Source organism: Kocuria subflava, from assembly GCF_012163155.1.
GTDB lineage: Bacteria > Actinomycetota > Actinomycetes > Actinomycetales > Micrococcaceae > Kocuria > Kocuria subflava.
Window position 1 is genome coordinate 1 of sequence record NZ_JAAVUN010000008.1, and the last position, 57,671, is coordinate 57,671.

The following is a 57,671-nucleotide window of genomic DNA, read 5'->3' on the forward strand; positions in this document are numbered from 1 at the left end:
CTCCTCCCCCCCCCTCCCCCCCCTCCCTTCCCCTCCCCCCCCGCCCCACCCCCCGCGGGCGGCGGCCCGCTCGCCCCCCCCCCCCCCCCCCCCCGTCGTCGTGCGTGACGTTCCTGCGCCGAGTAGGCCGTTTGATCGCCGCTGACGCGGTCAGGGGCGATCAAACGGCCTACTCGGCGGGGGAAGGTAGGGCGAGGCGTCCACATAGTGACCACATCCTGAGATGAGTGTTCCGGAATGTGACACCGGGTGTAATCTCCCCGTGACATCGAGCGGGGCTCTGACCACGGCCCAGCTTTCACGCCAGAACGTCCCTCACGTTCCCTCCAACCGAAGGAAGCCATGTCAACCTCCGTTGACCGGTCCGATTCCCCGGACCCGGTGACCACTGACCCCATCGGAACCGCCAAGACGCTGCGCAACCGTGTCCGCGCGGCCTCCCTGGTGGGCACCACCATCGAGTTCTACGACTTCTACGTCTACGCCACCGCGGCCGTGGCTGTTTTCCCGGCGCTGTTCTTCACCGGTGAGGACGAGACCGCCAAGCTGCTGGCCTCCATGGCCACCTTCGGCGCGGCCTTCATTGCCCGGCCCATCGGTTCCGTGCTGTTCGGCCACTTCGGTGACCGGGTGGGGCGCAAAGTGACCCTGATCGGCGCGTTGCTGACCATGGGTATTGCCACCATCCTGATCGGTCTGCTGCCCACCTATTACTCGATCGGCCTGTGGGCCCCGATCATGCTGACAATCCTGCGCTTCTGCCAGGGCCTGGGTCTGGGTGGCGAATGGTCAGGTGCCGCGCTGCTGGCCACCGAATACGCCGAGCAAGGCAAGCGTGCCCGCGCCGCCATGTGGCCGCAGCTGGGTGCGCCGTTCGGCTTCATCCTGGCCAACGGTTTCTTCCTGATCCTGACCGTGATCATGGGCTTCACCACTCTGGCGGACAGCGGCGACGGCCATGCCTTCCTGGTGTGGGGCTGGCGCATCCCGTTCATCGCCTCCATCATCATGGTGGGCGTGGGCCTCTACGTGCGGTTCTCCCTGGAAGAGACCCCGGTGTTCAAGAAGGCCGTGGAACGCTCCGAGCCGGTGAAGTCCCCGGTCACCGAGGTGTTCAAGACGTCCTGGCTGCAGATCATCCAGGGAACGTTCATCATGCTGGCCACGTACGTGTTGTTCTACCTGATGACCGCCTGGATCCTGTCCTACGGCATCGGTTCTTCCGCCGTCGGTGGTCTGGGCATCCCCTACCGCAACTTCCTGGTCATCCAGCTGGTTGCAGTGGTGCTGTTCGCCCTGACCATCCCGGTCTCTGGCTGGCTGGCTGACAAGTACGGACGCCGTTCTTCCCTGTTGGTGGTCACCGCCGGCATCGTGGTGTTCGGCCTGATGTTCGGTTGGTTCATTGCCCCGGAGAACCTGGGGACCGGTGAGGACCTGAGCATGCTGCGTCTGGTGGTCTTCCTGGGTGTGGGCATGGCTCTGATGGGTCTGACCTTCGGTTCAATGTCCGCGGTGCTGCCCGAGCTGTTCCCCACCAACGTGCGCTACACCGGCTCCGGCATCGCATACAACGTGGCCTCCATCCTGGGTGCGGCCCTGACGCCGTACGCCGCCGTGTGGCTCAACGCCTCCTTCGGTGTGCCCGCGGTGGGCCTGTACCTCTCCGGTGCGGCCGTGATCACCTTTGTGGCTCTGTGGCTCTCCCCGGAGACCCGCCACGTGGACATGGTGGAAGTGGGCAACAAGTAAGCCCCCCCGCCGAGTAGGCCGTTTGATCGCCGCTGAGCCCATCAGCAGCGATCAAACGGCCTACTCGGCGTATGGGGTGGGGGATGAATGTCAGGCTGCCGCACGCCGGGCGATGGCCTGACGGATCAGTTCGACGACGCGCGGCGGGGTACCCGGTGCAGAACCGATCGGCGGATACAGATCTGAGATCAACACCCGGATCTCGATCCATCCGGCGGCTTCCGTGGCGCGTTGGCGTTCGATGTCACGGACGCGTTGGGCATCGGCGTCGTGATGTGGTCCCTCGATCTGGAGGGAGAGCTTCAAGTCCGGGTTGGCAAGATCAGGCCACACGGCTCGGTGCCCGGGGACATGGAGTTCGACGTCGGTCAGCCACTCCCCCAGTCCGAACTCCATCAGCACCAGTCGAGCCCGAGTTTCCGCAGCAGAATCCACCCCGGGCCGAGCGAACTCAAGTGCCGAGCGAACACGGGCCACGCCACGCCTGCCGGCCAAGCGCTTGAGATCGAACTCGACGTCATCGGGCGATCTCAGTGCCGGCATCAGACTCAGCGGGCCAACTCGGTGCTGGTTGATCACCCCGTCCAACATGGCCACAATGTCTTCCGCAGCCATGAACCACGGCCCCTGGGGTCCCGATAGACCTGCCAGGTCCACCACTGTTCTGACAGGTCCGGTCACCCGGATGCCGTTGTGAAGCCAGCAGTCCTCCTCATGGAGGTTCTCCCGGTGACCGTGCCAACCCTTGAGCCGGGTGGCACGATGTCCCGCAAAGTGCGTTACGTGGCCCGGCAACGGAGTCCGTAACCGACCCGGCAGTCTGAGACCCAACAGCAGCGCTGCCGAGGTGTGACTGGCAGCAGCCTTGGGGTTGACCAGTTGGAATGCAGGCAGCACATCCATCAGACAGGCAACAGGGTCCGTGGGAACCACATGCTGGACCGTGGCCCAGACGTTGCGGCACACGGAGACATAGCCTGGGCCCAACAGTTGGCTGCGAGTGACCCCGCAGGCAGCGGCCTCCGCCGTCGTGAAGCAGCGGTCTGGTAGTTCGGCTGGTGGGATGTGCGCGGGAGTGACCATGAGCCGAGTACATCCTGGTCAACCAGCCCACGGGCCCCGAACCGCCATCTGGGGACAACCACCCCAGCCTCGCAGGCCCCGAGCGGATCTTGTGGAGTCACCACCACTGGGCTGGGCCCAAGGCGCAGTTCCTCCCCCAGACAGCCGAGTAGGCCTTTTGATCGCCCCTGAGTGCATCAGCAGCGATCAAAAGGCCTACTCGGCGGGGAAGAGGGGAGGGTCAGCTCTGGAGGTGGTGCAGGCGTCGCGCGGCCTCGGAGATCGAGCCGGACAGAGACGGGTAGACCGTGAAGGTCTCAGAGAAGTCGTCCACCGTGAGCCCCTTGGACACGGCCACGGAAATGGCAAAGATCAGCTCGGAGGCACGCGGACCCACCACCACCCCACCCACGATGGTGCCCGGGCCCTTGCGGGCAAACAGCTTCACAAAGCCGTCCTCCACCTTCATCATCTTGGCCCGGGCGTTGGTGGCCAGATCCAGTTTGATCACGTCCGCGGAGAAGGAACCGTCCTTGATGGCCTGCTCCGAGATGCCCACGGAGGCGATCTCCGGTGAGGTGAAGATGTTGGAGGCCACCACCGCGGTGCGCAGCGGCTTGACGGCATCGCCCAGCACGTGGGCCATGGCGATCCGTCCCTGCATGGCGGCCACGGAGGCCAGCGGCAGCACACCGGTGCAGTCACCGGCTGCGTAGATGCTGGGCACGGACGTCCGGGAGACCCGGTCCACGGCGATGTGCCCGGAGTCCTCAAGCTTGACGCCCACTTCCTCCAGCCCCAGACCTTCCGTGTTGGGGATCGAGCCAACGGCCAAAAGACCGTGCGACGCCGCGATCTTGCGTCCGCCGGACAAGGTCACCACCACGCCGTCGTCGGTGCGCTCCACGGCTTCAGCACGGGAGCGGGAGACCACGGTGAGGCCGCGGCGTTCGAAAACGTTCTCCAGGACATCGGCCGCATCTGAGTCCTCACCGGGCAGCACCTGGTCCCGGGAAGAGACCAGGGTGACCTTGGCACCCAGGCCGTTGTAGGCGGAGGCGAATTCAGCGCCGGTCACACCGGATCCCACCACCACCAGGTGTTCGGGAATCTCCTCCATGTTGTAGACCTGGGTCCACGTCAGGATGCGTTCCCCATCCGGCTGTGCGCTGGGCAGGGTGCGCGGGTGGGCGCCAACGGCCACCAGGATGGCATCTGCGGTGAGGTCGTACTCCATGCCGTCCTCAGCCTTGACGTGTACGGTGTTGGGATCCGCGATCGAGCCGGTGCCGTCCACCACCTGCACACCTTCTTTTTCCAGACCCCGGCGGATGTCCCGGGACTGAGTGGCGGCCAGCCGCAACAGCCGGGCGTTGATGGTCTGCAGATTTGCGGCCAGACCCTCGATTTCCGTGCCGTCCTGCGGCCCGCCCACCAGATGCACGCCAAGGTCCTGGACCTCATGGAAGCGGTGGATGGTGTCTGCAGAGGCAATCAGGGTTTTGGAGGGCACCACATCTGTCAGGACGGCCGCGCCGCCGGTGCCTTGCCGCTCCACCAGGGTGACCTCTGCCCCCAGGCCCCGGGCATGCAAGGCGGCCTCGTACCCGCCAGGGCCGGCGCCGATGATCACGATTTTCTTCTTGAGACTTTCGGTGATTGAACTCACCACTGCATTGTGTCAAAAAAATCGGACCCCGGGCTTGGGCAGTCACGGCGCGGGTTTCTACACCCCCAAGCCCCTCAGAAACCTGGGAATCCGCCCCGAACACTTGACGAGTCAATTTGAATCTAGGGTGGGTCTTGACCATGGTGGTGGGGTCCACTTGTACTTCAGATGGGATTTTCATGTCTTCCTCCGATGCATCACCGCCCTCCGCGGAGGGCTCGGCAAAGAACGACGCCGTACACGCCGGTGAACCTTCAGCGGCAAGCAACAACTCAACGGTGACTACAGCCGATTCGCCTGAGACCACCACCGAATATCCAGGTGAGGCCAACGGCTCCCCCCTCAGCAGCGCAATCGCGTTGCATGAAGAATTGACCGTCCCTGAGTCCGAGCAGATCCAGGCCCAGGACAGTGACGACGAAATCACCGCCAAACTGCGCCAACAAGGCGTGAAGATCGGCAAGTTCGGGGTGGCGCCGCGGGTGTTCTGGCCTGCGATGATCGTCATCCTGGCGGTCGGTGTGATCGGCATCCTGGCCCCGGATTTCACCGGCGACATTTTTGAGACCACCCAGAGCTGGATCGTGTCCAACTTGGGTTGGTACTACATGCTCATCATCGGTGGTTTTGTGGCCTTCACCGTGGTCCTGGGCTTCTCCCGCATGGGCAACATCCGCCTGGGCAGAGATGACGAGGAACCCGAATTCGGGGTTCTGTCCTGGTTCTCCATGCTTTTTGCCGCCGGCATGGGCATTGGCCTGGTCTTCTACGGCGTGGGTGAGCCTCTGACCTATTCCACCGTCAACCCCAAGCCGGGTTGGGACGGCGGCGAGGCCCAGTTGCAGGGCCTGGCCATGGCCCAGACCTTTGTGCACTGGGGCTTGCACCCGTGGTCCATCTACGCCGTGATCGGTCTGGCCCTGGCTTATGCCATCCACCGCCGCGGCCGCCCGGTGTCCATCCGCTGGGCCTTGGAGCCGCTGTTCGGCGACCGGGTCAAGGGCTGGCTGGGCGATGCCATTGACGTTCTGGCGATCTTTGGCACGGTGTTCGGCGTGGCCACCTCCCTGGGCCTGGGCGTGCAGCAGATTTCTGCAGGCATGGTGGCCATGGGCGTGGTGAACACCGCGGACAACACCCTGTTGGTGATCCTGATTGTGATCATCACCTTCCTGGCCATTCTCTCCGTGGCCAGTGGCTTGGGTGCAGGCATCAAGTGGCTGTCCAACATCAACTTGTCCATGGCGGGGCTGCTGCTGATCAGCGTCCTGCTGCTGGGCCCCACGGTGTTCCTGCTGCAGAACTTTGTGGAATCGCTGGGCATGTACCTGGCCAACCTGATGCAGATGACCTTTGACGTGGGCGCCCACCAGCAGACGGAGGAGGCCCAAGGCTGGTTCACCGGTTGGACCATCTTCTACTGGGGCTGGTGGATCGCCTGGTCCCCGTTCGTGGGTGTGTTCATTGCCCGCATCTCCAAGGGCCGCACCATCCGCCAGTTCGTGGCCGGTGTGCTGTTGGTGCCCACCATCGTGGGCTTCTTCTGGTTCTCCGTGATGGGTGGCATGGGCTTGTACCGCCAGTTCTACGGCCAGGGAGACCTGGTGGTGGACGGGGAGGTCTCCGTGGAGTCCGCGCTGTTCCAGGTCCTGGACGGACTGCCCCTGGGCTCCATCCTGTCCGTGATCGCCATCATCCTGGTGGCCGTCTTCTTCATCACCTCCTCCGATTCCGGATCCCTGGTGGTGGACATGCTGGCCTCCGGCGGTCATCCGAACCCGCCCGTGTGGTCCCGTGTGCTGTGGGCCCTGCTGGAAGGTTTCCTGGCCGTGGGTCTGCTGTTGGCCGGTGGTCTGGGTGCCTTGCAGGCAGGTTCGTTGATCACAGCGCTGCCCTTCAGCGTGGTGCTGCTGCTGATGTGCGTGGCCACCGTCCGCGCCCTGATTGCTGAGACCCGGGTGCGTGACCGTGCCTTGCGCCGTGAGGAAATCAACCGCATGCGTGCTCTGGTCACGGAGGAGATCACGGAGAACCTCTCCGAGTTCCCCGAGTTCGAGTCCTACGTGGACCGCCGGATCGACTACCGCATCGACCGGACCCGCCCCGCCTTCCCGCGCCCCAACCTGGGCCGCCCCCGCGGCCGTGGGTCGCAGAAGCCGGAGTAGTCCCCCGCATCACGACGACGGCCCCCGCCACCGTGCTCATCCCCCACCCGGGAAGGGCGCGATGTGGTGGGGGTCGTCGTCGTTGTGAGCACGCCCAAACCCGTGGAGTGTGCAATTCTTTGTCACGGCCATGCGATTGCAAACGCAGTAGGGCATGATCGATGCGTCATCACGCGCCACGTCCCGAAGGAGTTTCATGCACCCCCTGATTATTGAGGTGGGCAGCACCATCCGCGAGCTGGACCCGTGGCGCCCCTGGACCGTGGGTTCCTCGCAGTACGCGGACATCCAGTTGCAGTCGCCGGCCATCCAGGACATCCACGTGATTCTGCGCTGGAGTGGGGATTGCTGGACGGTGGAGGACCGCGGCACCCGCACGGGTACTGCCATGAATGGGTACATGCTCATGGCCAACATGGCGGCCATCATCACGGGCCCCACTCGGTTGAGCCTGGCCCCCGGTACGGGTGCAGGGGCTGAGTTCAAGGTCATGGACCCGCCCGCACCGGACCCGCAGACTTCCGCGGATCCCGCCGCCGGTTACGGTTTTGTGCCGGATCCTGCTGCGGCACCCGCCGCCGACACCGCTCAGCCGCAGCCAGACCAGACCTACGGGATCGTGGCCCCCACGCACCACGACGACAACAACACCAACGACGACGCATCCTCCCGCATCCATTCGGCCGACATCCCTGTGGCCTCCGCAGAGCCCACCGTGGCCGCCATCAGCATCAACCGGGCCACTGCAGGTCTGGACGGCACACCATCCGGCCCAGGGCAGATCCGGCGGGAGGCCGGATCGGAGGGCAGCCCCTCTGCCTCTGGCGTTGATCCGTCCGCACCGGTGGTGGAGGCCCAGCAGCGCTCCTGGGTCAACCGCATGGACAACACGGAAATCATGCCTGCCTCCCCCAGCCCGGAGGACGAGCGTTCAGGCATGCGCCTGTCCCCGGCCTTCCGCCCGGCTGTTCCTGGCGAGTCCATCATCGTGGGCCGGGATGCCTCCGCTGATGTGCTGATCGACGGTCTGTTGGTCTCCCGCCAGCATGCCCGCCTGACCCGCACCGGTGACGGTGCCACCATCACGGACCTGGGTTCCACCAACGGCACCTGGGTGGATGGTCAACGCATCACCAGCACCGTCCCCCTGCACGTGGGGTCCCAGGTGGTGATCGGCGGCGTGCCCTTCCGCCAGACTTCGGTGGGTCTGTGTGAGCTGATCCGCGCCGAAGGCAACATGTCCATCGTGGTGCGGGATCTGACCTTCTCCGTGCTTGATCGGATCAACCCCAAAATGAAGCGCACCCTGGTGGATGACGTCTCCTTGGAGATCCCGGACCGGTCCCTGATTGCGGTGATCGGCCCATCCGGTGCCGGCAAGTCCACCTTCCTGAACTGTTTGCTGGGTGAGATCAACCCGGACCGCGGACGGATCGAGTACCACGGACTGGACATGTCCCAGTTCGGCCCGGTGCTCTCATCCCAGATCGGCATGGTGCCCCAGGAGGACGTGCTGCACCGGGATCTGACCGCCGAACAGGTCCTGGAAGCCACGGCCGCCCTGCGCCTGCCCGAAGACGTGGACAAGCAACAACGTCAGAGCCGCATCTCTGCGGTCATCGAGTCATTGGGACTCACCGAACACGCCCGCACCCCGGTCAGACAACTCTCCGGTGGCCAGCGCAAACGCGTGTCCACGGCCATGGAACTGCTGACCGGGCCCCGCTATCTGTTCCTGGACGAGCCCACCTCCGGTCTGGATCCGGACATGGACTTTGAGGTCATGGACCTCTTGCGCCGGATGGCCCACGGTGAGGTCGGCGGCCGGGAGGGCTCCACCGTCGTCGTGATTACCCACTCCACCGCCAATCTGGACCTGGCGGACAAGGTGCTGGTGCTGGCCCCCGGTGGTTCGGTGGCCTACTTTGGCGATCCGGACGGGATGATGCCGTACTTTGAGCGCTCCCAGAACCTGGGCCCGCAGGTGCGTGAGGTCTACAAGGGGCTCAAGGAGGATCCGGCATCCGCAGCGGCTGCCTTCCGGACCGAGGTCTTCCACGTGACCCACGAACGCCTGGCGGCCCAGACACCGGCCGGCCCGCAGAAGCAGGTGACCCGCCGCGGCATGTTCCAGCTGGGGGTGCTGCTGCGCCGTCAGATCCAGCTGATGCGCACCGATCTGCCGTCCGTGATGGTGACCACCTTTGTGGCACCGGCCCTCTTGGCGCTGTTGGTGCTGGTGGTCCCGGGTGATCACGGGCTGACCTACCCGCAGTCCTCGGAATCGGAGATCAACCAGCCGCAGATCGTGCTGATCGTGATTCTGCTGGCGGCCGTGGCCATTGGTCTATTCCCCGCCTGTCGGACATTCCTGGACGAGAAACAGATCTTCCTGCGGGAAGCCCGAACCGGGTTGGGGGTGTGGCCCTATGTGGGGGCCAAGACCCTGGTGACCATCGTGACCTCACTGATTCAGTCGGCCATCCTGGTGTTCACAGTCCTGTTGCTGATCCCGCATGACTCGATGGCTTCCTGGGGGCCGATGTGGCTGGAACTGTGGCTGGTCACGTTCTTGCTGATCATGACCTCCTGGCTGCTGGGCTTCCTGGTTTCCGCTCTGGTGGGCCGCTCTGACGTTGCCATGAACACCGCCTCCTTGCTGGTGGTGGTGCAGCTGATCTTCTGCGGCGGCCTGTTCGCCATGGAGGGAGTCTCCGACACCGCGTCCAAGGTGGTTCCCACGCGCTGGGCCTACGCCGCGATGGCCCAGTCTGCGGACATCAACCAGATCGTACGCACCGCAGCAGTCGCACTACCCCAGGAGGAGGCCAATGCCGAGGCCCAGGAGGCTCACGACGAAGCCGTGACGGCCGCACAGGACGCGGGCCTGCCCGCACCGGAGGCACCCGAGATCCCCGAGGTGGACACTTCCAGTGCCGTTCTGGATTCGATGTGGGAGCAAGGCACCCTGCAGTGGTGGGGTTCAACGGGCATCACCGCGGGCTTTGGTGTGGCATTCCTGTTGCTCTCGGTACTTTCGATCCGCCGGGTCAAGAAGCGCAAGCACTGACACTTGAGCCCCGGCTCCGATCCACCGCGGTCAGTGGCCCGCTGTGATCCAGATGGCAGGATGGATCCCGACTGCGCCAACCCGCCGCAGTGACAAGAGCCGCACGCTCAAGGAGGCCCTGACCGTGGTGAACCCCACCGACTCCCATGACCCATTCGATCTGGCCCAGCAGGCAGCTGATGCCCTCCGGCAACGCACCGGAGTGGACACCCACCACGTGGCGTTGACCCTGGGTTCGGGGTGGGGCGGGGCAGCTGAGCTGCTGGGTGAGACCGTGGCGGAGATCCCCGCCACGGAGATTCCCGGGTTCTCCAAGCCTGCCCTGGAGGGGCACGTGGGAACCCTGCGGTCGATTCGACTGGCCGCCCCGGACTCCGACGGCCGGCAGCGTCACGCACTGGTGATCGGGGCCCGCACGCACTTCTACGAAGGACGCGGTGTCCGTGCGGTCGTCCACGGTGTGCGCACGGCAGCGGCTGCCGGGGCCACCACCATGGTCCTGACCAACGGATGTGGTGGGCTCAATCCCAGCTGGTCGCCAGGGACGCCGGTGTTGATCTCCGATCACGTCAACCTCACGGCCACCTCACCCTTGGAAGGGGCCACGTTCGTGGATCTCACGGACCTGTACTCCCAGCGTCTGCGGGAGATCGCCCGGTCCGTGGACCCGTCCCTGGATGAGGGGGTCTACGCCCAGTTCCCCGGTCCGCATTACGAAACCCCTGCAGAGGTCCACATGGCAGGTGTTCTGGGGGCAGATCTGGTGGGCATGTCCACGGCGCTGGAAGCCATTGCCGCGCGCCACGCCGGTCTGGAGGTCCTGGGGATCTCGCTGGTCACCAATTTGGCGGCAGGAATCCAGCAGACCCCGCTGTCCCACCAGGAAGTGGTGGAGGCCGGGCAGGCCGCCGCCCCACGGATTGCCCGACTGTTGGCAGAAATCGTAGGAGCCATCCGATGAACACGGCACCCTCCCCCGCCTCCCCCCTCTGGCCCGGTTCCGGAGCGCACCTGTTGGAGGCGGTTCGCTCATGGATCGCGCAGGACCCGGATGCTGAAACCCGGCAGGAGCTGGAAAAACTGGTGGCCACCGCCACGGATCCATCTGCCGGTGAAAAGGCTGCTCAGACGGCGGTGGCCGATCTGGCGCAGCGGTTCTCCGGCACCCTGCAGTTCGGCACGGCAGGGCTACGAGCCGAACTCGGCGCGGGTCCGATGCGCATGAACCGCGTGGTGGTCCAACGTGCGGCAGCCGGTGTTGCCGCCCACGTGCTGGAGGTGGCCGGAGGAGATGCCGAACGCGCACCCCGGGCCGTGATCGGTTTCGATTCCCGGAAGAACTCTCAGGTTTTTGCCCAGGACACCGCTGCGGTCTTCACCGCTGCTGGACTGGAAACCCTGATCATGCCGCGTCCGCTGCCCACCCCTGTGCTGGCCTGGGCCGTCAGGGAGTACGACGCCGAAGTGGGTGTGATGGTCACCGCCTCCCACAACCCTGCAGCGGACAACGGGTACAAGATCTATCTGGGTGGGCGTGCCGTTGAGGACAACGGTCGCGGATGCCAGATCGTGCCGCCGCATGACAGCCAGATCGCCGCGCACATTGATGCTGTGGGTGATCTGCGTCAACTCCCCGTGGCCCAGGACGGGTGGACCGTGCTGCCCTACCTGGTGGAATCACACTATTTGGACGCGATCGTGCCCGGTGGCACCGGCGGGACCCGGGAGTCAGCGGCCAACCCAGGTCTACCTGGTGCCGCAACAGCTCCGGCGGGTGCTGGAGCGTCGTCGTCGCCCAAGATTGTGCTGACCGCCATGCACGGCGTGGGTGGACCCACCACTGTGGAGGCACTGGCCCGCGCGGGGTTCGCGGACGTGCACCCCGTGCGCGCGCAACACACCCCGGATCCGACCTTCCCCACGGTGGCCTTCCCCAACCCGGAGGAACCGGGTGCCCTTGACCTGGCCTTCGAGTTGGCCCGGGAGGTGGGGGCTGATCTGATCATCGCCAATGACCCCGACGCCGACCGCTGCGCCGTTGCCGTTCCCGACGCCCACCACCCCGCCTTCGTGGACGGGTGGCGGATGCTGCGCGGGGATGAAGTGGGTGTGCTGCTGGGTCTGGCGGCCCTGCGTTATCACGCCGGGGAGGCCGGGGCTGTGGTGGCCAACTCGATTGTGTCCTCCCGTTGGCTGGGACGGATGGCTGCGGCAGCCGGTGTGGAACACCGGGAGACCCTCACCGGCTTCAAGTGGATTACCCGGCAGCCGGGGATCATCTACGGCTACGAGGAAGCCCTGGGTTACTGCATCCAGCCGCAGACCGTGAGGGACAAGGACGGCATCTCCGCCGCCGTCGCCGTGGCACAACTGGCGCAGCAGGCAGCCACGCTGGGCCGGTCCCTGGCCGATGAGTTAGCATCCCTGGCGGTGGAACACGGGTTGTTCACCACGGATCAGCTTTCCATCAGGGTTTCTGACCTTTCCCTGATTCCGCAGATGATGACCACGCTGCGGGAGCACACCCCCACGGAGCTGGCCGGCTCCCCCGTGGTGGAGGTCCGTGACCTTGCCAATCCGCCTGCGGACTCACCGCTGCCGCCCACGGACGGTTTGCTGTTGCTCACGGCAGATGACACTCGCGTGATCGTGCGTCCTTCCGGCACGGAACCCAAGCTCAAGTGCTACCTGGAGGCGGTCACGGAGGTGGGCGACGTCGTCGACCTCCCGGCGGCCCGAACGGAGAGCACCAAGCGCCTGTCCGCAGTGGCGACCCAGCTACAGGCACTCCTGAGCGCCTGAGACCCCTCCCCCCCCTCCAGCCGAGACCGAGGTTTAGGCCCGAAACTGCATACTAGATCGGGCCTAAACCTCGGTCTCGGCGGGAGGGGGCAGGCGCCCAGGAGCGTATCCATCGGGCTCCGTGTTCATCCGGAGATCAACCTCATGCATTGCTGCTCGGCGCAAGCGTCAACGGCTGGGCCCAGCTACTCCTGTGGAATCGCGGCCATGATCCGGATGAGTGCTTCGTGAAGAACGCGAAACCAGTTCGGTCACGGTGGAGAACATCAGCACGGCCAGGATCGCGATTCCCCACCGGAACGCCACGGGCAGATCAGTGGTGACATCCAGGACGATGTTGACCACGAGTGCCAGTAAAACGCTACAAACCACGGTGAGCGTCGGCTTGTGCTTTGCCATCATGATTTCAGTCAAACACTCGGTTCAAAGCAAGATCAAGTGCCTTGTCAACGGTGGTCGGCCCCGTGGCCGCGAGAGGGGTGCCGCGGTCGCTTCACCAACGCCCGTGGCCGGCGCAGGTTCCAGGACCGGAGCAGGCACCTCACTGGTGAGCACGGGACACCACCCGCCGATACCGAGGTTAAGGCCCGAAACCGCGTACTAGATCGGGCCTTAACCTCGGTCTCGGCGGTGTTTGGGGAGGGTCAGGCGCCCAGGAGCGCGCGGCCTTGTTCCCAGCGCTTGACGACGACGTCCACCACCTCGGCGGGCACCTCCGCACCGTCGATCAACAGTGGCTCGGTGACGCGCCCACCTGTTGCCGCATGCTCCGACGGCGCCCCGGGGGCAGGGGTTTGAGCAGCTGCAGCGGCATCGCGGTGGAACACCCCAGGTGCCACGTGGAAGGAGACTGTGGTCACGTGATGTGCCCCGTTGTGCCAGGCCTCGGCCACGGCTTGGTGGGCCTTGGGGTGGGCAGCGGAGACGAATCCCGTGGTCACGGGGCGCCCGGTGAGTTCTTCAAGGTCAGCGGCCTGTTGGCGTACAGCTCGAACGGCCCTGGCATCGGAGGATCCGGCGGCCACCATGACCAGATGCGGATCGGGGTCGGTTTCAGCCACACCGGTCTCCCCGAGTTCAGTCTCCATGATCCGGCGCGCCATCAGCTCGGACAGCAACCTGTCCGGGCCAAGAGCATCCGTGACCACGTGATGCGGCCGATCAGCCACGGTCTCCGCCAAGTCCTTGTAGACGTGGAACCCGGCCGCCAACAGCAGTGGCACTATCACCACCGGGCGATCCGCGAACTCCTCACACCGTGCTTCAACATTGGGTTCCTGAACGTCAACCCAGGTCAAAACAACCTCAGCGGACGGAAGTGCTTGGGATACGGCTTGCGCGATCTCCTGGGTGGCAACTTGGGCGCTGCGTGCCCGGGATCCGTGGGCACACAGCAGCAGGACGGGGTCAGCAGAAGGTCTCACGCGCCCAATTCAACCAGCACGCGGCCGTCCTCCACACTGACCTTGTGAACAGGCAGGGTGAAGTCGGCACCGGTCCGGCAGGAGCCGTCACGGAGGTCATAAACCTCCTTGTAGAGCGGCGATGCCAGGGTGGGAACACCGTCCACGGTCTCCCCAACAATGCCGCGTGCCATCACCAGGGCGCCCGAATTGGGGTCGGCGTGATCGCAGGCATAGACGGTGTCATCCTGCATACGAAACACCGCGATCTGACGCTGCCCGACCAAGGCCACCTCACCCCAGTCACGTTCCAAGTCATCCAAGGTGCAGATCTCAACTGGTCCTTGGACAGCGGTCTGCGTTGCCTCTGCGCTCACTGTGTCACCTTCCGTAACGGCTCTGCCACGATCAGCACTCCCAAGCATCCGGCGGCAACCGCATGACCCTGGAGCACCAAGAGTGATTCCATGTCATCAGAGGGCCGCGCGAGCACCCAAGCCGTTGCCGCAGATTCCATGTGCAGCGCAGATCGCAGCCGCCCAGGTGACCGATCAGGAACCAGCCGTAGGAGGCCATTCCATGCCCAACACGCCAGCTCCCGGGACCGGACGCAAGATCTTGGTGATCGGCGGTGGACCTGCTGCCCAGCGTTTTGTGCAGAAGATGGTGCAGAAGGGTCTGGGGCAGAACACCATCACGGTGCTGGCCGAGGAACCCTGGGCCCCCTATGACCGTGTGGCGCTGGAGACCCTCTTCACGGACCCTGAGCGTGATCTGACATTGGGGGATGCGGATTTCTGGGACCACCCCCAGCTGGATCTGCGCACTAACACCCGGGCCTCCGACCTGGACGTCAAGAACCAGGTGGTGCACACCCGTCAGGGTGAGGACTTCCCCTATGACGAACTCGTGCTTGCCACCGGCTCCAATGCCGCCACCTTGAACATTCCCGGTGCCCACCGGGTGCACGTGTTCCGCACCATCAAGGACGTCCGCGGCATCGTGGATGAGGTGGCTGAGCTGAAGGAAAAGCTGGGGCGCACCCCGCGCGGTGTCGTCGTGGGCGGTGGCCTGCTGGGGCTGGAGGCCGCAGCAGGTCTGAAGGACCTGGGCGCTGAGGCCACCATCCTGGACGTCGCCGAATTCCTGCTGTGCACCCAGATGGACCGCGACGGCGGCCTGGCGGTGAACTCTCTGATGCGCGAGCAGGGCCTGGACGTGCGCTGCCAACGGTTCATTGCCGGCGTGGAGCTGGACGAGGAAGAAAACGTCACAGGCGTGCTGGTCAAGGACGGTCCCGGGCCGGATGCCACCGTGGAACACATCGAGGCGGACATGGTGGTGTTGGGCATCGGCATCAAGGCCCGCTCCGGTCTGGCCCGCCGGGCCGGTTTCCACCTGGGCGCCCGTGACGGTGTGGTGGTGGATGAGACCTGCAAGACCTCCGTGGCGCATGTGTGGGCCATCGGTGAGGTGGCAGACATTCTGGGTCAGACCTGGGGCCTGGTGGGACCTGCCAACATCATGGCCGAGGTGGTGGCGGACCGTTTGTTCGGTGGCGATTCCAAGGTCACGGCCTTTGACACCTCCACCCGGTTGAAGTTCTCCGGCGTGGATGTGGCCTCCTTCGGTGACGTCTACGCCAGGACCCCTGGCTGCATTGAGGTCAACTACACGGACCCGGTGGCCGGTATCTACCAGAAAATCGTGGTGGACAAGGACCAGGAGACGCTGCTGGGTGGTGTGTTCGTGGGCAACGCGGAGCCCTACGACGCACTGCGTCCGCTCCAAGGCCGGCCGCTTCCTGCCGAACCGGCCCGCTACCTCTCTGCTGCAGGTGGCGATGCCCCGGAGACCGAGCTGCCGGATGACGCCATCCTGTGTTCCTGCAACAACGTCTCCTTCGGCACCGTGCGAGGTGCCGTGAAGGACGGCAACCATTCGGTGCCTGAGCTCAAGAAGTGCACCAGCGCCGGCACCCAGTGCGGTTCCTGTGTGCCCATGCTGCAGAAGACCATGGAGAAGACCATGCTCTCCCTGGGGCTCACAGTCTCCAAGGCCCTGTGTGAGCACTTTGATCTGTCCCGCCAGGAGCTCTACGCCGCGGTCCGCGCCAGTGGCATCCGCACGTTCCCGGAGGCCCTGGAGCGGTTCGGCAAGGGCCGCGACGGCTGCTTGATCTGCAAGCCGGTGATGGCCTCCATCCTCTCCTCCCAGCCCAACGCCTACGTCCTGGATGAAGGCCGCGGCACGCTGCAGGACACCAATGACCGCAACCTGGGCAACATGCAGAAGGACGGCACCTACTCGGTGGTTCCCCGCATTCCTGGCGGTGAGATCACGCCGGAGAAGCTGGCCGTGATTGCTTCCGTGGCCAAGGACTACGGGCTCTACACCAAGGTGACCGGCGCCCAGCGGATCGGTCTCTACGGCGCCCGGCTGGAGGAACTGCCGGAGATCTGGAAGCGGTTTGTGGACGCCGGATTCGAGTCCGGGCAGGCCTACGGCAAGGCCCTGCGCAACGTGAAGTCCTGCATTGGATCCACCTGGTGCCGCTTTGGCGTCCAGGACTCCGTGGGCATGGGCATCCGGTTGGAAAACCGCTACCGGGGCCTGCGTTCACCGCACAAGTTCAAGATCGGTTCCTCGGGTTGTGCCCGTGACTGCGCGGAGGCTCAGGGCAAGGACATCGGTGTGATGGCCACCCCGGACGGCTGGACTCTCTACCTGGGCGGCAACGGTGGCGCCAACCCGGCCCACGCCAGGGTCATTGCTCAGGACATTGACGAGGAAACGTTGATCAAGTACATCGACCGTTACCTGATGTACTACATCCGCACTGCTGACAAGCTGCAGCGCACGGCCCGGTGGTTGGAGGATCTGGACGAGGAGTACGGGGACGCCATGGCTCACCTCAAGGCCGTGCTATTGGATGACTCCTTGGGCATCTGCGCTGATCTTGAGGCGGACATGGAACGTCAGGTGGAGGGTTATCAGGACGAATGGGCCGCCACCTTGGCCTCCCCGGAGCGGCTGCGTCGCTTCCGTCCGTTCGTCAATCAGCCGGAAGCCTCCGATGACGCCTCCCGCCAGTACGTTCTGGAACGTGACCAGATCCGCCCGGCAACACCGGAGGAGATCGACGCCGCCGAATCCGGTGACGGCCCGGTGTTGATCGCAGGGGCCCGCATCCCGGTGGGTGCCGGCTCCTGATCACCTGAGGTGACCGCCCCGGCTGACCCGGGAACTGCGCCCTAGATCCGGGCCGGTTCCCGGGTCAGTCTGCGAATACGGCGGATGTCTGCCGTGGATCGTGTGACCACCTGCGGGTGGGCCTGGGCGAACTGGGCACTGAGGCGACGCCCGGGCCCCACCTCGATCACCACGTCACGGCCGCGGCCCACCAGCTGTGACATGGTGTCGCGCCAACGGTCGGATCCGTCCACCTGGGTCAAGAGGTCCTGCCGCGCCTGGGCACCGGTGCGCAGCAGCTGCGAGGAACCGGAGCCCACCACCGGCAGGTACGGTTCGCGGAATTCGGTGTTCTCCAGTCGAGCCACCAACGGTTCTGGCCGCTGCCCCGTGGCATCGGAGTTCCCCAGAACGAAGGCGTGCTCCCGCACCAAGAGCAGACCGTCCGTGAAACTGAGGCACCCTGCTGCCGCCAGTGCCGCGTAGGAACCCAGTTGATGGCCTGCCAGGACATCCGGCTGCCAGCCGGATTCCAACAACCCCAGGTGCGTGATCACGCTGACCGTGTAGACCGCTGCCTGCAGATCCCCGGCACGGTCCTGGGAGACTGACCGCAGACCGACGCCGGTGGCTCGCTCGGCTTGGTCGAACACCTGCTCCGCTATCTCCGGAAAAGCCTCTTGGACAACGTCACCCATGGTTGCCTTGTGCGATCCTTGTCCCGGATACACAAATGCGCAGTGCATGTTTCCACCGATCTCTAGAGCATTCCCCCAAGGGCCGCCAGGTTTCCCCTACCTGACACGGCCCGATTGCCTCCAATACGCTCACACGTCATGCCTGCGCAAACAAGTGAAAAAGCGCGTACAAAATCTGACAAGCGCCCCCGGGAACACATGTGGGGAGACCTAATGTGGAGATCATGTTCCTGGAGACCGATCTTGCCCGTGTGACCGTTCTGTTGTTGGGCGCAGGCCCGGATTCCCGCACGGCTCGGCGCCTCCGGGCAGGTGGGGCCACCGTCAGCGTGGATGTTGAGGCCGGACAGCCACCGGGCGTCGTCGTGGTGGTGGGAGATCGGGAGCCGTGGGCGGCCGCGCTGGAACGGATCACGGAGGTCCACGGCCCGCTGCCGGTGGCCGTCACCGATCCAGAGCGAACTGGGGTCACCTTGGTGGGTGGCGGCCCCGGTGCCGATGACCTGATCACAACCCGCGGTTTGTCCGCCGTGGCAGATGCCGATGTGATTCTTCTGGACCGTCTGGCCCCACAAGGTGTGGCTGAGTCCCAGGCCCCGCATGCCCAGATCATCCGGGTGGGCAAATGGCCGGGGCACCATCCCGTGCCGCAGGAACAGATCCAGTCCATCCTGCTCAACTCGGCCCAGGAGGGCCGGCACGTGGTGCGGTTGAAGGGCGGCGACCCGTATGTGTTCGGCCGTGGTGGTGAGGAAGTGGCGGACTGCGAGTCCTGGGGTGTGCCGGTGGACGTGGTTCCCGGCATCACCTCCTCCGTGGCCGTACCGGGAGCCGCGGGGATTCCCGTGACGTTCCGGGACGTTGCCCGCACCTTCACCGTGGCCTCCGGGCACGTGCCGTTCACGGAGGCCGAACTACGCGGCTTCTGTGCACTGCTGGAGACCGGCGCCACCCTGGTGGTGCTCATGGGTGTTGCCACCCTGCCCCAGCTGGTCAGCGGCTTGGTACGCCACGGCGCCAACGCCACCACCCCCATTGCCGTGGTGGAAAAGGGCTTCAGCGCGGACCAGCGCGTGCACACCTCCATTCTGGAAACAGCGGTGATCGATCTGGCAGGGGCCGGGTCACCGGCCGTGACGGTGATCGGCCCCGTGGCGGCTCTGGCCGCTGAGGACCGCGAGCGGGTCCTGGGCGAGCTGACACCCCACCGCGCCATTGCACCGCGCACCCTGGAACCGGCCGATCCTGATCCCACACCTTCCACCGCATCAACGACGACGACGGAGACGCACCCCCACATGGACACCACCCCCACCCAGGCTGACGGGCCACTGACGGGCCGCACGGTGGCGGTCACCGCCCACCGCCGTGCCGAAGACCAAATGGGTGCGCTGCAGCGCAAGGGAGCCACCACGATCGCAGCACCGGCGTTGAAGTTGGTCCCGGTGGACCAGGACGCCGACGTCGTCACCGAAACCCGGCAGATGCTGGCGGCCCACCCGGATCTGATGGTGGTCACCACGGGCTACGGGTTCAAGCGCTGGTGGGACGTGGTGGAGGCCTCCGGTCAGGCGGATGGTGTGCACGCCATGCTGGCAGCGGCTGACATCTGGGTCCGCGGCCCGAAGGGACGGGCTGCCGTCCGCGGGATCGGGCTGCACGACGTCGGCATCTCCCCGGATGAAACCATCGGGCCCCTGGTGGATCAGATCCTGGAGGCCTACGACCACGACCTCACCGGGGCGGTGATCGGTTGGCAGGAGAACGGCTACCACGATCGCGAGCAGCGCGCGCGACTGGTGGGGGCCGGAGCCGCCGTGCACACCGTGGTCCCGCACCGGTGGGCCGACGCCGACGACGCCGGGATGATCCCGCGCGTGATCCGCCAGGTGTGTGCCCGTGAGATCGATGCGGTGACCTTCACCTCTGCCGCAGGTGCCGATGCGGTGCTGTCCACGGCATCGGAGATGGGACTGGAAGATCAGTTCGTGGCGGCCTTCACCACCCCTGACGGCAGTTCCGCCGGTGTTGGCACTCATACGGTGGTGGCTGCAACCGTTGGACCCGTCACCGCAGCACCCCTGCAGGTCGCGGGCATTCCTGCCCTGGTGCCACAGCGATTCCGCATGGGAGCCATGATCAATCAGTTGGCCGAGGTTCTGGGGAGCTCTGAGACCGCCGGATAAAGTGGCCTCTGGGCAGCATCACGCACCGGTGTGATCAGTCCCGCATCAACTCCGCGACCAGGAAGGTACCTCCGTGCCCCAGATTTCCGAACGCCACAGCCTGCCTGCCGACGTTGACCCCAGCGCTGCAGAGCTTGCGTCGCGCGTGGACCACACGCTGCTGAAGCCGGAGGCCAGCCAGGAACAGGTGGAAACCTTGTGCCAGGAAGCCCTGGAGCTGGGGTTCGCTTCCGTGTGCGTCAACGGGCTGTGGACCTCCCTGGTGGCGGAGAAGTTGAATGGCTCCCAGGTGCTGACCTGCACCGTGGTTGGTTTCCCGCTGGGTGCCTCCACCTCTGAGACCAAGGCTTTCGAGGCCCAGGAAGCGGTGGCCAACGGTGCGCAGGAGATTGACATGGTCATTGACGTCGCAGCCGCCCGTGCCGGGGACCAAGCCGCCCTGGAAGCGGAGATCCGCGCAGTCGCCCAGGTGGTTCACGCAGGGGGTGCCGAGCTGAAGGTCATCATCGAGGCCTGCTTGTTGACCGATGACCAGAAGGTCCTTGCGTGCCAGGCGGCCGTTGCAGCCGGAGCCGACTATGTGAAGACCTCCACCGGTTTCTCCACCTCTGGTGCCACAGCACAGGACGTCGCTCTGATGCGCAAGACCGTGGGTGAGGAGATCGGGGTGAAGGCCTCCGGCGGCGTCCGTACACGGGATGCCGCCGTGGAGATGCTGCGAGCCGGGGCCTCACGGATCGGCGCTTCAGCCGGGGCCGGGCTACTTGAGGCGTGAGCCTGCAATCAACTGACAGATCGTCGTCATGACCCAGTACACTGGGCTCAGACTCAACAGGCGAACGCGCGGGTCGGGGTGAACCTCAAGGTTCGGCTCACGTTCTGCCGCGCCACGCCGTCGCCAGCACCACAGGGAAGAGGCTCACATGGCTACTGACAATCACGGACGCACCATTCGCCGCTACTCCGGCGAGGGCCAGGGCGTCGCCAACTTTGTGCTGTGGCTGGTGCCCGTTGTGGCCATCCTGGCCAGCTTCTGGCTGTTCACCATGCCGGAGAACTGGTGGTTTGTGGTCGGCATCCTGATTTACGGTGCCGCCCTGATGATCCCCACCTTGATTGTGGCCGGGAAAACCGCAAAGCACTCCACCGGCGGCCGCGAGCTGACCTTGGACGTTCCGCACTCCACGGAGTCGGCCCCCCGCCAGGAAGTCCGCGCCTGAGAACACTGGCACTTTCCGTTCAGATGCCCCACTGACAGGAGTCGGGCGGCACTGCATGGAAAAGGACCCCGCACGTTCACCGTGCGGGGTCCTTTGCGTCGGTGCCGCTTCATCAGCAACACCGGAGGCTGCGGCCACGCGGCGAGTTCTCCATCCCAGGACTCAAGCGGCAGGCCATCCTGCAGCGTCCACGCTTCACCTGCTCGGCACCTCCGAAATCCCCAAGATTTTCGGTGGCGTGGATCCAACGGGTCAGCGGGAGGCTGCACTCTCCCTGTTCCACCAAAAAACATACGTGTGTTGCCACGGAATTTCATGCCCAATCGGCCTGTTCGGGGCCACTGTCCCCACAAGTAGTGGCGGGCAAAGCATGCGTACCTGGTCGCCTGCTGGCCGCGCCAATCCGCACCCGATGTTCCAGCTGTCAGACGGCCGGTGCCGGCTCCTGAATCACCGCGGTGATCACCTCATCCGCCCACGCCAGAATGGCTCCGTCCACCAGGTCCTTGCCGCCGATGCGCGCGGTCTTGGGTTTGGGCACCAAGGCCACGTGCTGGGCGGTGTTGGGCACCGCCAGGTACTTGGATCCGGGGTACATACGGGTCAGACGCATCTGACGGGATTCCGGCAACTCCACCGGGCCGAATCGAATGTTCGGTCCCTGGACCGCCACGTCCACCAACCCGGCAGCCCGGGCCTTGATCCGCAGACGGGCCACGTCCAGCAGAAGCTGGGCTGGTTCCGGAAGGTCCCCGTAGCGGTCCTTGAGTTCCTCGGCCACCTCCAGCACACCGGCCTCGTCCGTGGCGTTGGCCAAGGTGCGGTAGGCGTCCAGGCGCAGCCGCTCCCCCGGGACGTAGTCGTGCGGCAGGTGGGCGTTGACGGGCAGTTCGATTTTCATTTCGGCTGGGGCATCGTCCTTGTCACCGCGGAACTCGGCCACGGCCTCACCCACCAGGCGCAGGTACATGTCAAAGCCCACGCCGGCAATGTGCCCGGACTGTTCACCACCCAACAGGTTGCCCGCACCGCGGATTTCCAGATCCTTCTGCGCCAGCTGCAAACCGGCGCCGAGCTCGTTGTGTGCTGCCACGGCTTTGAGACGCTCCAGAGCGGTTTCCGTCAGGGGTTTTTCGACGTCGTAGAGGAAGTAGGCGTAAGCACGTTCCCGGCCACGGCCCACACGCCCACGCAACTGGTGCAACTGGGAGAGGCCGTATTTGTCCGCACCGTCCACGATCAACGTGTTGGCGTTGGCAATGTCCAGACCGGTCTCCACGATGGTGGTGGAGACCAGCACGTCAAAGCGCTTTTCGTAGAAGTCCACGATGATCTGTTCGAGTTCGTTCTCGCTCATCTGCCCGTGAGCCACGGCCACCCGTGCCTCCGGCACCAGCTCCCGCAGTTCGGCTGCTCGGCGCTGAATCGAGGAGACCCGGTTGTGCACAAAGAACACCTGTCCTTCACGCATCAACTCGCGCCGCACCGCGGCAGTGACCTGTTTGTTGGTGTAAGCACCCACGTAGGTCAGCACCGGATGCCGTTCCTCCGGCGGGGTGGCCAGGGTGGAGGTCTCCCGGATACCGGTCAGGGACATCTCCAGCGTGCGGGGAATCGGAGTTGCGGACATGGCCAGGACATCCACGTTGGTGCGCATGGCCTTGAGCTTTTCCTTGTGCTCCACACCAAAGCGCTGTTCCTCGTCAATGATCACCAGCCCCAGGTCCTTGAACTTGACCTCTGAACCCAGCAGACGGTGGGTGCCGATCACCACGTCCACGCTGCCCTCGGCCAGGCCCTTCATGACTTCCTTGGACTCCTTGGCCGTCTGGAAACGTGACAGGGCGGCCACCCGCACCGGGAATCCTGAATAACGCTCGGAAAAGGTTTCCGTGTGCTGCTGCCCCAACAAGGTGGTGGGGACCAGCACGGCCACCTGTTTGCCGTCCTGCACGGCCTTGAACGCGGCACGCACGGCCACCTCGGTCTTGCCGTAGCCCACGTCGCCGGAGATCAACCGGTCCATGGGGACCTCGCGCTGCATGTCCGCCTTGACCTCGTCAATGGTGGTCAGCTGGTCCGGGGTCTCGATGTACGGGAACGCCTCTTCCAGTTCCCGCTGCCACGGGGTGTCGTCACCAAAAGCATGACCGCGGGTTGCCATGCGCGCCGAGTACAACCGGATGAGCTCACCGGCAATGTCCTTGACCGCACGTTTGGCGGCCTTCTTCTTCTGGTTCCAGTCCGCCCCACCCATCTTGGACAGTGCAGGGGTCTCCCCGCCCACGTAGCTGGAGATCTGATCGAGTTGATCCGTGGGAACGAACAAGCGGTCCTTCGGCCCATTGCGCTTGGAGGCCGCATATTCCAGGACCAAGTACTCCCGCATGGGTCGCGGCTGTCCCGCCTTGGGCACGGCACCGGCAATGGGGCGGGCAATCAGCTCTACGAACTGTCCAATGCCGTGCTGCTCGTGCACCACGTAGTCCCCGGCCTTCAGCGCCAGGGGGTCCACAGCATTACGACGACGCCGCTGCGGCAGCTGCCGCGAATTCTTGGCGGCATAGGCAGAAGATCGGCCCAGCAGATCCGATTCGGTGAGGAACGCCAGTTTGAGCGACTCCACCACAAAGCCCGTACCGGCCGTGGCGCAGGTCAGCTCCACCACTCCCGGCTGGGGCTCATCCTCAAGGGTGTCGTGCCGAGAGGCCGGGATGCCGGCGTCGTGCATGAGTTCTGCCAGGCGTTGCAAGGGTCCTGGGCCCTCGGTCACGGCCACCACACGCCAGCCGTCGCGCACCGATTCACCCAGGTGCTCCAGCATGGCCTCCACGTTGCCACCGAAGGACAAGGGTTCACGCGCGTCCACGCTCAAGGTGTCGGCATCGGAGTCCAACAGCCTGATGGTCTCCGCGCTGGTTTCAGCATCCACCTCCGCCAGGGAGGCATCCACGGGCAGTGCGGTGGTGGCCCACCACCCCAGGTGGGCATCCAGTGCAGACTCGCGCGCTTCCTCCAGGCTCTGGAAGGAGCCGGTGGCCAGGGACCGACCCTCAGCCTCCGTGTTGGTCACATCAAGGGGGGCAACGTCTGTGTCAGCGGCCGACTCCCAGGCCGCGGCCAAGAACTCCTGGTTGGTGGCCACCAGATCCGCAGCTCGGGTCCGGACCTTCTCCGGTTCCATGACCACCACCAGGGAGTCCTGCGGCAGCAAGGAGACGAACGGCACCATGCGTTCGGCCAGCAACGGGGCCAGGGACTCCATGCCTTCCGAATAGATGCCGCCGGCCACCTTTTCCAGCAGGGCCTCCGCACCGGGCAGTTTGGAGATCAGCTTGGCCGCGCGGGACTGCACAGCAGGGGTGATCAACAGTTCACGGCATGGCGGGGCAATGATGCGCTCCGGGTGCTGCCCACCGCGCAGCGTGCGCTGATCGGCCACTGCAAACCAACGCAGCTCATCGATCTCGTCCCCAAAGAACTCCACCCGCACCGGGTGATCGGCCGTGGGTGGGAAAACGTCCACGATTCCGCCGCGCACGGCGAACTCCCCACGCCGGGTGACCATGTCCGCGCGGGCGTAGGCTGCGGCAACCAAGGCGGCCACGACGTCGTCGAAAGACTGCTCAGCACCCTTCTGCAGGACCACCGGCGTCAGGTCGGCCAGGCCCTCCACCACGGGCTGCAGCAGCGAGCGCACCGGTGCCACCACGACGTCGATCGGCTCCTGACCCGGGTGTTTGAGGCGGCGCATGACCTCCAGGCGACGCCCCACGGTGTCCGAGCGCGGGGACAGGCGCTCATGCGGCAGGGTCTCCCAGGCCGGGAAGTCCGCGATCTGCGCATCCGGGCACCAGGTGGGCAACTGCGCCACGACGTCCTCGGTCTCACGCCCGGTGGCGGTCACTACAAACAGCACCGGTGCGGGGCCGGCACGCCGCTCTCCGGCTGCTCGCAGACCCGCCAGCAGTTGCGCGAACACGGCGGGACGCAAACCGTCCGTGACGCTGATGATGGTCTCCGCGGAGCGCTCGGCGGGACCCACCGCGGCCTGGGACCGGACGTTGGCGATCGAACGTTCCTGAGTCAGCACGGATGCCAAACCGGTCAAGGACATGGTGAAGAAGCTCCTGGGCAGGGGTGGGTGGTCAGGCGCGGACAACGCCCGTCCAGGGTACTCCTCAGCTCGGACAGTGGTGTGGTGGCCTGCTCACATGAGCTCAGGCCCGGACCACCACTGTCCGTGGGAACTCAGCGCCCCGTGGAGGGGTCGTAATCCACGTAACCGTCAATGGTGCCTTGGCGCTTCTGCAACCACTTCATGCCGCCGGGCAGCTTGGAGATCTTGTGCTTGACGGCCACACGCTTCTGCGCAGGCATCACACTGGCCGCAGCATCCAGCTGACGTTTGGCCTCTTCCAGATTGCCGTTGCGCAGGTTGGTAGCCATGGCCTTGAGCAGGCCCTGCGGCGAGCCAACGTCCAAGCGGTGCTCCACAAAGGCGATCTCCGCAGGGGTCATCTCATCCCGGAAGCGCTCCAGATTGCGCCGCAGGGCCTCGTCCTCACCAGCGTCCATGGCAGCACGGTTGGACATCATGGACCCGGCAGTCCACCAGATCATGCACAGCACCTCAGAGGTCCGGTGGAACCGCCACCCCGAGTAGATGGCGCGGATCCAGAACTCCCAGTCCTCCACAAAGGCCATGGTGTCGTCAAAGGTCCCCACCTCCTGGAAGAAGCGGCGGGGGAACAAAGCGGTGAAGGCACCAAAGTTGTACTGCAGGATGACCTCACGCTGCTTGGCGGGAGCCGGCATGGGTTCCCGGTGCATGGGCCGGGTGGTGTCCAGGCCGCCGCCGGTGACCTCCACGGACTGCGGAACCACAATCCAGTTGCCCTCCCCCAACGCCTCACGCTCGGCCATCATGCGGGTGATGGCCCCCGGGAGGTAGGCGTCATCCGAATCCAGGAACAGCACCCACTCACCCGTGTAGAGCTCCAATCCGCGGTTACGGGCGGAGGCCACTCCGCCATTGGGTTTGGAGGTGGTGATGATCTTGCGGCCAGGGATCTCCATGTCCGCGTACACGGACACCAGGTCCATGGCGTTGTCCGGTGATTCATCGTCCACCACAATGATTTCCAGATTGGGCCAGGTCTGGCGCAGCAGGGAGGAGATGGTCTCCCCCACGCTGATGCGGCTGTTGTAAACGGGAACGATCACGGAAACCAGCGGGTGAGACTCCAGCCCTGCCGTGTACTCAGTAGTGACCACGGGCTGATCCGCAGTCTCCAGCTTCTGACGGTCTTCTGGCGTGCTGTGACCGTGTTCAGACATGATCTGTTCCCCCTCAAGGTTGTGGAATGCCATCAGATGCTCCACGGGGCCTGCCTGGCCCTGCGGGGCGGCATCGTCAAGGATTCCCCTACCTGCGGCCACCGCACCTGCGGCAACGGCGTCCCCCTGACGCCGCAGCTTTGACCCAGATTCTACCGACCAGCCTCACTTCGCCCCGGCGGCGGTGTCCCCACATCTGCGCGTGTAATGGGTCTCATCCGCGGCCAGCGCCATCCATTTCGAGTAAATCCCATGTACCGTGGCCCATCGCAGGGGCTGTGACCGCGTGCTCGGGGAAAGCCGCGAACAACAACGGGTCCTGCACTGACGACGACTCATTCGTCCGTCACCGCATTCACTGCCCGGAACAGGGCCGGGAATGCCCATTGGGTTGGATTCATGAGGGGGAACACCGTGACGCTCGCGCGTTATCTCAAGGCATTGCGCCGCATGTGGCCGATCGTTCTGATCACCACCGTGATTGGCATTGCACTCGGGTTGGGCTCAGCACTGGTGATGCCCAAATCCTATGAGGCCCAGTCAACAATCTTTGTGAACGTGGCTGAGTCCACCACAGTCCAAGACCTGCAGATGGGTGAACAGTTCGCCCAGGCTCGCGCAGCCTCCTATGCAGCCATCGGCACCTCCTCACGGGTGCTTGAGCCCGTTGCCCAGGAGTTGGGGGATGGTGCCACGGCTTCTTCCCTGAAGACTCAGGTCACGGTGACCAACTCGCCCAACACGGCAGTTGTGACCGTCACCGGCACTGACGGTGACGCCCAGCGTGCGGCCAACATTGCTCAGGAAACCGCTCAGGCCCTGGTGGATGCTTCCGCACAGTTGGAGGGCGCTGACAACACCCAGGACTCCCCGGTTCAGCTGAACATCGTCCAGGAGGCGGTGGTGCCCAACGCTGCGGCAGCCCCGTCCCTGCCCCTGAACACTCTGGTTGGCGCAGTTGTCGGCCTGGTGATCGGGTTGCTGATCGTGCTGGCACGCGCGGGATCCACCCGCCGCCCTGCCTGAGCGGCCACCACCCACCCACCAGCCGGGTCCTGGCAGCGGCCGCCACCGCGGCGGCTCTGACAGCCACCCCGCATTCAGCACACCCCACACGGCAAGGAGTCTGTGGTGAGCCCCTACGCAACCACCCGAGTGATCGTGGTCTGCCCCACTGAGTACGGTGGCCAGATCGAACACGCTGCGGACACCGCCATGGCCTTGGCGGCCGATCCCGCCGTGGAGCAGGTGATCCTGCTCTCCCGCCCCGGTGCCGCCGCCTACCTGGGGCAACCACAGATGCATGGTTTGCGCATTGTGGAGACCGTTCCGCCGCGGCGAACCTCCGGATTCGGTCCCCTGCGCCGAGTTGTTCAGGTGCTGGACCTGGTGCGCGAACACGCACAGATCCGGGAGCTGAGCCGCCGCGGTGGCGAAAACATGGTGCTGGCCCTGGACTCTTCCAAGTACCCGTGGCCCCGGTTGCTGACCGCCAAGAGCTCCCAGCGCCTGGCACTGTTCCTGCACAACGTCAAACCCCACCACGACGAGACCGCCGCATCTGCCCGCGAGCGTGTGCTGCGCTACTTGGAGTTGGGCGCTGCCCGGGGTGTGGATCGCGTGATCGTCCACGGTGAGGACCAGAAGCGCACGGCACGGGCCAGCGTCCCCGGAGACCTGGTGGCCGTCACATTGCCCACCTCCACCCGGATCGACGACGTTGCCACCGCTCCGTCCGTACCCGTGGAGGTTGCCGACGACGACGCCGGCCACGCCTCCACCTCTGCCCGGCGTGCCACCCAGGACCTGACGGCGCTGACCAGCTCCCCGTACGCCTTGGTGTTGGGAGAACTGCGAGCCAACAAGGGCGTGGAACTGGCCATCGATGCTGCAGGTCATGCTGGTGTGCCACTGGTGGTGGCAGGCCGTGCGGAAAGCGCTGAATTGGGGCGTGAGCTGGCCGATCGAGCCCGGCGTGCCGGAACCGTGACGGTTGTGGACCGGTTCTTGGAACGCTCAGAGTTCACCCAACTGTTGGAACAAGCCACTGTGGTGGTGCTTCCCTACACCCACTTTGATGCCCAGTCCGGGATCTTGGCCAAAGCTGTGGCTGCGGGGCTGCCCATCGTGGCCTCGGACCTGGCCTCCCTGCGGGAACAGGCCGGAGAGCACCAGCCGGCGGTCTTTGCTGATGTTCACAACACCAAAGATTTTGCCGCAGCCCTGCGTCAGGGTTTTGATGCCGCAATGGCCCAGCCCCGCTCGGCTCAATCCGCGCCGGCTGGTGCCCCGGACCGTTCGGATTGGGATGCCACGGTCAACGCGGTCCTGAACACACGTCGTCGTGGTCGGAGGCACTGACATGCCGTCCTCACGCGCCCCTTGGGACACCGGCGCGCTGCCCGCGCAGCGTGGCCCGCGGTGGATGCACGCTCCGCGGCACTCGCAGTTGCCAGAAGGTCGTGAGTACCCGGAAACGGGGACATTCTTTGATCGTGCCCTGGCGGCATTGTTGATCCTGCTCTCCGCCTTCCCGTACGCGGGAATCGCGCTGGGCGGCAACACCAACGTGCCGATTTCCTCTTTTGTGGCCACCATTCTGGTGTTGCGCTGCATCAAGTACATTCCGCTGATGGCGGTGGCGGTGGTCTTTGCCTCCATCCCGTTCTTCTCCGCGTTCATCCGGATGTTCTACGACCCCACCCCGCTGCAGATCATCCCGGTGATCACCTGGATCGCTGCGACCTTGGCGCTGCCGGGTGCTGCAGCCGCCGTGATTTTCCTACGACGACGCACCATCCCGTGGCTGTCCTGGACACTGATCGGCTCCGCGGGGTACGCGGTGATCCAGAAGCACGTGTTCATTGACACCTTGAACATCGTGCCCTTCCCGGCCCTGTACGAACTGCCGGGCTACGCCAACCTGCTGCCGTTCGAGGAAACCTTTCTGACCTACGTCCGCAGGCCGTTCGGCTTCTTCCCGGAGACCTCCTTCATGGTGGGAACCGTGACGCTGATGGCCATGGTGCTGATTGTGCTGATCCGGCACTACGGAATGTCTCCGGCGGCCCGGGACTGGATTGCTGTGGGCCTGGCCGTGTGGGCCACGGCCGTGAGTGGTTCCGGCTCCGCGGTGTTCGTGCTGGGGGCTGTGGTCATGGCCATGGTGTTGCCCGTGGCCATACGCCGAGCATGGATCGGGGTCCTGGGCGTTCCGGCGGCTGCCGCAGGTGCCTACCTGGTGGCCAACAGCGTGTTGGAGGAACGTTCCAGCTCCTTCAACTGGTCCTGGGCGGACCGCGGTTCCTCCATCCAAGCCGTGTTCAAGCGGTTGTTCGAGGACCCCGGAGCGTTCTGGGGTGGCTTGGGCCGTGGCCGCGTCAATGAAGAATTCGTTTCCAGCAACATGCCCACGGAGACCTTCACCTACTACAACCCCATTGAGGACATCTTCTCCGTGAGCGGGCGCATGGTGGCGGAGAACGGCATGCTGGTGGGCGGTTTGGCTTTTGTGCTCATGTGCTTGCTGCTGTTGCGTTCCGGTGGCCGAGTGCCCATTTTCTACGGAATCCTGCACGTGTTCGTGTGGGGCGTGATTGCCGGCGGCACCATCACCTATGACAACGCCTTCTGGTTGTGGGGTGGCGCCGGTGTCTGCCTGGGCCTGGAACTGACCCGCCACTGGCCGGACAAGCCTGTGCCCGAACACCGTCTGATTCCCAGCACCGCTCAGATCGAGGCCGATCTGGACCGTGAACTGGATGACCTGGAGGCCGAGGACCGGCACAGCGAGCTGGGCACATCCCACGCGCCGGTGGCAACCGCTGATTCAGGGCACACCCCTTCCGAGAACTAGGAGCAACATGCGCATCCTGCACGTGGTCAATGATGCCGACACCGGCGGGGCACAAACTCTGATCGAGGCTCTGGCCCAGCGCCGGGGTCCGCAGGACGAGGTCCACATCCTGGTGCTGCTGGGACGCGGCGGTCTCAGCGATCGTCTGGAGGCAGCAGCCACCACCGTGGACTACGTGGGCATGAGCCGCAAGGAAGTTCTACCGGCCCGCGCATCCGTGCACCTGCTGCGGTTGGTGCGCAAGCACAAGATCGACGTGGTGCACTCACACCTTCACCAGTCCGATCTGGTCAACGCCATCACCCCGCACGGACGACCCCGGATCTCCACCCAGCACGCCGGCGAGGACGCCTCCTCCTCCAAGGTGGCCCACGCCGCCTGGAAGGCAGCCGGCAAGATGTCCTTCCGCATGGACCAGATGGTGGCCTGCTCCCCCTCCGCCCGGAACATCACGGCCGAGTTCGGCTACACGTTCCCGCCGGAAAAGATGCCCGTGATCTTCAACGGCACCACAGTCACCCAGGCGCCGTCGCCGAATCCCGGTGGTCAGCTGTTGCTGCACCTGGCACGGTTCGCCCCGCCCAAGGACCACCGCAACCTGTTGGAGACCATGGCCCGGGTACACGCACAACACCCGCAGGCGCGATTGTTGTGCGCCGGCAACGGTGTGGATGAGGCCAACACGCAACTGAGAACGTGGCGCACTGAACTGGGTCTGGACGGTGTGGTGGAGTTTGCAGGCACCATCACCAATGTCCGGGAAAAGCTGCGCCAGGCTGCTGCGTTGATTTTTGCCAGCTACAACGAGGCTCTGCCCATGGCGGGGCTGGAAGCCATCAGTGAGGGTCTGCCGGTGATCACCACCCGTGCCGGGGACGCCGCGTTCATGACCGTGGACGAGCACCTTGCCGTGCCCCCGCGGGACCCGGATGCTCTGGCAGCCGCTGTGGACTGGTTCCTCACCCGCACCCCGGAGCAGGTTGATGACCTGCGTCAGGCTTCCTGGGAGCTCTCCCACAGGGACTTCGACATCAACCGCGCCACCGAGCGTTACATGGCCATCTACCGGGATCTGGCCCACTCCTGACCGGGTCTCACCCGGTACTGCCCCTCACACGGTAATACCACTCACCCCGCTGACGCCCCGATGGCCCACCACCACCGGGGCGTCAGCACCTGGGTGGTGGTCACCTGTGTCAGGCGCGGCCCGGTTCCTCTGCGTCCCGGGCCTCCTGGTCGGTTGTGCTCCGGGCGTTGTCCTCAGTGGCGTTCTGGGCCTGCCGCTGCGCCACCAGGGCTTCTGAGTTCTCCTCACTCATCTCAGCCACCACAGCGCCGTCGGCCCGTACCAGCTTGAGCATCCGCAAGGCCATCACTGCCAGACCCGCACCGACCACCAGGATGGTGGGCCAGGTGGGCAGGAAGTACGCCACCAGCAGCGCGAATCCGGCGTAGAGCAGAGCACCACCTGCCATCCCGCCCCATCGGGTGAGGTCGCTGCGCTGCAGCCCGTAGGAGACGTCCTTGTTGGCCAGGTACATCTGCACCCCGGACATCAGGAAGCTGGGCAACACGGTGGCCAGCGCCACCACGGTGATGCTGTCCGTGAAGGTGGCAAGCCACACTGCGGGCAGGGTCAACACCAGCGTGGTCAGGCTCAGGATGGAGGCGCGCACGGCTGAGCCACGCAGGTTCATCACCAGGTTGGCCGGCTGGGTGATGGCCTCGGCCATGATGCCCAGAGCCAACATGGACAGTCCCAGCGCGGCAGAGGCGAAGTCATCGCCCATCCACGCGGTCATCAATTCCGTGGGAATGGTGGCCAGGGCAACGCCCATGAGCAGGCCGATGCCCACGGTCAGGGTCAGACAGTTCTTGAGGATCTGTGCCGCCTTGTCAGGGGTGGCAATGCGCAACGGATACCCGTAGGGCAGGGCAATCCAGGAGACCACCAGACGGCAAGACTGGTACACGCGCATGAGGGCACCGAAGGCGGTGGTGGCGTGCAAGCCCAATGTGGGACCCACCAGGAACAACGGCAGCTGGTAGATGCCCAACTGGGACAGCGCACCAATGGACATCACGGAAGAGATCTTGATCAGGGGCTTGCCGTGGTCGCGCCAAAGCCCTGGGCCAAAGACCGGGGAGCTGAACCGGCGGGCCACGGCCACCATGCACACCAGCGGCGGCAGCATCAAGGAGAGGCATTCCACCACCACGATGCCCAGCAGCCCGGTGTCCGTGACCACCACCACCGCATAGCCGGCCGCACGGCCCAGAATGGCAATCACCGCAGCCTTGCGCTCAATGTCCGGGCGGTTCAAGCCCCACAGTACGGAGTTCATGCCGCGGCCCACCAGGGAGATGAACAGGGTGAGCCCGGCCAGGATGGTCATGGGCCACAAGATCGCCTGGTCCTGCTCAGGGATGGTCACTGCCTGCAGGTAGAGCGGGAAGATCAGCGTGTAGACGGCGGTCAGCACCGTGGCAAGGATCAAGAACACCAGCAGGGCTGCGGTGACGAACATGCGGCGATCACGCTGGTAGTCCACGTTGTCCGGAATACCGGTCAAGGTACGGACAATTCCGGCCCCCAGACCAAAGTCCGTCATGGTCAGCATCTGGATGGCACCGATGGCCAGCACCCACAGGCCGTAGGAGCTGGCACCCACAATGGAGACCGCCAGCGGGTAGAGCAGCAGCAGACCAAAGATGGAGGTGAATCCGGACAGGTAGTTCCACAGGATGTTCTGGCCCAGCCGTGATGCGCTGGTGTCCGCCCCTGTGCTGTTCTCAGTCTGCTTGCGGCCGCTCTCAACCACCTTGCGGTGTTTACCGGCGCCGCGGCGTTTCTTCCCCGAGTCCGTTGTGGCCATGCCTTGGCGCGCCTTCCTAGATGATGGTGGCCCTTGTGCCTGCAGCGCCCTGGAGAGGGTCGGATGGGTCGCGGTCGGTTGTCCCCGGTTGACCGTGGCGCGAACGGTCGGCCTCCCCAAAGGCCGATCCCGCTCCTACAAGGAGTTCGAGCAGGATACTACGCACCGCCACCCTGGCGGCGGCACTCAGCAACGCGTGGTCAAGTTCGGGGACAGAACGCACCACAAGCCCGCTGGCTTGGGACAAGACCTCACCTGATCGGTGGCGGGTGAGCAGAATCTCACGGTGGGCAGCCCCGGATTCAGGACCCACCCCAGCGCCACCACGTCCACGACGACGCTGGGCCCGGCTGGCGGCCCATGTCCCGTTGAGCTGGTGGAAGCGCAGCAGGTCTTCGCGCCCCTGCACCAGTTCCAGCCCCGGCACATCCGTCTGGTCCAGGACCAGGGATGGCGCATCCACCAGGCCGGTGTACCCCATCAGATGCCACAACCGCGCCGGTGCGTTGTTCTCCAGGGTGTCCTTGGCTAGGGACAACCAGCCCTTGAGTCGGCGTGGCAGGTGGGCGGCGTGCACGAGGAGGGAGCTGTGGGCGGCGTCGTCGTGCGGTGTACCAGGTTCCGGTTGTTGAGTGGCCGCAAGGGCAGCAGGTGCCCCGTCCCAGCCGGCGATCTTGGTGTAGACCCGCTGGTAATGGGTGGTTCCGGTGCGCCAGGCGATGTTGTTGAAGGCGATCACGCGCTGCAGTCCGCAGGCCTCTCCGGCCTTCATGAGCAGCCAGGAGCCCACACACAGGCCCACCCCTGTCACGGGTGCCCCGGTGTGGCGGGCCAACCAGGCGATGTCCGCGCGGACGGCGTTGATGGCGGCTTGTTCGTAGGGAATGGGGGGGTCGTCGTCCAGGGGGTCGGCCAGCACCCCACAACGGGGTCGGTCCGTACGCAGCACCGTGAGACCAGCGGCGGCCAGGTCCCGCGCGCAGGCGGTCCACAGTCCGGTGGGGCCATCCATGGGCTCAGCGGCCGCCGAGACCATGAACACGGCATGACCGGAAGCGTCCTGAGTCCCGTCTGCGGTCCTCGCCGCTGTTCTTGCTGGGGTGACGTCCCCGGGGGCAGCGGTGAAAATGCCTGGACTGCCCGCGTCAGTGACCACCAAGCGCTCAACCACGGTGGACCCGGCATGAACCAGCTCCATGGTCTCAAGCGGCTGGAGATCCACGGCGGACTCGGCGCAACCACGCGGCTCAGCCAGGTCAAGGGCGATCTGCTGAACACTGCTGCGCGGCACTCGGGCGAACTCGCTGGAGACCTCGTAGAGCAGTTCGGCACTTCCACGGTCTTGCTCCGTGCGCACTGACCATCCGTCAGGCAACGGCCCGGTGCCGGGGTCCTTGAACCGCTTGAGGGCATCGGCTTGAGCAGGCGTGTAGAGCTCCCCGGAGGTTTCAGTGCCCAGGGCGGGATCCGCCACGGGGCGCGCCACGCTCATCCTGCGCAACGCAGCCGCTTTGCGCAGGTAGGCACGGCCTCCCACCGGTTCCCACAAGATGCCCTGGTGCACAGGCACCTGATGGGTGGCGGCAGCGCTGCCCAGGACAGCTGCCCCGATCCGCAGTCCCACTGCTTTCAGCGGCACGCCAGGTGCGCGTCTGCCGAGCTCACCCACAGCAGCCATGACGTCCTGCTGCCAGGCCTCATACAGATTCTCCGGGGCCGGGTGCGAATCGCCCGTGCCACGCAGCGCGATCCGCAGAACCGCGGCACCGCGCAAGGCCAACTCATGGCTCAACGCAACCAGCGCCCGAACGCTCACCACTTGTTCACGCCCCACGGGAGCCACCAGAACCACGCCGAAACGGGCTCGCCCACTGCGGGGAGCCTCAAGCACACCGTGAACGCCGGCGTCAGGGAAGCCGTCAGCTCCCGGAACACGAATCCATGTGGGAATCGGCCCGGTGGTCAGGGACGTGGTCACGACGCCGTTGGGGCAATGTGCGGCTGTGCGTCTCCTGCCGCGTGGTCCCCCACCAGCTCGGTGCGCAGGGTCTCCAGGACCGTCCTGCACCCGGTTGCCGTAATGACGGAGTGGTCCAGACGATCACTTTCCACGGATCGGACGCTGCGCCCGGCAGCGGAGAGCTTGTCCACGGCCCGATCCGCCCGGGTGACCTGCCACCGCGGAAGATCATCCGGGCCGTTGAGCACCACCACCCGGGTGTTGCGACTCAGAGGCTCCAGCACACGTTCGGGGGTCTCCAGCCTCCCCTGCTTGCCGGCCAACTGCCACAGCACGTACGGCATACGTGTGCGCAGCAGCTGCACCACCTGGTCGCGGAGCACCGCCTTGACGGCAGGCAGACCCTGGCTGATGCGGAGGTCATTGAGCCACAGGACGCGGTCCAGCACCCCCGGCAGCCCGGGCCGGATCTTGCGCGTGGGCATCTGCGGGGCAGCTGAGTTCCGTGCCGCCCGGTTGACCGTGCCCGTGGCTGCTGCTGTGCGCGGGGCATCGGCGTTGTAGGTTTCCCGCACTTGCTCCCACAACTGCTCGGACATCTTCCATTCGGCGTGCCCGATCAGTACCAGGCTCTGAACATTCAACGGTGAACCGTGCACCGCAGACAGCCCTGCCGCCCACGCGGATGAACACAGCAGCCCCGCATGCACGGGCTCGCATCCGTTGGACCTCAGCCAGTCCACCGATTCCTGGAAGCTCACAGCACTGCGGCGGGTGTAGCTGTTGGTGGCCCGAATGGCGTCCACGGGCGTGGAATCGCCCACCAGGGGCCGGTCCACCCGCAGGGTGACCAGTCCGTCTGCTGCCAAGGCGCGGGCAATCAGCGGCCATTCGCCACCTCCGTAGCGGGGATCCGGGCCACCACCTGAGACGAACAACCCTTCCGCCCCGCGGAAGTCTCCGGGTTCGCCGTAGCCCTGTGCCCAGGTGACCACTCCCACCCGGTGTTCCGGGCCCACTTCCACCACACGTTCGTGCAACTGGTGGCCGTTCGCATCCGTCCAGGTGTTCTCCAGCACGGTGTGCAGTTCCGCTGCCACCGGGCGAGCCGTGGCTGCCGGCAGGGCGTCACGGACGCGGTTCAGGACGTCATCGTGCACTCGGATGTCAAAGGGCTCCACGCCGTACATGGCTTTGGCGCGGCGCTTGTCCGCCTCCTTGACCTCCACCACCGTGGTAGCCGCGCCGGCCGCTTGCTCTGTGCCCTCATCAGCGGCACCTGGCTCCGATGTCACCGTGTCGCTGGGCTGTGGAATACCTAAAGTGCTGAACTGCTGGGCCTGCTCCGGGGTGAGGGCCATGCCCAGAAGGTCCACCAGCCCCTCCGTGTCAGGGACGTGATGTGCAACGGTGTGCCGCAGTCGGGACCACTGGCGGACAAAAGTCTTGCCGGCCACCGGTTCCCAGGAGACCACGGTGTCGAACTCCTCCAGCATGCTGCCCACCACCGCGGCACCGGTTCGGTACCCCACGGCATGCGTGGGCAGATCGTGGACGCCCAGCAGCTGACGGGTGCCGTCCACCACGGCCCGGACATCCGCCTGCCACGCCTGGACGGCGTCGTCCGTGGGCAGCAGCGGCTGGGAATCCAAACTTCCACGCCATCCAAAACGCACGGCGGTGAATCCGGCCTGCGCCAAGATGATGCACAGCCTGCGGATGGTCAGCGCGGACAGCGTCAACTCACGTCCGGCCGGCGGTGCCACCACCACCAGGCCACGGCTTGTGGCCTCTGGCGAGGTGTGGACCCAAGCCAGCACTGCAGCGGATCCTGTACCGATCCACGTCGGTTCTCCCTTGATCATTTCTGCCTCTCCTGGGTCTCTGCCGGTGTCTGCGGCCAGTTCTTGGCCAAGACCACGGCGATCTCCCGTTTCTCCCCCGGACCCAAAGTCATCACATCGTCTTCTGCCACCACACCCGGCCCCACATCCACGCTGACCCCTGCCGCCGAGAGTGAGGACTCCCGACCCACCTCCCGGAATCCGTCCGTGTGGCCACCATCCAGCTGACTCAGGGACAGCCCTTCCAGCAGATCAGCAGCGGCGTCCCGGTGCCCATCACCCAGAAGCCGGGTCTCCCGCAGGCAACGCACAGCGCAGTTTCCCCCGGGGTCCCCGATGCCATCAGGGATGATCTCCACGGCCACGGCCTCCCATTGCCGTAGCCCAAAACCCCATGTGTGGTTCAGGTCCAGGAACCCACCCAGGACCTGCTCCACGTTCCAGATCTTCTCCCCGGCCCCTGGCATTTCCACCTGCACCCGGGCAGAGGGACCAGCCACTGCGTGTCGGCTCCAGGTCCTGACCTCCATCATGCCCGTGAACGGCTCATCACGGTCATGGAGTACGTGAATGTGAAGCCCGGACAGTCCGTCGTCCACAATGCGCACCGCGGTGTCTGCGCACGCCCGGCGCATGGCGTACCAGGTGGCCTTGGGCCGGCCCGTGTGATCCAACAATCCCCACCCGGGCCCTGCCGTCAGATCGCGGCTGGAGAGGATCACCACACCGTCACACCCGGAGGCCTCCCGCCGCAGATCCGTCAGTGTGTGTTCCACGGCGCGGGCCGCAGCCACCCGCTCCGCCTGCAGTTGCTGTTCTCGACTCAGTTGCGCCCAGAACGAACCCGCTGGGGCCGAACCCCTTGAGACCAGATCTGTTGGCACCAGACCCGTTGCGCCCTGGGGCGGTTCCTCAGGGTTCGACGGCGCCCCACCGGCCGCCCCGGTGTCTGCCTCCAGGCCCGGCTCCAACCAACGGCGGGCATAGTGCACCGTGGTGTCCTCGAAGTCCCAGGACGCACCGGGGTCCTTGGCGGCACCGGCACGCCAGGTGGTGCGGGCGTCGTCGTTGTGGTCAGCAGTGGCAGAGCCGAAGGCGGCTGCGATCTGGGAGGCGGCTGGTGGCACACCAAAGGCCAGGGCCTCCACGGCAAACCGCACCCCGCTGGTCCGGGTGTCCGTGAGTGGGCGACGGTAGGCCCCCACCCCGAACCAATGGGAGATCCCGGTGTCCGGACGTGTGGGCGGTGTGCCCCCACTGGGGCTGGAGGGCACATGAACAACCTGCGGTGCCAACTCGGCACACAGCCTGGGAATCAGGTCCTCGATCACCGGAATCTGAATCGTCGCCAGGTCCCGGCCCCACAGCACGGGTTGCTGCAACACCTCGTTGCCACCGGAGAACACCGCCACGCAGGCGTGGGCTGCCAGCCGGGGCAACCAGGTGCGCAGCTCTGCCTCCACCAGCGCCAGCCATTCCGGCTCCGAGGGCGGATCCAGTGTGGCCAACATGGCGTCGTGCCACACCATGACTCCGTGCTGATCACAGGCATCGTAAAAAGCTTGTTGTTCCCAGGCATGCGTCCCGGAAATCCGCAGCAGGTTGGCCCCGGCGGCACGCATGGCCCGGACCATCCGATCGATTTCGGCAGGGTCACCACCCAGGGTCACAGGGTCCACGGGGGTCCAGACGGCACCGCGGGCAAAGATCTTGCGTCCGTTGACCGCCAGAGCGAATCCGCCGTCATGCTGCTCGGCCGTGATGTGGCGAAAACCCACCTGGCACTGCTGGATGGTGTGCCACGGCTCCTCACCCGGGCCACGCACGGAGACCGTCAGTAGGTGCAACTGCGGCTGACCGTGGGTGGCCGGCCACCACAGCGCAGGATCTGCCACGGCGAGCACCAGGGTGCGCTCGCCGGCTTCCAGCGCCCATTCCTCCGTGACCACTGTTGCCTGTTGCCCGGGTGCTGCGCATGTTGCCCGCACGGTCACCTGCTGCGGCACCCGCACGGAGACCTCGACCCGACCTGTGGCATCAGCCGTGGCAGTTCCACCTGGCCGGTCCAGTGCGGTACGTACACCCTGCACCTCCACACCGTGACCGTCCACGGGTTCCAGGGTGGCCTCACCCCACGGACCCACCACGGGGTGGGTCCCGGACCACGGGATGCGCCCGATCAGCGGCGTACGCCGCCAGCGCAAGGAGGAATCCGCCACCAACGTTGAGCGCCAGCGGGGTCGGGGTTTACGCGGCACCGGCACCAACGACGGCGCTCGGCACACCACGGCCAGTTCATGGGTTCCAACAGTTCCCGCAAGATCCACCACGACGTCGTCCAGCCCACTCACCGAATGTGCCACCCGCTGCCCGTCCCAGAAGACTTCAGAAACGGTGGCCACCCCGCACAAACGCAAGCGCCACGTGCGTGCAACGGAACCACCCTGGTGGCTGGGCCCATCCGGGAACTGCACAGAGGTGCTCCACCACCAGTCGAAGTCATCCGGGTGCACGAGTGATTGGCCACCCGACTCCCGGGCATCCAGTGGATCAAGTCCCGCATCGCGCAATGCACCCGCCACGGTTCCGGGAACCGTGGCGGCAACGGAGTTGATCACGGTGTCTGGATCCTGCTCCCACCCCACGGCAGCAGAGATCACGTCCTGGAGGAGCCCGTCATGCACCGAGTCCGGCCGGCGGGCAGTGCTGGGTAGCAACGTGCCGTCCCATTGGAGGTCAGCAGAGAATGCCACTGCCCCGGCTCGGGTACGCCTCAGGCTCCAGTCCAGCTCAGTCATCACGGTCCGGCCCACTCCCTCAGGGTGGCGGCAGCCAGGGCCCACTGTTCGCTGATGGTGGCCATGGTGGTTTCCAGGGAGGCTGACTTGCGTCCACGAGCCACCCGGGCCAGCTGAAACTGCAGCGCCTTGGACTCCTTGCTCACCGTCACGTATGCCTCAGCGGCCCCCTGGATCTCCTCCACGGCGCTGAACCTCACGGCCTCTGCCGCCAACATGCTGACCACTCCCAGCTGCCGTGTGGTCTCAAAGCACAGGGCGTGATAGCCATCCATGCCGGCCTCAGCCAACCAGTCGAAGTGCGAGCGCACCACGTCCATCAGCTCGGCCACCGGGTTGTGGGCTGTGGCCCGCAGCGCGTGGTGACGCAGCAAGCGGACGGTGTGCGCACGGGCGTCGTCGTCGTTGGCGGCTCCCAGACGATCCAGGCGCACCAACTCCACGTACGGTGCCGGCACAATGCCCTGGCTGCGCTGCTCACCCAGGACAAAGTCAAAGTCCTGGCCGCGCAGTTCGTGCAGGCCCTCGTTGTGGAGATAGACCAGGTGACGCTGCTGCGGGTCCACCCGCAACGGCACTATGGAGGTCTTGGTGTGCTCCGTACCGTAGGAGATGCCGCGGGTGTCCGGGAGCCAATGTGCATCGGCCTCGATGATCATGAGGTTGCCTGCCGCCATCTGCGTGAGCACATGCTCCAGGAGCGGTTTCCAGACGTCGTACTCCCCCACCCGCAGCCCGTGGACCTCCTCCAGGTCCCGGTGATCCACCTTCAGGAACTCGAACTGTTCCACCTGGGTTTCGGCCGCAACGGCCGCAGCAAACAGCGGCTCGGGGCGCCTTCCCATGCCGTGCAGCAGCTCAACCCACACATCCAGGTAGCAGTTGGTGTTGGACCACAGCGACTGGTCCTGATGCAGCGGATGAGGTGTGAAACCTTCCGCGCTCAGACCTGGGAACACAGCACTGGTGGCAGGCCCTGCGCTCATGCGGCATCCAGTCCCAACAAGTCGCGGACGGACTCAGGCCACGTCCGCAGGTCCGTGCCGTGGGTGCGCGCCAGGGCCAGGGCAATGCGTTCCAGTCCAAAGCCGAAGCAGGCCGAATGCGCCACGGAACCATCCGGGGTGCGCAGGTCGAACTCCGCCCCGAAGTGGTCCTCGTGGTAGTTGCCGGAGGAGATGGCGGTGTTGCGTCCCGGATAGATCTCAGTGGTGATCTCGAACTTCAGTTCCGCGGCCCGCTGGCCCTTGGCCAGCATGACCCCGGCCCGCCCGAAGAACGGGTCATTGGCACCCTCGACGGTGACTGCCAGCCCCAGGCCAGCCAACAGGCCTTGCCCAAGCTCCAGCATGGCGGTGCGGTGGGCCACGGCCTGCTCGGGGCTGCCCACCAGCACGAACTCCAACATGCGGAAGCTGACCAACCGCATGGGATCCGGTGAGGGCTCATTGCGGAAGCAGTCGCCCGTGATGGTCCACACGGTGCCGTCCACGGTGGCGGCGTTGACCTGGCTCAGCCACGCGTAGAGCGGATGGCAGGCGGCAGGTACCAGGGCGTAGTCGCTGGTGTGCAGGTGACCGTCCCAGGGCAGACCGGCCTCACGGTCAGCCAGCAGGCGGCGGTGATCCTTGGTGTCCCCGGAGAACACGTCCACGGTGCCCAACAGCTGCGGGAAGCTGGCCACGTAGTCGGTGCGTTCCAGCATGGAGCGCCCGTTGACCGGTGGGAACCGCACGGACTGCAGAGCACCCGGACGTGGCAGGTGCCTGGCCACACGGTCCCGCGCCAGGCGTTGCAGGCCCTGGATCACGGCCTCCATGGCCACGCCGGTTCCGGTGACACCAGCACCCAATGTGGGCAGCAGCCACTGCGCTTGGAGCAGCTCGGCCTCAAAGGCACGCTCGGCGTCGAGGACATCAGGTTCCGTGGTCATCGCCGCCCCCTGGAAACCATTTGGAGGGTGGCCGTGTTCTTCAGAATGCGGTCATTGTTGACCTGCAGGGACGGACCCATGGCATCACGCAGAGGGCGAGCCAGGGACCACGGCCCGGTGTTGGAATAAGAGGCAATGCCCACGATCACCATGGCATCCCCCACAATCTGCCGCACCAGCTCAGAGGTGGAGACCTTGAGGGTGTTCATGGCAATGGCAAAGGGCATGGAACCCAGCACGGAGACGTCATCGGCCTGGTCTGCAAACCGCCGCACGTTCACGCGCACCACGTCCGTCATGCGCTGCAGCTCGATCTCCAGTTCAGCCAAACGCAACGCACCTGGCGGGAGTTCGCCCGGAGTGGCCCGGGCCTTTTTCTGAACGAACTTCCGGGCCAGATCCCCCGCCGCACTGGCCAGCCCCAACCAGGAGGAGGCCCACAGCGTGTGGGAGGCCGGGAGCATGGTGTGGGAGGAAATGGTGGCAAAGTCCACGGGCAGCACGTGATCCGCGGACACCGTGGCTTCCAGTTCAAACCCTTCAGACATGGTCCCCCGCAGACCCAGTGCGTCCCAGGGTGTGGTCCGGTCCAGCTTCAGGGCGGACTTGGGCGCCACCACAAGGACTTGCTCGGAGGAGGGCGCTTCCGGATGACGCCGGGCGGTGACCAGGATGGCGTCCGCATAACGGGCATAGGAGATCACCGGCGCGGACTTGCACACCGTGACAGTCCCGTCCCCGTTCTCCACCACAGCGCACGACGACGTCCGGGTGTCCCCGCCAATGTTCTTCTCCGTGGTGGAGGAGGCCAGCAGCCACTGCTCGGCCGCCACTCGCTCGGTGACGGCCGTGAGCGCGGACTCCTGCTCCAAGTCCACATGGCGAGTCAGGCACAACTCTTGACTGAAGTGCATGGCAACGATTGCCGCCGTGGAACCGCACACGCGGCCCAGCTCCTCGATCAGTGCGCACAACTCAACAATGCTGACGGCACGCCCGCCGCGAGCCTGGGGCACCACCGCACCGAAAATCCGCTGCCGGCGGCATTCGCCAATGGCCTCGTGCGGAAACCTGCCCTGTCGATCGACGTCGTCCGCGTGTTCGCGCGCCACCGCAACGACGGCCTCAACGCGCTGCTCCCACGTGTTGTGGGTGTCCGGCGGCAGATCCCGGACCACGGTGGTGCCGGTGGGAATTTCGTGCTGATCAGCAACCTTGTCCGTGGCACCCAATTCGGTGCGTAGGCTCATCACTGCTCATCCTGCAAGGTGGCCACTGCCTGGGCGATCGAGTCCAGGGACTCGAAAGTCTCCTTGGTGAGCATCTCCTCCGGGAACTCGATGTCAAAGGCATCTTCCACGCCCAGCATCACGTTGACCGAGGCGTGGGAGGTCATGCCCGCGGTGTAGAGACTCTCCGATGCGCTCAAACTGGCGGCGTCACTACTCAGGTGGGCATGCTGTGCCACCACGTCCCGAATGGTCTCCACCAGCTGCGAACGGTCCTGACTCACGATTCATCCCCAATTCTCCCGGCCTGCATGCCGGGATTTCCCCACGAGCTGCTGACGTGCAGCTCACTGCGTGGGCCTGCCCGCGATGAGCAGGAACCCACAAAACTCCCCGTCCGCGGCGCCGCCCGAGCCCCACGAACCGGCACGCGTGGTCAGGTCCCCACCTGAGCATCTGCGGCCACATGCAATTCTACCGTAATTCTATGATTTTGCACCAGTCAGTGCGACAACTGTTGCGTAACCAGAAGCGGTGACACCGTGGCCACAGAACCATGACCAGGCCCTCCACTGGTCAATGCCCTGGCGCTGAGCGGTCTGCAGCGCACCATCGGTCACATGCACGGACCACCTCTGGGCCCCGGCAGGCACGCCGTCGTGGTCTTCCACACCGGCCGGGGACTTGTGCACGGCGATCCACCGCCACGCCCAAGGCTCGTCCGAGCGCACGGCGAGGGCCTTGGCCACGGCTTCCTTGAGGGCATAGCGCTGGGTGATCTCCTCCACGGACATGGAGGTTCCGCTGTGCTCAGATGTGGCCAGCACCGTGTTCAGGTAGCGCTGACCGTGGTGAAGCCACGCTTGACGGACGGCACGGGCCGACTGGGTGTCACACCCCACCGCGACGACGCATGGCTGGTCCACCTGGGCACCTCAGGTCTACGGAGTGATCAGGTCAATGCCCAGCGCCCCGGTGGGCAGCAGCTCCAGCCCGTACGCCTCTGCCAGGCGTTCGCGCTGCATGGAGCGGGTGTTCTCCCACAGTGCGGCGTTCTGCTCAGCCACGATCGTTTCGCGAGCCTGTGCGTCCTTGAGCCGTTCCCAGTGCTGCACCAGATCCTCCGGGCGTTGAATCACCAACGGCATGCCGATGTCATCAAAGGCCCGGATGCCACGCACCGCCATGGGGCGGCCCAGTTGAGCGGCCTCCAACACCGTGATGGGAAAGCCCTCCCACCGGGCGGTGTGGACGTAGAGGTCTGCCTGTGCCAGGTGACTGAGCACGGAGGAGGGGTCAACCCATCCGGTGACCTCAATGTCCTGGGCCTCCATCTGCGCCTGCAGTTGGTCATCACCACCGCCCACCCACAACGCGCGCACCGAATGACCTGCTGCACGCAACGCCGCGATGACCTTGGCGAACCATTCGGGGTCCTTCTGCATGGTCAGGCGCCCGGAGCCCACCACCAGCGGGGCGTGGGATTGGTTCCAGTCGGTGATCTGCGCCTTCTCCAGCTGAGCTTGAATCTCAGGGGCCACGTTGGGCACGTACACGGTTTTGAGCTTGGCACCCCACGCGCGGATTTCCTGGTTCTCTGCCCGTGAACAGCCGGCCAGCACATCCGTGCGGCGACTCAGGCTGCGTTCGACCGCCCGGTAGGCCTTGCGTTGGGCGTTGGACTTGTCCTCACGGTCAAAGGCCCAGGCATGCGGCGTGTAGACGCAGCGCACGGTGTTGTTGCCCACCAGCGCGGCGCGGGCCCACACGCCCGCGTAACTGCTGTGGGCATGGACCACATCAGGGTCCAGCGTGTTGATGGTGGCGCGCACCAACTTGGTGGCACCCATGTGGCCACCGTCAATACGGTGGATGGAGGCGAATTCCTCCACCCACTCCGGTTCCAGGGTCTCGGCTTCGGGGCGCAGGCGGCACACCAGATGGTGTTCGCATTCCGGCAGGGCTCGGACGTAGTCGCGCACGGCGGCAGCCACGCCGCCGCCAAAGGCCTCCACCACGTGCACCACACGCTTGCGGAAGCCCTTGCTGCTGTGCTGCTGACGATCGGTGGCATGAGTCATCGATGCCATTGCTCCCCCTCTGCACGGCCCTCTGGCGTCCCCACGCCGGCCCGGGCTGTGTCGTGTTTAACGTCGTGTTTGCGTAACCGCACCACGACTGCGCAGGGCGATCCCATGCCCCGCACCGCAAGTCTATGTATTCGGTACGGAACGGGTCAGGCCACCCTAACCCCCTTTGGACCCACAGGCCCCAGAATCCGCGGATCGGGGCAGGGTGAATCTCGCCACAACCCGTTGGCCACTGCCTTTCGCGCAGTGCACTTTCGCTCGGAGTGGGCCACTGCGTGGGCCGACTAGGATTGAGCCGAACGGCACCAGTCCGTGTGCAAGCATCACCACGACGTTCAAGCGTCACCACCGTTCAAGCGTCATTACAAGGAGTAAACCATGGCTGTAACCGCCGAGCAGACCGTCAACGCCCCCGTGGAAAAGGTCACGGAGACTTTCCTGGACGAGGCCTTCAACCGCCACGTGGCCGAGCGCGGCGGGGCCACCCTGAATTCCTTTGAGGTCGACGGCGACACCGCCGGCGCCTTCACCGTCACCTCGGTGCGCACCATGGGTGCGGACAAGCTGCCGGAGATGGCCAAGAAGTTCATCAAGGACGGTCTCAATATCACGCAGGTGGACTCCTGGGCAGCCCCGGAGGCGGATGGATCCCGCAACATTCGCACGGAGATCACCGTGGGTGGCATGCCCGCCAACGGTGAGGGAACCCAGCGTCTGCAGGCCCAGGGCGAGAAGACCGCCGTTTCCGTGAACATGTCCCTGAATGTCAAGATCCCCCTGGTGGGCGGCAAGTTGGCCTCCACGGCGGAGCCGTACGTGGGCAAGGCGCTGTCCCTGCAGGCCCGCGAGGCCGATGCCTGGATCGCCTCCCACTGATGTTCTCCTGCCGCTGCCCGGCCCGCTCCGGGCAGCGGCATCGTGGGTAACACCGGGCGCCCCCGGTGAGGCCTGTCCCACACCTGGAACATGACCGGCGTACACTGACGCGGTCCCGAGTGCTCGTCCAGGAGGTCAGCAGCCTTGTCTCAGCAGACTGAAACCCCTCACCAGGTGAATCAAGGCTTCAGCGCGTTCATCCGGAAAGACCTGGTGGGCGGCTGCCTGCTTCTGATTGCCATGTTGGCGGCTCTGGTCCTGGCCAACAGCCCGGCCCAGGAGTTCTACTTCGGTCTGCGTGACTACAAGATCGGCACGGATGCCGTGCCCGGTCTGATGCACACCGTGGGCGAATGGGCGGCAGATGGCCTGCTGGCGGTGTTCTTCTTCCTGGTGGGCCTGGAGCTCAAGGCCGAGTTCGTGGACGGCGAGCTGCGCAATCCCCGCAAGGCCGCCCTGCCGATCGTGGCCGCTTTTGCCGGTGTGATCACCCCCGCGCTGATTTACGTGGGCGTGAACCTGGTCAACAACACGGATCCCACCGCCCTGCGCGGTTGGGCCATCCCCACCGCAACGGACATTGCTTTCGCCGTCTCAGTGCTGGCGGTTGTGGGCTCGGCACTTCCGCTGGCCATGCGCACGTTCCTGCTGACCCTTGCCGTGGTGGATGATCTGATCGCCATCATCATCATCGCGTTGTTCTACAGCTACGGCATCAGCCTGCTCTCCCTGGGCGGGGCGCTGGTGGCGTTGGCCGTGTACTGGGCTCTGACGCATCGCTTCAGCCACTTCTTCATCGAGAAAGCCTGGGCGGCGTGGCTGATTCTGCTGCCCCTGGGTTTCATCACCTGGTTGCTGGTCTACAACGGCGGCGTTCACGCCACAATTGCCGGTGTGCTGCTGGGTTTTGCCACCCCGGTCATGGCCATCAAGCCACGCCTGATCACCCGTGACACCCCCGCCTTCGGCCTGGCACCCACCTTGGAGCACCGCTTCCGGCCGCTGTCCAACATCCTGGCCGTGCCGATCTTTGCCTTCTTCTCCGCGGGCGTGGCCGTGGGCGGCTGGGCCGGGTTCACGGAGTCCTTGACCGACCCCGTGGCCATCGGCATTTTCTCCTCGGCCTGGCTGATGAACCGCTTCACCCCGGCCCGCAAGGACGCCGACTACGAATGGATCGACCTGATCGGGCTCTCCATTGTGGCGGGCATCGGCTTCACGGTCTCCCTGCTGGTGGCGGATCTGTCCTTCGGCCTGGGCTCACCACATGACAACCATGCCAAGGTGGGCATCCTGTGCGGTTCCGGTGTGGCAGCCGTTGTGGGTGGCGCCCTGCTGCTGGGGCGCAACGCCTATTACTCCAAGCTGCGCACTGAGGGAGACCGGGTGGACTCCTATGACGACCCCGCCTGATCCCCCATCCGGTGGTTGGCGGTTCGAGAGAGTCAGCCCTGCAGCGCCTCCTGCACTTCACTGCGCTGGGAGATGCCCAGTTTGTCGAACAACCGGTACACGTGGCCTTCCACGGTGCGCCGCCCCAGACCCAGCTCCTGGGCCACCTGAGCGTTGGTCAGACCTCGGGCCACCAATTCGGCCACTTCCTGTTCACGCTCGGTCAGGGTGGAGCGTCGTCGTCCTCCGGCCGTGGTGCGCCTGCGCATGGAGCGGCCCGTGGAGCGGAAGGCTTCATCGGCCGCCTGCGTCACGGTGCTGATAACTGACGACGGCGCGTACGGGCTCAACAGCACCAGCGCGCGTTCCAGAGCGTCCCCGGCCAGGCCGTCGAACTCGGCGGCATGACACTGCAGGCCCGCGGCCACCAGCCCGTCCACGTCCACGGTCATGACCGCCTGGCAGATCCGGGCCACCATTTGTTGATAGAGCCCGCTGGTGCCGTGAGAGACCTCCCGCAGCTTGCGGATGAAGGCGTCCTCCCCCGTCTGCATGACCTGTGCCAGGGCAAAATGCGCGGTCACCACCTCGCCGTCGGCCAGGGAGGAGTCCACCACGGAGACCAAGGCGCTGATGTCGGCAGCATTGCCCTCGGCGGTTCGCGTCACGGAGTCGAACAGGATGTGGAACCAGCGCATGGGCAGCAGGTCCCCGTCCAACCACGTGTCGGAGACCGTCTCCGGCACCTCCGTGCGTTCAGGGGCAACACCTGTGGTCAGCAACGTCGTCAGTTCAAGGGCGCTGCGGCACATGGCCAGCAGGTAGGGGGCGGTGTCGTCGCGCGAACACGCCACGGCCGCCTGGAAGTAGGCGTGGGCGGGGGCGATGGTCCCCTTCAACAGCAGGCTCATGGCAGAGGCGGCGTAGTAGTGACCGGCCAGTGCCAGATACGGGCTGGAGTCCTCCGGGCCCCAGGTGTTGGGCAGCGCGCTGAGAGGAGCCACCGGGTCCCCGCTCAGCGCCCCGGCCCACAGACGTCCGATCCGTGTCACGTCCGTGAAAACGGACAACAACCCCGGATGCGACTCGGCCAACAGCATGGCCCGGAACCACGCCTCGGATGCCGCATCCAGATCGGCCGCCCGGGTCTGACTGCGGCCCAGGGAGGCCAGGGCCAGCATGGCCACCTCCGGAACCGGGGAATCACGCAGTTGGTGCCATCGCTGCCCCGGCTGGGCGCCGGGCGGACCCGACCAGTCGGCCCACAGCTGCACCAGGATCTCCAAGGCACCAAAGAACTCCCGCTCCTGGGTTGCCGTGTGCGGATCTTCCAGGCAGCGTGCCGCCAGCTCTTGCCAGCGGCGCTGCCACTGCTCATCCGTGTAGGACAACTCGCCGGTTCCGCGCAGCATGCCCTCACAGGTCATCAACACCCGTAGCTGGCGTGCCGAGAGCCGGTGGACATCGATTCCCGCGGCGATCACACCCGCTTCCAGGTGATGGCGCAATTTGATCCGAGCCCGCAGTTTTTCCAGGTCTGCTGCCGCCTGCCACTGGGTCTCCACAGGGCTCTGCAACGTGCGCAGCGCGTAATCGGCCCACAACCGGTCATTGGCTGAAGCTGCCAGCGCCACCAGATCGGCGCCGTCGATCAGCGTGCCGGTGTTCACGGCCCACGCCGCCCTGGAAACAGGTGTCAGGCCGTGTTCCAGGACGGAGGCGTGCAGCGGGCCCAACGTGACCGCCAGTCCCGGGGAAAGGTGCTGGCGGACCGCCTCCGCAAAGTGCTCACAGCTGGGAATCAGCGTCCAGCGGTGTGACTCGTACCGGCTTTGCACCAGCCCGGATTCGATCAGGACCTCCAGCGCCTCCCCCAGCACGCCGTTGATGGCCGGGTTCATCTGGATTCGTTCGGCCAGCACGACGACGAACAGCACCTGCCGTTGCGCCTCGCTCAACTCCGCCAGATGGATGGCCACCACCTCACGGAGGTCATCCGAGACTCCTTCCACCGGTCCCACAAAGTGCCACAGGCCGTCGTTGAACAGCAGCAGCCCGTCCTCGCGAGCGCGGTCCAGGTAGGAGATCACCAGTCGCGGAACACCTGCGGTGAGCATGGTGGCCCACTGTGCGGTCAGCGGCGGCACAGTGCCGCCCAGCACCTGTTCCATCAGTTCTCTGACCCCGTCTCCATCCAGTGGGGACAGGGTGTGTGCCCGCAGCAGACCGCGGCGCAGGACCGGCAGCAGGTCACCGCAGGCATGGGAGGCCGAAGCCGTGGAGGCCACCAGCACCACCTTGATCAGGCCCGCACCCAGCAGTCCCGCCACCAGGCGTTGAGCTGCGGCCGGCATTTTGTGCAGGTCTTGGATGACCATCAGGGGAACCGGACCGGCGGTGCTGCGCATCTTGCGGCAGGCTCTGGCCACAAGGTCAAAGGCCCCAGCGGAGTCGTTCAACGGGGTGTGTTCGTCCTGGAGGTCCTGCGCCAAGGAGGCCACCAGGAATGCCAATCCACCCAACGGGGATTCTTCAGCGGCACCGTGATCATGCTCAGCGCGCAGGATGGCAGCACTTTCCACAAAATGCGCCAGCACGGCTCTGGCCACGGTGGAGGTCCCGGCACCAAAGACGCCGTGAATCACCACACCGCGGCAGTCGGTGTCACGCAGGTCCCTGACCGCGGCCTCCACTGTTGCGGCCCGGACCCCCACCAGGTGGTGGGGCTCCAACCAGCTGCGGTCAATCCGTCCGCGCTCCACGTGGCTCTCAGTCACCCTGTGCTCCCCTCCACAGATCCACCAGCTCGTTACGGCGGGACATGTTCAGTTTGCGCAGGACCTGGAGCATGTGTCCTTCCACGGTGCGGCGAGAGAGCCCCACCTGTTCGGCAATGGACTGGTTGGTCAGACCCGCTGCTGCAAGATCAGCGATCTCACGCTCGCGTGAGGTCAGCACGGCGGCCATGCTCACCGCACGGGCATCCATCTCCCCGGTGCCCACCTCCACCACTTCGTCGTCGGGAAACGGCACCACCGGGCCCGTCCCGGAGGTGTGTCCACGAACTGCTATCAGGCGCTCCAGGTAACCGGCCAGACTCAGATCCCCCATGGCGGCAGCGCTGCGCAGAGCAGCCCGAAGATCGGTGATCTTCTGCCCGTCCAGGGCAACGGCCAACAGCCGCAGACTCTCCGCCCAAGCGCCCTGGCAGCGCTGAGCGGTGACTGTCAACTCACGCACCGCGAACTCGGATCCAGCCCGTGCCAGTGCTTGCAGGAACACCAGGGCCAGCCCGTGGCAACCGCGAACCATGGTGTCATCCGCCCAGCTGCGCCACCTCTGGACTCCGGCTGCCACGTCTCCCAACAGGAATTCAGTCAACCCGCGGAAGTACTCGCCGGTGGCACGGTAGAGATAAGACTCCTGGGCGTGATCGGTGTGATCCATCCGCAGCAGCTCCTTGGCATCAGTGTGCCGACCCACCCATGCGAAGGCCGCTGCGGTGAGGCTGACCACCAGGTGCGGCACGGGAAAGGCCACCGCGTCAGCCGTTGCCTTCAACGCGGCCTCCAGGTACCCCACCGACTTGTGCGGGCGGCCCGTGAGCAACAACAAGGCACCTTTGAGGACGTTGTGCTGCACCCAGGCAGGAGTGTCCGGCAATCCGCCGTCCTGGCCCTGGACCTGCTCCAACAGCTCAGACCACTGTCCGCCGAAAATGGCGGCGATCATGGCCGCATCCTCCGTGTGCTGCTGGGCCAGGCGTGCATTGCGCGCCGCCAGGTCCACACGGACTGCGTGCGTCAGGATGGCCTGCCCATCAGTGGGCCGGCCACACACTGCGTTGGCTTTTGCCGTCAGACCCACCATCAAAGCTCGAGTTGTGCGTTCCACGCTGCGGGCTGCGGAGGCGCGCGCCAGGGAATCCAACAGGGTTTTGTAGTCACCGCGGAAGTTTTCCAGAATCCACCGGGCGGACAGGGCCGCTTCCTCCAGTGCGGCGTTCTGCGCCAGCTCATGGGGTGAATGCTCCGCTGCGGCGGTGCTGCTCATCAGTGCCCGGTGATGCCCCTGTGCCATGGCCAGCAGGGTCTCGAACTCCCCGGTTGCTCGCCGTTGCTGCGTGCTCATGGCGGCCAGCACGTACAGGGCCTCGACTTCACGGATCTGGAGCGGGTGCTGGGGATCCGGCGTGGCATCCAGCAACGGCCTGGCCAGTTCGGTGGCGGCGTCAATCTGCCCCACGCCTGCGAGTGCCAAGGTGTGCAGCCCCCGCAACGGGGCAGCGTGGCCTGGATCCAGAGTTCGGATCAAGGCTTGCACCGTGTTGTAGTCGGCACTCACGGCAGCCGATTCCGCCAGATGCGTGATTCTCACCGGGTCCAGCGGCAGCCCCAGGGCATGGCGCCACAGTTCCAGGTCCGCACGAGCCCCCGCCACCACGCGTGCATCCGTGCTGTACCCGGCAACGACGTCGTAGAGCTCCCGGTCCCGCTGCTCGGAGATCAGTCCGGGGACCAATCCGGCGATCCAGGTGTTGGTCAGCACCACACCGCGGGAAGGGCCCCGGCCCTGCAGGCGCAGCACACCGGTGTCCATCAAGGCATCCAGGTTCTGGGCACCGAACAGGTCGATCAAGACGGAGGCGGGGAACTGACGCAGGCGGGAGAGCACTTGAACAATGCTCACCTGATCGGGATCCAGGCGGGTGGTGGACAGTGCCTGGCACAGCAGCTGTTCACCGTTGTGGACACCGGGATCCGGCAGGTTGTTGCCCACGTTGCTCTGGGGCAACATGTGCCCCAGAGCCGTCACGGCGTGCCCCACCACGCCCTGGGACCTGCGCAAGATGGGGACAGCTTCTGTGATTTCCGGTTCACGGCCCAGGGCTGCTCGCAGCAACTCGGTCACATCGGGCAAGGACAGATCCGGGATTCTGTGATCGGAGATCACGCCGTCTCGCCACAGCTGACTCATGGCACGGCCCGTCAAACGGATCGAGGTGGCCGCCAACAGCAAGGAAATCTCCTGATTACGCGTCAGCTGCGCCAACACATGGCGGTGGGACTCCTGAAGGAGGTGGACGTCATCCACCACCACCAACACCGGTGCGTCCTGAGCGTTGTGGTGCAGCCAGGTACGTGCCCGTTGGAAAGCGCGAACCACGGTGTGCTCAGCACCGTGGCCGTCAGGTGCCGCACGGGTGTCGGATCGCCCGGGTTCTGCGATTTCGGACGGGCCTGAGCTGCTTGCGAGCAGTCCCACGATCTCCTGTGGCAGGCCGGCAGCCGGATCAGCTGGTGATCGACCACCTGGCGGTGCGAGTGTCCACCACCGAATGATGTGTGCCGTGCCCTCCAACCGGGCGCACAGCTGATCCAGCAGCACGGTTTTGCCCACACCCTGTGAGCCCGTGAGCACCATGCTGGGCCCGTGGGCGTCCCACTCCCACGAGCTGGCCAGTGCTCGCAGAAAAGCCGCCCTGCTGGGCAGTTTGACGGTCAGGACGCCATCAGCGGGATTCATTCCCGCTCCACGCCGGCTTGCATCAGGGCAGCCTCCGTGGCCACCCAGGCCAGCGCTGCGCATTTGACCCGTGCCACGAACTTGGCCACGCCGGCAAAGGCCACACCATCGCCCAACAGTTCCTCGTCCGGCTCCGCGGTCCCCCGGGAACGCAGCATCTCCCGGAAACCGTCAATCTGGCGGCGCAGGGTGTGGACATCGGTCTGTGGAGCCATCTCCGCCAGGACGGATGCTGCCGCCATGGAAATGGAACAGCCGTCCCCCTGCCAGGTCAAAGACGTCACGGTGTCACCGTCCAACCCCACCCGAACCAGGATCTGGTCCCCGCAGGTGGGGTTGAACTCGTGATGGGTGCCGGCGGCCGATTCACCGGGCAGCAGGGTGGCATCGGCTCCGGCCAACCCCTCCCCGATTCTCCGCTTGGAATGATCCAGAATCACGTCCTGGTACATCTGGTCCAAAGCACTCATGGTGTGGGTGACTCCTCGTCAGTGGTCAAGTCGGAACAAGCGGGGGTAGAGCCGAGGCTGGTTCAGTCCTCCAGGCGGAAATACCGCCGCACCCCGGCCAGCTCGTTCAGTAAGCGGTCGACGTCATCGGTGGTGTTGTAGAGGTAGGTGCTGGCTCGGGTGGTGGCCGTGACCCCCAGGCGCCGGTGCAGGGGCTGGGCGCAGTGGTGACCCACGCGCACCGCCACACCGGCCACGTCAAGCAACTGACCGACGTCGTGGGCATGGACACCCTCCACCACCACGGAAGCCAGGCCCACCCGGTCCACTCCGGGTTGCGGACCGATCAGGCGGATCCCGGGAAGCTGCGCGACTCCGGCCGCCAGACGTTGACCCAGCTCGGACTCCCACGTGGCCACGTTCTCCATGCCCACAGCGTCCAGGAACCGCACCGCCTCCGCCAGGGCAACGGCCTGGGAGATGCGCTGGGTGCCGGCTTCAAATCGTGTGGGGGCGGGCAGGTATTCGCTGCGTTCCATGGTCACGGAGGTGATCATGGAACCGCCGGTCAGGAACGTGGGCAGGACATCCAACAGCTCGGCACGCCCGTACAGGGCACCAATACCAGTGGGACCCAGCATCTTGTGACCGGAGAACGCCGCAAAATCCACACCCAGCTCATGGAAATTCACCGGCAGGTGCGGCACCGATTGGCAGGCGTCCAGCACTGTGAAGGCCCCGACCTTGCGGGCGGCATCCACCAGCGCGGCGACGTCGTTGACTGCACCGGTCACGTTGGAGACGTGGGTGAAGGACACCACGCGGGTTTGCTCGGTGATCACAGAATCCACGGCGGGCAGATCCAGGACACCGTGGTCGTCAACCGGGATCCAGCGCAGCTCGGCCCCGGTTCGGGCGCACAACTCCTGCCAGGGCACCAGATTGGCGTGGTGTTCGGATTCCGTGACCACAATCTGGTCTCCGGGCCCCAGACGGAACTGCTGGGAGGCCTCTCCCGCACCGTTGCTACCCGCTGAGGCGTTGGAGAAGGCGTAGGTGATCAGGTTGATCGCCTCGGTGGCGTTGGAGGTCCACACGATCTCCCGGGGACCCGCTCCCACAAAGTTCGCCACGGTCTCGCGTGCCTGCTCAAAAGCGTCAGTGGCCTCCACAGCTACCGTGTGTGCCCCGCGGTGAACGGCGGAATAGGAGGAGCGGAGGAAGTCGAACTCGGCATCCAGCACGGACTGCGGGCGTTGGGAGGTGGCACCGGAGTCCAGGTACACCAGCGGTTGATCCATCACGGAACGTTGCAGGAGGGGGAACTGTGCTGCCAGCTCCCGTGCGCGCTCGTTGTTCAGCGCACCCGGTACGGGGGTGGTCAAAGCTGGGCTGGTGCCGGTGGGCACGGGGAACCTCCTGAGGCTGCTGTGGCTCGGGCTGACGCGGATCATGCGCGGGTGGGCGCTCGTCCACGGCCACCTTCACCGTATCGAGCCTCCTTTACTCAACGTTAGACCAGCTCAACACTTGAGTAACGTTTTGTCCTCCCCAACTGACGACGACGCCGGGACGTGTCCCGCCTCAACGCATGGTGTCAGGGGCTGCGATCTCCCACCCTCAACGGGCGTGGACCGCGTTCTGTGCGGCCGTCAGGCCGTGGTCGATGATCTGCTCGACGGCATCCGCGGAGCGCTCCAGCAGCAGCGGCAGATCAGCCTGTTCCGTACTGGTGAAGGGCTTGAGCACAAAGTCAGCGGTGTCCATGCGTCCCGGGGGCCGTCCCACCCCCACCCGCACGCGCAGGTAGTCCTTGCTCCCGCAAGCCTTGGAGATGTCCCGCAGTCCGTTGTGGCCACCTTCGCCTCCGCCGCGTTTGAGCTTGATGGCGTCGAAGTCGATGTCCACCTCGTCATGGACCACCACCAGGTTCTCCAGGGTTGCGCCAAAGAACTTCAGCACGGAGGCCACGGGCCCACCGCTGAGGTTCATGTAACTCATGGGCTTGACCAGAACCAGTCGGGGACCGCCCGGGCGCAAACGCGTTTCCACCATCTGTGTGCGGGTCTGCTTGTGCACCGTGAACTTCTGGCCCGTTCGTGCCGCCAGGTCGTCCAGGACCATCTGACCCACGTTGTGGCGAGTGCGTTCATACTGCGGGCCGGGGTTGCCCAGTCCCACCACTATCCATCGTTCAGTCACGGACACCATTCTCCATGTTCACGCTGATCTCTGCGCCGGACGGTCCAAGAACCGGACGGCACCCGGGGGATCTCCCCCGGGTGCCGTCCGTGGCAAGATGACGGTCAGGCCGCCATCTGCAAAGAATCACTCGTCGTCCGAGGACTCCTCGGAAGCCTCGGCCTCAGCGGCCTCGCCCTCTTCACCTTCGGCTTCTTCGCCCTCGGCCTCGGGCTCTTCGCCCAGGTCCTGCTCGATGGGCTCGGCCACGTTGACCACCAGCATCTCTGCATCGGTGACCAGCTCGACGCCGGAAGGCAGGTTGATGTCGGAGGCGTAGAGGTGCTGCTCGGGTTCGCGACCCTCCACGGAGAGCTCGAACTGCTCGGGGACCTTGAGGGCATCCACCAGGACGGTCACGGTGGACTCTTCCTGGTTGTACATGGTGCCGGGAGCCACCTCGCCGGTGACAACCAGGGGCACGTCCACCTCAACCTTTTCGCCGCGCTTGACGGTCAGGAGGTCGATGTGGAGGATCTCCGGGCGGATCGGGTGACGCTGGATGTCCTTGAGCATGCACAGGTGCTCACCGTCGGCCAGGACCTCAATCACGGCGTTGGCGTTACGGGCAACCAACATCATCTCGTGGCCCGGCAGGGACACGTGGATGGGATCGTGGCCGTGACCGTAGATCACGGCGGGGATCTGGTCGTTGGCGCGGATGCGGCGGGCGTAGCCCTTGCCGAAATCGGTGCGGACTTCACCGGGAATGCGAATGACGTCAACCATGCTGGTTCGACTCCTCACGGGTTGTGCTGGGTACCTGATGGATCAGGCATGTTCTTCACGTACGTTGCGCCGGCCACAGGCGACCGGCTCATCATCGTTCAGATGATTCCGACGTCACAGCCCACGCGGGCCTGTTCCTGACGGAATCCTCAGCAGATTCGAACCAGCCTCGTCGATCACGGGACGCTGATGCACACGCACCTGCGATCCCCTCGCCTCGGCAACCGGGAAATACTAGCACGCAGGGCGTGAAGTGCCCCTGACATGCTGTGATTCACACCACCATCCCAAGAATTAGATGATTTGGACACATCTGGGGACGCCTGAAAGCGAACCCACCTCTTAGGATGGAGACGTCTGAAAGCACCTCAACGTGGTGACGAGTGATGGGGATCTCCGCGGCACGTCCAGAGGCTGGATGACCAACAGAAGTCGTCGTCTGCAACAAGGTCGGTCCTCGCGGTGACACGTGGGAACCGTCGTCGTTCTTGGGGAACGGCAGCTGATTGACCACGGTGCACTGCCGCGCTCCATGGGCTGAATCTGGGGAGGGGCACCCGCCCCGCGGTCGCAGGTGTTCGCCGTCGTCGCTTCTGGTGTGCGCTGAAATCCAGCGCCAACGTTCTGTGGTTCTTCTTGAGGGGGAGGAAGAAGTGATGGCCAGTGTCACCGACTCATCGGTGGACGGCATGAGTCCGCACCATGATGCTCATGCCGGCAAGCGCAACGGTCCCGGTGGCGATCGCAGCCACGCCCGCGGCCCGGCGCCGGCGCAGCTACCCATCAACGGGGACGGCTCACCGGTACAGCCCAGCACCGGCCCCGTGGAGGTGATTCGCCGCTCCACGGACGGTCAGGCACCCACCCGCTCCGGGTCAACCTCCACCTCGGCCTCCGGCACCGCCATGAGCACAGAGCGCATCCCGGGGAAAACCCCCGCCGTGCGCCCTGCGGCCGGTGGCGGAAGCGATGACTGGCGCTCCCGGTACGTGTGGTCCATGCGGATCACTGACGCCGTGGCCATTGCGGCCACCGTTCTCATGGCACAACTGGGCCGATTCGGCGCGGACGGCATCCGCGGCGGAAGCGATCTGGTCTGGGGTGGCGTGTACGTCAGCTACTGGTTCGTGGGCATCTTGTTGGCTGTCCTGTGGTGGACCTGGTTGGAACTGCGCGGAACGCGCGCGGTCCGGCTGATCGGCTACGGCATGGAAGAGTCCCGGGAGGTCTCCTCTGCGGTGTTGATCTTCTTCAGCGCAGTGGCCATCTTCTCCTTTGCCCTGTCCCTGCCGTTTGCCCGCGGGTACGTGCTC

Annotated in this window: 40 protein-coding genes (1 of these 40 running past the window's edge); 16 read left to right on the top strand and 24 right to left on the bottom strand. The window is 65.5% G+C overall.

Annotated features, from left to right (window positions below; all coding sequences use genetic code 11):
• Window positions 1-342 precede the first annotated feature (342 nt).
• Window positions 343-1,752 (top strand): MFS transporter, encoded by a 1,410-nt coding sequence (locus tag GTW58_RS05450; RefSeq protein ID WP_119932034.1) that lies wholly within the window; start codon window positions 343-345, stop codon window positions 1,750-1,752.
• Between the two features lie 90 nt (window positions 1,753-1,842).
• Here GTW58_RS05450 and GTW58_RS05455 read toward each other — a convergent pair whose 3' ends face one another.
• Window positions 1,843-2,835 (bottom strand): hypothetical protein, encoded by a 993-nt coding sequence (locus GTW58_RS05455; protein ID WP_119932035.1) that lies wholly within the window; start codon window positions 2,833-2,835, stop codon window positions 1,843-1,845.
• 220 nt (window positions 2,836-3,055) lie between these two features.
• Window positions 3,056-4,483: an NAD(P)H-quinone dehydrogenase gene (locus GTW58_RS05460; RefSeq protein ID WP_119932102.1), complete on the bottom strand. Its 1,428-nt coding sequence runs from the start codon at window positions 4,481-4,483 to the stop codon at window positions 3,056-3,058.
• A 179-nt stretch (window positions 4,484-4,662) separates the two neighbouring features.
• Here GTW58_RS05460 and GTW58_RS05465 point away from each other — a divergent pair, with 179 nt between their 5' ends.
• From GTW58_RS05465 to GTW58_RS05480, 4 genes are all read left to right on the top strand, one after another.
• The gene (locus GTW58_RS05465; protein WP_081994419.1) at window positions 4,663-6,648 is read left to right on the top strand and encodes a BCCT family transporter; all 1,986 of its coding nucleotides are present in this window, start codon (window positions 4,663-4,665) and stop codon (window positions 6,646-6,648) included.
• A gap of 196 nt (window positions 6,649-6,844) precedes the next feature.
• On the top strand, window positions 6,845-9,718 hold the full coding sequence (locus tag GTW58_RS05470; RefSeq protein WP_168023471.1) for an ATP-binding cassette domain-containing protein: 2,874 nt from the start codon (window positions 6,845-6,847) through the stop codon (window positions 9,716-9,718).
• 124 nt (window positions 9,719-9,842) lie between these two features.
• Window positions 9,843-10,679: a purine-nucleoside phosphorylase gene (locus tag GTW58_RS05475; RefSeq protein WP_232817893.1), complete on the top strand. Its 837-nt coding sequence runs from the start codon at window positions 9,843-9,845 to the stop codon at window positions 10,677-10,679.
• On the top strand, window positions 10,676-12,520 hold the full coding sequence (locus tag GTW58_RS05480; protein ID WP_119932037.1) for a phospho-sugar mutase: 1,845 nt from the start codon (window positions 10,676-10,678) through the stop codon (window positions 12,518-12,520). Before GTW58_RS05475 ends, GTW58_RS05480 begins: the two co-directional genes overlap by 4 nt.
• Before the next feature lie 168 nt (window positions 12,521-12,688).
• Here the strand turns inward: GTW58_RS05480 and GTW58_RS05485 are convergent, their stop codons facing one another.
• The 3 genes from GTW58_RS05485 to nirD form a co-directional block, all read right to left on the bottom strand.
• On the bottom strand, window positions 12,689-12,934 hold the full coding sequence (locus GTW58_RS05485; RefSeq protein ID WP_157980398.1) for a hypothetical protein: 246 nt from the start codon (window positions 12,932-12,934) through the stop codon (window positions 12,689-12,691).
• Between the two features lie 230 nt (window positions 12,935-13,164).
• Window positions 13,165-13,944, bottom strand: coding sequence for a sirohydrochlorin chelatase (locus GTW58_RS05490; RefSeq protein WP_119932039.1), 780 nt, complete (start codon window positions 13,942-13,944; stop codon window positions 13,165-13,167).
• Window positions 13,941-14,300 carry a nitrite reductase small subunit NirD gene (nirD, locus tag GTW58_RS05495; RefSeq protein WP_232817894.1) on the bottom strand — a complete coding sequence of 120 codons (360 nt, stop codon included), beginning with the start codon at window positions 14,298-14,300 and terminating at the stop codon, window positions 13,941-13,943. Before nirD ends, GTW58_RS05490 begins: the two co-directional genes overlap by 4 nt.
• A 202-nt stretch (window positions 14,301-14,502) precedes the next feature.
• Here nirD and nirB point away from each other — a divergent pair, with 202 nt between their 5' ends.
• Window positions 14,503-17,136: a nitrite reductase large subunit NirB gene (gene nirB, locus GTW58_RS05500; RefSeq protein WP_119932041.1), complete on the top strand. Its 2,634-nt coding sequence runs from the start codon at window positions 14,503-14,505 to the stop codon at window positions 17,134-17,136.
• Between the two features lie 41 nt (window positions 17,137-17,177).
• Here the strand turns inward: nirB and GTW58_RS05505 are convergent, their stop codons facing one another.
• Entirely contained in the window at window positions 17,178-17,813 is a 636-nt protein-coding gene (locus tag GTW58_RS05505) for an ACP S-malonyltransferase (RefSeq protein ID WP_157980399.1), read from the bottom strand.
• A gap of 224 nt (window positions 17,814-18,037) precedes the next feature.
• Here GTW58_RS05505 and cobA point away from each other — a divergent pair, with 224 nt between their 5' ends.
• From cobA to GTW58_RS05520, 3 genes are all read left to right on the top strand, one after another.
• Window positions 18,038-19,999, top strand: a complete 1,962-nt coding sequence (gene cobA, locus GTW58_RS05510; protein WP_157980400.1) for a uroporphyrinogen-III C-methyltransferase — start codon at window positions 18,038-18,040, stop codon at window positions 19,997-19,999.
• An 82-nt stretch (window positions 20,000-20,081) separates the two neighbouring features.
• Complete coding sequence (deoC, locus tag GTW58_RS05515; RefSeq protein ID WP_119932104.1) at window positions 20,082-20,774, top strand: deoxyribose-phosphate aldolase; 693 nt, start codon at window positions 20,082-20,084, stop codon at window positions 20,772-20,774.
• A gap of 148 nt (window positions 20,775-20,922) precedes the next feature.
• Entirely contained in the window at window positions 20,923-21,219 is a 297-nt protein-coding gene (locus GTW58_RS05520; RefSeq protein WP_119932044.1) for a hypothetical protein, read from the top strand.
• Between the two features lie 424 nt (window positions 21,220-21,643).
• On the opposite strand, the gene mfd is transcribed toward GTW58_RS05520, so the two are convergent.
• Both mfd and GTW58_RS05530 read right to left on the bottom strand, forming a co-directional pair.
• Window positions 21,644-25,336 (bottom strand): transcription-repair coupling factor, encoded by a 3,693-nt coding sequence (mfd, locus tag GTW58_RS05525; RefSeq protein ID WP_119932045.1) that lies wholly within the window; start codon window positions 25,334-25,336, stop codon window positions 21,644-21,646.
• A 134-nt stretch (window positions 25,337-25,470) separates the two neighbouring features.
• Window positions 25,471-26,592 carry a glycosyltransferase family 2 protein gene (locus GTW58_RS05530; RefSeq protein WP_157980401.1) on the bottom strand — a complete coding sequence of 374 codons (1,122 nt, stop codon included), beginning with the start codon at window positions 26,590-26,592 and terminating at the stop codon, window positions 25,471-25,473.
• Window positions 26,593-26,973: 381 nt separating this feature from the next.
• Between GTW58_RS05530 and GTW58_RS05535 the strand changes: the two genes are divergently transcribed.
• From GTW58_RS05535 to GTW58_RS05550, 4 genes are all read left to right on the top strand, one after another.
• Complete coding sequence (locus tag GTW58_RS05535; protein ID WP_157980402.1) at window positions 26,974-27,585, top strand: YveK family protein; 612 nt, start codon at window positions 26,974-26,976, stop codon at window positions 27,583-27,585.
• Between the two features lie 105 nt (window positions 27,586-27,690).
• Window positions 27,691-28,920, top strand: coding sequence for a glycosyltransferase (locus GTW58_RS05540; RefSeq protein ID WP_232817896.1), 1,230 nt, complete (start codon window positions 27,691-27,693; stop codon window positions 28,918-28,920).
• Window position 28,921: 1 nt separating this feature from the next.
• Entirely contained in the window at window positions 28,922-30,415 is a 1,494-nt protein-coding gene (locus GTW58_RS05545) for a hypothetical protein (RefSeq protein ID WP_189587241.1), read from the top strand.
• 7 nt (window positions 30,416-30,422) lie between these two features.
• Window positions 30,423-31,502 (top strand): glycosyltransferase, encoded by a 1,080-nt coding sequence (locus tag GTW58_RS05550; RefSeq protein WP_119932048.1) that lies wholly within the window; start codon window positions 30,423-30,425, stop codon window positions 31,500-31,502.
• Between the two features lie 109 nt (window positions 31,503-31,611).
• On the opposite strand, the gene GTW58_RS05555 is transcribed toward GTW58_RS05550, so the two are convergent.
• The 10 genes from GTW58_RS05555 to GTW58_RS05600 form a co-directional block, all read right to left on the bottom strand.
• Window positions 31,612-33,291: a lipopolysaccharide biosynthesis protein gene (locus tag GTW58_RS05555; RefSeq protein ID WP_119932049.1), complete on the bottom strand. Its 1,680-nt coding sequence runs from the start codon at window positions 33,289-33,291 to the stop codon at window positions 31,612-31,614.
• Between the two features lie 16 nt (window positions 33,292-33,307).
• Window positions 33,308-35,269 (bottom strand): alpha/beta hydrolase family protein, encoded by a 1,962-nt coding sequence (locus tag GTW58_RS05560; RefSeq protein ID WP_119932050.1) that lies wholly within the window; start codon window positions 35,267-35,269, stop codon window positions 33,308-33,310.
• Window positions 35,266-37,116 carry an alpha/beta fold hydrolase gene (locus GTW58_RS05565; RefSeq protein ID WP_119932051.1) on the bottom strand — a complete coding sequence of 617 codons (1,851 nt, stop codon included), beginning with the start codon at window positions 37,114-37,116 and terminating at the stop codon, window positions 35,266-35,268. The genes GTW58_RS05560 and GTW58_RS05565 overlap by 4 nt, the downstream gene beginning before the upstream one ends.
• Window positions 37,113-39,893, bottom strand: coding sequence for a glycoside hydrolase family 2 protein (locus GTW58_RS05570; RefSeq protein ID WP_157980403.1), 2,781 nt, complete (start codon window positions 39,891-39,893; stop codon window positions 37,113-37,115). Before GTW58_RS05570 ends, GTW58_RS05565 begins: the two co-directional genes overlap by 4 nt.
• Window positions 39,893-40,879, bottom strand: coding sequence for a DUF1839 family protein (locus GTW58_RS05575; RefSeq protein WP_052209266.1), 987 nt, complete (start codon window positions 40,877-40,879; stop codon window positions 39,893-39,895). Before GTW58_RS05575 ends, GTW58_RS05570 begins: the two co-directional genes overlap by 1 nt.
• A complete protein-coding gene (locus GTW58_RS05580) occupies window positions 40,876-41,826 on the bottom strand; it encodes a class-II aminoacyl-tRNA synthetase family protein (protein WP_047688047.1) in 951 nt (316 codons plus the stop codon). Before GTW58_RS05580 ends, GTW58_RS05575 begins: the two co-directional genes overlap by 4 nt.
• Entirely contained in the window at window positions 41,823-43,076 is a 1,254-nt protein-coding gene (locus tag GTW58_RS05585; RefSeq protein WP_081993491.1) for an acyl-CoA dehydrogenase family protein, read from the bottom strand. Before GTW58_RS05585 ends, GTW58_RS05580 begins: the two co-directional genes overlap by 4 nt.
• Window positions 43,076-43,339: an acyl carrier protein gene (locus GTW58_RS05590; protein WP_052209265.1), complete on the bottom strand. Its 264-nt coding sequence runs from the start codon at window positions 43,337-43,339 to the stop codon at window positions 43,076-43,078. Before GTW58_RS05590 ends, GTW58_RS05585 begins: the two co-directional genes overlap by 1 nt.
• Window positions 43,340-43,540: 201 nt before the next feature.
• Window positions 43,541-43,981, bottom strand: coding sequence for a holo-ACP synthase (locus GTW58_RS05595; RefSeq protein ID WP_119932053.1), 441 nt, complete (start codon window positions 43,979-43,981; stop codon window positions 43,541-43,543).
• Between the two features lie 15 nt (window positions 43,982-43,996).
• On the bottom strand, window positions 43,997-45,136 hold the full coding sequence (locus GTW58_RS05600) for a glycosyltransferase family 4 protein (RefSeq protein ID WP_119932054.1): 1,140 nt from the start codon (window positions 45,134-45,136) through the stop codon (window positions 43,997-43,999).
• A 387-nt stretch (window positions 45,137-45,523) separates the two neighbouring features.
• Between GTW58_RS05600 and GTW58_RS05605 the strand changes: the two genes are divergently transcribed.
• A complete protein-coding gene (locus GTW58_RS05605) occupies window positions 45,524-46,021 on the top strand; it encodes a DUF2505 domain-containing protein (RefSeq protein WP_119932055.1) in 498 nt (165 codons plus the stop codon).
• Between the two features lie 144 nt (window positions 46,022-46,165).
• Entirely contained in the window at window positions 46,166-47,434 is a 1,269-nt protein-coding gene (gene nhaA / locus GTW58_RS05610) for a Na+/H+ antiporter NhaA (protein WP_119932056.1), read from the top strand.
• A 32-nt stretch (window positions 47,435-47,466) separates the two neighbouring features.
• Here the strand turns inward: nhaA and GTW58_RS14980 are convergent, their stop codons facing one another.
• The 6 genes from GTW58_RS14980 to GTW58_RS05640 form a co-directional block, all read right to left on the bottom strand.
• Window positions 47,467-50,190, bottom strand: coding sequence for a helix-turn-helix transcriptional regulator (locus GTW58_RS14980; protein ID WP_119932057.1), 2,724 nt, complete (start codon window positions 50,188-50,190; stop codon window positions 47,467-47,469).
• Window positions 50,183-52,939 (bottom strand): helix-turn-helix transcriptional regulator, encoded by a 2,757-nt coding sequence (locus tag GTW58_RS05620; protein WP_168023472.1) that lies wholly within the window; start codon window positions 52,937-52,939, stop codon window positions 50,183-50,185. The genes GTW58_RS14980 and GTW58_RS05620 overlap by 8 nt, the downstream gene beginning before the upstream one ends.
• Complete coding sequence (gene sufU, locus GTW58_RS05625) at window positions 52,936-53,409, bottom strand: Fe-S cluster assembly sulfur transfer protein SufU (RefSeq protein WP_119932059.1); 474 nt, start codon at window positions 53,407-53,409, stop codon at window positions 52,936-52,938. The genes GTW58_RS05620 and sufU overlap by 4 nt, the downstream gene beginning before the upstream one ends.
• Window positions 53,410-53,471: 62 nt before the next feature.
• Entirely contained in the window at window positions 53,472-54,797 is a 1,326-nt protein-coding gene (locus tag GTW58_RS05630) for a SufS family cysteine desulfurase (protein ID WP_370448251.1), read from the bottom strand.
• Between the two features lie 211 nt (window positions 54,798-55,008).
• Window positions 55,009-55,590 (bottom strand): aminoacyl-tRNA hydrolase, encoded by a 582-nt coding sequence (pth, locus tag GTW58_RS05635; protein WP_119932106.1) that lies wholly within the window; start codon window positions 55,588-55,590, stop codon window positions 55,009-55,011.
• 126 nt (window positions 55,591-55,716) lie between these two features.
• On the bottom strand, window positions 55,717-56,358 hold the full coding sequence (locus GTW58_RS05640) for a 50S ribosomal protein L25/general stress protein Ctc (protein WP_119932061.1): 642 nt from the start codon (window positions 56,356-56,358) through the stop codon (window positions 55,717-55,719).
• 656 nt (window positions 56,359-57,014) lie between these two features.
• Here GTW58_RS05640 and GTW58_RS05645 point away from each other — a divergent pair.
• Window positions 57,015-57,671, top strand: partial view of a sugar transferase gene (locus tag GTW58_RS05645; RefSeq protein ID WP_232817897.1) — the 5' portion only. It continues 1,113 nt past the right edge of the window; only the first 657 of its 1,770 coding nucleotides appear in the window; its start codon is at window positions 57,015-57,017; its stop codon lies beyond the right edge, outside the window.

Excerpts from the sequence above, each read along its gene's own strand:
- GTW58_RS05555 (WP_119932049.1), bottom strand. The coding sequence starts at position 33,291 with ATGGCCACAACGGACTCGGGGAAGAAACGCCGCGGCGCCGGTAAACAC.
- GTW58_RS05505 (WP_157980399.1), bottom strand. The coding sequence starts at position 17,813 with ATGGGTGACGTTGTCCAAGAGGCTTTTCCGGAGATAGCGGAGCAGGTG.
- GTW58_RS05465 (WP_081994419.1), top strand. The coding sequence starts at position 4,663 with ATGTCTTCCTCCGATGCATCACCGCCCTCCGCGGAGGGCTCGGCAAAG.
- GTW58_RS05620 (WP_168023472.1), bottom strand. The coding sequence starts at position 52,939 with ATGAATCCCGCTGATGGCGTCCTGACCGTCAAACTGCCCAGCAGGGCG.
- GTW58_RS05520 (WP_119932044.1), top strand. The coding sequence starts at position 20,923 with ATGGCTACTGACAATCACGGACGCACCATTCGCCGCTACTCCGGCGAG.
- cobA (WP_157980400.1), top strand. The coding sequence starts at position 18,038 with ATGTTCCTGGAGACCGATCTTGCCCGTGTGACCGTTCTGTTGTTGGGC.
- GTW58_RS05480 (WP_119932037.1), top strand. The coding sequence starts at position 10,676 with ATGAACACGGCACCCTCCCCCGCCTCCCCCCTCTGGCCCGGTTCCGGA.
- sufU (WP_119932059.1), bottom strand. The coding sequence starts at position 53,409 with ATGAGTGCTTTGGACCAGATGTACCAGGACGTGATTCTGGATCATTCC.
- GTW58_RS05450 (WP_119932034.1), top strand. The coding sequence starts at position 343 with ATGTCAACCTCCGTTGACCGGTCCGATTCCCCGGACCCGGTGACCACT.
- GTW58_RS05600 (WP_119932054.1), bottom strand. The coding sequence starts at position 45,136 with ATGACTCATGCCACCGATCGTCAGCAGCACAGCAGCAAGGGCTTCCGC.
- GTW58_RS05470 (WP_168023471.1), top strand. The coding sequence starts at position 6,845 with ATGCACCCCCTGATTATTGAGGTGGGCAGCACCATCCGCGAGCTGGAC.
- GTW58_RS05455 (WP_119932035.1), bottom strand. The coding sequence starts at position 2,835 with ATGGTCACTCCCGCGCACATCCCACCAGCCGAACTACCAGACCGCTGC.
- GTW58_RS05570 (WP_157980403.1), bottom strand. The coding sequence starts at position 39,893 with ATGACTGAGCTGGACTGGAGCCTGAGGCGTACCCGAGCCGGGGCAGTG.
- GTW58_RS05640 (WP_119932061.1), bottom strand. The coding sequence starts at position 56,358 with ATGGTTGACGTCATTCGCATTCCCGGTGAAGTCCGCACCGATTTCGGC.
- GTW58_RS05545 (WP_189587241.1), top strand. The coding sequence starts at position 28,922 with ATGCCGTCCTCACGCGCCCCTTGGGACACCGGCGCGCTGCCCGCGCAG.
- GTW58_RS05565 (WP_119932051.1), bottom strand. The coding sequence starts at position 37,116 with ATGATCAAGGGAGAACCGACGTGGATCGGTACAGGATCCGCTGCAGTG.
- GTW58_RS05605 (WP_119932055.1), top strand. The coding sequence starts at position 45,524 with ATGGCTGTAACCGCCGAGCAGACCGTCAACGCCCCCGTGGAAAAGGTC.
- GTW58_RS05530 (WP_157980401.1), bottom strand. The coding sequence starts at position 26,592 with ATGGCATTCCACAACCTTGAGGGGGAACAGATCATGTCTGAACACGGT.
- GTW58_RS05585 (WP_081993491.1), bottom strand. The coding sequence starts at position 43,076 with ATGAGCCTACGCACCGAATTGGGTGCCACGGACAAGGTTGCTGATCAG.
- GTW58_RS05575 (WP_052209266.1), bottom strand. The coding sequence starts at position 40,879 with ATGAGCGCAGGGCCTGCCACCAGTGCTGTGTTCCCAGGTCTGAGCGCG.
- mfd (WP_119932045.1), bottom strand. The coding sequence starts at position 25,336 with ATGTCCTTGACCGGTTTGGCATCCGTGCTGACTCAGGAACGTTCGATC.
- GTW58_RS05580 (WP_047688047.1), bottom strand. The coding sequence starts at position 41,826 with ATGACCACGGAACCTGATGTCCTCGACGCCGAGCGTGCCTTTGAGGCC.
- GTW58_RS05550 (WP_119932048.1), top strand. The coding sequence starts at position 30,423 with ATGCGCATCCTGCACGTGGTCAATGATGCCGACACCGGCGGGGCACAA.
- nirB (WP_119932041.1), top strand. The coding sequence starts at position 14,503 with ATGCCCAACACGCCAGCTCCCGGGACCGGACGCAAGATCTTGGTGATC.